Origin of the sequence: Thiocapsa roseopersicina (assembly GCF_900106925.1) — a bacterium.
Taxonomy (GTDB): domain Bacteria; phylum Pseudomonadota; class Gammaproteobacteria; order Chromatiales; family Chromatiaceae; genus Thiocapsa; species Thiocapsa roseopersicina.
Window position 1 is genome coordinate 224,675 of sequence record NZ_FNNZ01000003.1, and the last position, 55,558, is coordinate 280,232.

The 55,558-nt window shown below is 64.7% G+C and carries 54 protein-coding genes and 1 tRNA gene (2 of these 55 cut by a window edge); 32 read left to right on the top strand and 23 right to left on the bottom strand.

The features are described from left to right. The 4 genes from BLV04_RS05245 to BLV04_RS05260 all read left to right on the top strand — a co-directional run. Nucleotides 1-350, top strand: the end of a protein-coding gene (locus BLV04_RS05245) for a lipocalin-like domain-containing protein (protein ID WP_175534506.1). The gene continues 817 nt to the left of window position 1, outside the view; the window shows 350 of its 1,167 coding nt (coding positions 818-1,167); its start codon lies off the left edge, out of view; it ends in the stop codon at nt 348-350. A gap of 60 nt (nt 351-410) precedes the next feature. Then, nucleotides 411-1,847 (top strand): c-type cytochrome, encoded by a 1,437-nt coding sequence (locus tag BLV04_RS05250; protein ID WP_093028812.1) that lies wholly within the window; start codon nt 411-413, stop codon nt 1,845-1,847. Nucleotides 1,848-2,080: 233 nt separating this feature from the next. After that, entirely contained in the window at nt 2,081-2,563 is a 483-nt protein-coding gene (locus tag BLV04_RS05255) for a hypothetical protein (RefSeq protein WP_093028813.1), read from the top strand. 329 nt (nt 2,564-2,892) lie between these two features. Further along, a tRNA-Met gene (locus tag BLV04_RS05260) sits at nt 2,893-2,969 on the top strand. Nucleotides 2,970-3,276: 307 nt separating this feature from the next. Here BLV04_RS05260 and fusA read toward each other — a convergent pair. Continuing rightward, nucleotides 3,277-5,322, bottom strand: a complete 2,046-nt coding sequence (gene fusA / locus BLV04_RS05265) for an elongation factor G (protein ID WP_093028815.1) — start codon at nt 5,320-5,322, stop codon at nt 3,277-3,279. Between the two features lie 507 nt (nt 5,323-5,829). Between fusA and BLV04_RS05270 the strand changes: the two genes are divergently transcribed. Then, entirely contained in the window at nt 5,830-6,303 is a 474-nt protein-coding gene (locus BLV04_RS05270; RefSeq protein WP_093028817.1) for a YbhB/YbcL family Raf kinase inhibitor-like protein, read from the top strand. 199 nt (nt 6,304-6,502) lie between these two features. Here BLV04_RS05270 and ccmI read toward each other — a convergent pair whose 3' ends face one another. The 11 genes from ccmI to BLV04_RS05325 all read right to left on the bottom strand — a co-directional run bounded on the left by ccmI (nt 6,503) and on the right by BLV04_RS05325 (nt 15,740). Next, entirely contained in the window at nt 6,503-7,834 is a 1,332-nt protein-coding gene (gene ccmI, locus BLV04_RS05275; RefSeq protein ID WP_093028819.1) for a c-type cytochrome biogenesis protein CcmI, read from the bottom strand. Next, complete coding sequence (locus tag BLV04_RS05280) at nt 7,831-8,331, bottom strand: cytochrome c-type biogenesis protein (protein ID WP_175534507.1); 501 nt, start codon at nt 8,329-8,331, stop codon at nt 7,831-7,833. Before BLV04_RS05280 ends, ccmI begins: the two co-directional genes overlap by 4 nt. Then, nucleotides 8,328-8,918, bottom strand: coding sequence for a DsbE family thiol:disulfide interchange protein (locus BLV04_RS05285; RefSeq protein WP_093028821.1), 591 nt, complete (start codon nt 8,916-8,918; stop codon nt 8,328-8,330). Before BLV04_RS05285 ends, BLV04_RS05280 begins: the two co-directional genes overlap by 4 nt. Continuing rightward, nucleotides 8,915-10,900 (bottom strand): heme lyase CcmF/NrfE family subunit, encoded by a 1,986-nt coding sequence (locus BLV04_RS05290; protein WP_093028823.1) that lies wholly within the window; start codon nt 10,898-10,900, stop codon nt 8,915-8,917. Before BLV04_RS05290 ends, BLV04_RS05285 begins: the two co-directional genes overlap by 4 nt. Then, the gene (gene ccmE, locus BLV04_RS05295) at nt 10,900-11,367 is read right to left on the bottom strand and encodes a cytochrome c maturation protein CcmE (protein ID WP_093028825.1); all 468 of its coding nucleotides are present in this window, start codon (nt 11,365-11,367) and stop codon (nt 10,900-10,902) included. Before ccmE ends, BLV04_RS05290 begins: the two co-directional genes overlap by 1 nt. Then, nucleotides 11,364-11,534 carry a heme exporter protein CcmD gene (gene ccmD / locus BLV04_RS05300; RefSeq protein ID WP_093028827.1) on the bottom strand — a complete coding sequence of 57 codons (171 nt, stop codon included), beginning with the start codon at nt 11,532-11,534 and terminating at the stop codon, nt 11,364-11,366. Before ccmD ends, ccmE begins: the two co-directional genes overlap by 4 nt. Beyond that, complete coding sequence (ccsA, locus tag BLV04_RS05305) at nt 11,531-12,289, bottom strand: cytochrome c biogenesis protein CcsA (RefSeq protein ID WP_093028829.1); 759 nt, start codon at nt 12,287-12,289, stop codon at nt 11,531-11,533. Before ccsA ends, ccmD begins: the two co-directional genes overlap by 4 nt. Nucleotides 12,290-12,312: 23 nt before the next feature. Next, on the bottom strand, nt 12,313-12,984 hold the full coding sequence (gene ccmB, locus BLV04_RS05310; protein WP_093028831.1) for a heme exporter protein CcmB: 672 nt from the start codon (nt 12,982-12,984) through the stop codon (nt 12,313-12,315). 6 nt (nt 12,985-12,990) lie between these two features. After that, nucleotides 12,991-13,608 carry a cytochrome c biogenesis heme-transporting ATPase CcmA gene (ccmA, locus tag BLV04_RS05315; RefSeq protein WP_093028833.1) on the bottom strand — a complete coding sequence of 206 codons (618 nt, stop codon included), beginning with the start codon at nt 13,606-13,608 and terminating at the stop codon, nt 12,991-12,993. A 191-nt stretch (nt 13,609-13,799) separates the two neighbouring features. After that, the gene (locus BLV04_RS05320) at nt 13,800-14,627 is read right to left on the bottom strand and encodes a tyrosine-protein phosphatase (protein WP_093028835.1); all 828 of its coding nucleotides are present in this window, start codon (nt 14,625-14,627) and stop codon (nt 13,800-13,802) included. Nucleotides 14,628-14,645: 18 nt separating this feature from the next. After that, the gene (locus BLV04_RS05325) at nt 14,646-15,740 is read right to left on the bottom strand and encodes an Sfum_1244 family protein (protein WP_093028836.1); all 1,095 of its coding nucleotides are present in this window, start codon (nt 15,738-15,740) and stop codon (nt 14,646-14,648) included. A 129-nt stretch (nt 15,741-15,869) separates the two neighbouring features. Here BLV04_RS05325 and BLV04_RS05330 point away from each other — a divergent pair, with 129 nt between their 5' ends. After that, nucleotides 15,870-16,424 carry a hypothetical protein gene (locus tag BLV04_RS05330; RefSeq protein ID WP_093028837.1) on the top strand — a complete coding sequence of 185 codons (555 nt, stop codon included), beginning with the start codon at nt 15,870-15,872 and terminating at the stop codon, nt 16,422-16,424. Between the two features lie 59 nt (nt 16,425-16,483). On the opposite strand, the gene BLV04_RS05335 is transcribed toward BLV04_RS05330, so the two are convergent. Continuing rightward, entirely contained in the window at nt 16,484-17,437 is a 954-nt protein-coding gene (locus BLV04_RS05335) for a DMT family transporter (protein ID WP_093028838.1), read from the bottom strand. 258 nt (nt 17,438-17,695) lie between these two features. Between BLV04_RS05335 and BLV04_RS05340 the strand changes: the two genes are divergently transcribed. Both BLV04_RS05340 and BLV04_RS05345 read left to right on the top strand, forming a co-directional pair. Further along, a complete protein-coding gene (locus tag BLV04_RS05340) occupies nt 17,696-18,307 on the top strand; it encodes a 2OG-Fe(II) oxygenase family protein (protein WP_093028839.1) in 612 nt (203 codons plus the stop codon). Next, entirely contained in the window at nt 18,307-18,699 is a 393-nt protein-coding gene (locus BLV04_RS05345) for a DNA-binding transcriptional response regulator (RefSeq protein WP_093028840.1), read from the top strand. Before BLV04_RS05340 ends, BLV04_RS05345 begins: the two co-directional genes overlap by 1 nt. 24 nt (nt 18,700-18,723) lie before the next feature. On the opposite strand, the gene mepA is transcribed toward BLV04_RS05345, so the two are convergent. Next, nucleotides 18,724-19,593: a penicillin-insensitive murein endopeptidase gene (gene mepA, locus BLV04_RS05350; protein WP_093028841.1), complete on the bottom strand. Its 870-nt coding sequence runs from the start codon at nt 19,591-19,593 to the stop codon at nt 18,724-18,726. A 100-nt stretch (nt 19,594-19,693) separates the two neighbouring features. On the opposite strand from mepA, the gene ppnP reads away from it, so the two are divergent. Beyond that, a complete protein-coding gene (gene ppnP / locus BLV04_RS05355) occupies nt 19,694-20,008 on the top strand; it encodes a pyrimidine/purine nucleoside phosphorylase (RefSeq protein WP_093028842.1) in 315 nt (104 codons plus the stop codon). Between the two features lie 138 nt (nt 20,009-20,146). On the opposite strand, the gene BLV04_RS05360 is transcribed toward ppnP, so the two are convergent. Together BLV04_RS05360 and BLV04_RS05365 are read right to left on the bottom strand one after the other, a co-directional pair. Then, nucleotides 20,147-21,934, bottom strand: coding sequence for an SLC13 family permease (locus BLV04_RS05360; protein WP_093028843.1), 1,788 nt, complete (start codon nt 21,932-21,934; stop codon nt 20,147-20,149). A gap of 7 nt (nt 21,935-21,941) precedes the next feature. After that, complete coding sequence (locus BLV04_RS05365) at nt 21,942-22,523, bottom strand: hypothetical protein (RefSeq protein ID WP_093028844.1); 582 nt, start codon at nt 22,521-22,523, stop codon at nt 21,942-21,944. A gap of 159 nt (nt 22,524-22,682) precedes the next feature. Here BLV04_RS05365 and BLV04_RS05370 point away from each other — a divergent pair, with 159 nt between their 5' ends. The 3 genes from BLV04_RS05370 (at nt 22,683) to BLV04_RS05380 (ending at nt 27,127) form a co-directional block, all read left to right on the top strand. Next, nucleotides 22,683-23,357 carry a Fe2+-dependent dioxygenase gene (locus BLV04_RS05370; RefSeq protein WP_093028845.1) on the top strand — a complete coding sequence of 225 codons (675 nt, stop codon included), beginning with the start codon at nt 22,683-22,685 and terminating at the stop codon, nt 23,355-23,357. Nucleotides 23,358-23,762: 405 nt separating this feature from the next. After that, nucleotides 23,763-24,884, top strand: a complete 1,122-nt coding sequence (locus BLV04_RS05375) for an AI-2E family transporter (RefSeq protein ID WP_093028846.1) — start codon at nt 23,763-23,765, stop codon at nt 24,882-24,884. Nucleotides 24,885-24,958: 74 nt separating this feature from the next. Continuing rightward, on the top strand, nt 24,959-27,127 hold the full coding sequence (locus tag BLV04_RS05380) for an alpha-amylase family glycosyl hydrolase (RefSeq protein ID WP_093028847.1): 2,169 nt from the start codon (nt 24,959-24,961) through the stop codon (nt 27,125-27,127). A gap of 22 nt (nt 27,128-27,149) precedes the next feature. On the opposite strand, the gene BLV04_RS05385 is transcribed toward BLV04_RS05380, so the two are convergent. Continuing rightward, complete coding sequence (locus BLV04_RS05385) at nt 27,150-29,288, bottom strand: M1 family metallopeptidase (RefSeq protein WP_093028848.1); 2,139 nt, start codon at nt 29,286-29,288, stop codon at nt 27,150-27,152. A gap of 103 nt (nt 29,289-29,391) precedes the next feature. On the opposite strand from BLV04_RS05385, the gene BLV04_RS05390 reads away from it, so the two are divergent. After that, a complete protein-coding gene (locus BLV04_RS05390) occupies nt 29,392-30,597 on the top strand; it encodes a ChaN family lipoprotein (protein ID WP_093028849.1) in 1,206 nt (401 codons plus the stop codon). Between the two features lie 5 nt (nt 30,598-30,602). After that, nucleotides 30,603-31,949, top strand: coding sequence for a prephenate-dependent tRNA uridine(34) hydroxylase TrhP (gene trhP / locus BLV04_RS05395; RefSeq protein WP_093028850.1), 1,347 nt, complete (start codon nt 30,603-30,605; stop codon nt 31,947-31,949). A gap of 186 nt (nt 31,950-32,135) precedes the next feature. On the opposite strand, the gene BLV04_RS05400 is transcribed toward trhP, so the two are convergent. Continuing rightward, nucleotides 32,136-32,600, bottom strand: a complete 465-nt coding sequence (locus tag BLV04_RS05400; RefSeq protein ID WP_093028851.1) for a YcgN family cysteine cluster protein — start codon at nt 32,598-32,600, stop codon at nt 32,136-32,138. 497 nt (nt 32,601-33,097) lie between these two features. On the opposite strand from BLV04_RS05400, the gene BLV04_RS05405 reads away from it, so the two are divergent. The 5 genes from BLV04_RS05405 to BLV04_RS05425 all read left to right on the top strand — a co-directional run bounded on the left by BLV04_RS05405 (nt 33,098) and on the right by BLV04_RS05425 (nt 36,778). Then, complete coding sequence (locus BLV04_RS05405; RefSeq protein WP_093028852.1) at nt 33,098-33,637, top strand: methylated-DNA--[protein]-cysteine S-methyltransferase; 540 nt, start codon at nt 33,098-33,100, stop codon at nt 33,635-33,637. Nucleotides 33,638-33,750: 113 nt separating this feature from the next. Next, nucleotides 33,751-34,647: a site-specific tyrosine recombinase XerD gene (gene xerD, locus BLV04_RS05410; protein ID WP_093028853.1), complete on the top strand. Its 897-nt coding sequence runs from the start codon at nt 33,751-33,753 to the stop codon at nt 34,645-34,647. A gap of 80 nt (nt 34,648-34,727) precedes the next feature. Next, nucleotides 34,728-35,210 carry a YajQ family cyclic di-GMP-binding protein gene (locus tag BLV04_RS05415; RefSeq protein ID WP_093028854.1) on the top strand — a complete coding sequence of 161 codons (483 nt, stop codon included), beginning with the start codon at nt 34,728-34,730 and terminating at the stop codon, nt 35,208-35,210. Between the two features lie 7 nt (nt 35,211-35,217). Beyond that, nucleotides 35,218-35,952 (top strand): DsbC family protein, encoded by a 735-nt coding sequence (locus BLV04_RS05420; protein ID WP_093028855.1) that lies wholly within the window; start codon nt 35,218-35,220, stop codon nt 35,950-35,952. Between the two features lie 52 nt (nt 35,953-36,004). Beyond that, complete coding sequence (locus BLV04_RS05425; protein ID WP_093028856.1) at nt 36,005-36,778, top strand: PP2C family protein-serine/threonine phosphatase; 774 nt, start codon at nt 36,005-36,007, stop codon at nt 36,776-36,778. A gap of 61 nt (nt 36,779-36,839) precedes the next feature. Here BLV04_RS05425 and mutS read toward each other — a convergent pair whose 3' ends face one another. The 3 genes from mutS to BLV04_RS05440 all read right to left on the bottom strand — a co-directional run bounded on the left by mutS (nt 36,840) and on the right by BLV04_RS05440 (nt 41,247). Next, entirely contained in the window at nt 36,840-39,434 is a 2,595-nt protein-coding gene (gene mutS / locus BLV04_RS05430; protein WP_093029029.1) for a DNA mismatch repair protein MutS, read from the bottom strand. A gap of 32 nt (nt 39,435-39,466) precedes the next feature. Next, entirely contained in the window at nt 39,467-40,261 is a 795-nt protein-coding gene (locus BLV04_RS05435) for a PD-(D/E)XK nuclease family protein (protein WP_093028857.1), read from the bottom strand. 236 nt (nt 40,262-40,497) lie between these two features. Next, nucleotides 40,498-41,247: an MBL fold metallo-hydrolase gene (locus BLV04_RS05440; protein ID WP_093028858.1), complete on the bottom strand. Its 750-nt coding sequence runs from the start codon at nt 41,245-41,247 to the stop codon at nt 40,498-40,500. 102 nt (nt 41,248-41,349) lie between these two features. Between BLV04_RS05440 and BLV04_RS05445 the strand changes: the two genes are divergently transcribed. After that, nucleotides 41,350-41,727, top strand: a complete 378-nt coding sequence (locus BLV04_RS05445; protein WP_245731734.1) for a cobalamin biosynthesis protein — start codon at nt 41,350-41,352, stop codon at nt 41,725-41,727. 107 nt (nt 41,728-41,834) lie between these two features. Next, nucleotides 41,835-42,446 (top strand): hypothetical protein, encoded by a 612-nt coding sequence (locus BLV04_RS05450; RefSeq protein WP_093028860.1) that lies wholly within the window; start codon nt 41,835-41,837, stop codon nt 42,444-42,446. Here BLV04_RS05450 and BLV04_RS05455 read toward each other — a convergent pair. Continuing rightward, the gene (locus tag BLV04_RS05455; RefSeq protein ID WP_093028861.1) at nt 42,428-43,189 is read right to left on the bottom strand and encodes a TSUP family transporter; all 762 of its coding nucleotides are present in this window, start codon (nt 43,187-43,189) and stop codon (nt 42,428-42,430) included. The two genes, BLV04_RS05450 and BLV04_RS05455, sit on opposite strands and share 19 nt — an antisense overlap. Nucleotides 43,190-43,287: 98 nt before the next feature. Between BLV04_RS05455 and BLV04_RS05460 the strand changes: the two genes are divergently transcribed. The 7 genes from BLV04_RS05460 (at nt 43,288) to BLV04_RS05490 (ending at nt 52,372) form a co-directional block, all read left to right on the top strand. Continuing rightward, complete coding sequence (locus tag BLV04_RS05460; protein WP_093028862.1) at nt 43,288-44,265, top strand: ABC transporter ATP-binding protein; 978 nt, start codon at nt 43,288-43,290, stop codon at nt 44,263-44,265. Continuing rightward, on the top strand, nt 44,262-45,050 hold the full coding sequence (locus tag BLV04_RS05465) for an ABC transporter permease (protein ID WP_093028863.1): 789 nt from the start codon (nt 44,262-44,264) through the stop codon (nt 45,048-45,050). Before BLV04_RS05460 ends, BLV04_RS05465 begins: the two co-directional genes overlap by 4 nt. 308 nt (nt 45,051-45,358) lie before the next feature. Next, entirely contained in the window at nt 45,359-47,710 is a 2,352-nt protein-coding gene (gene mrcB / locus BLV04_RS05470; RefSeq protein WP_245731736.1) for a penicillin-binding protein 1B, read from the top strand. Then, complete coding sequence (locus tag BLV04_RS05475; RefSeq protein ID WP_093028865.1) at nt 47,710-48,660, top strand: tetratricopeptide repeat protein; 951 nt, start codon at nt 47,710-47,712, stop codon at nt 48,658-48,660. Before mrcB ends, BLV04_RS05475 begins: the two co-directional genes overlap by 1 nt. Nucleotides 48,661-48,701: 41 nt before the next feature. Next, nucleotides 48,702-50,678: a DNA repair helicase YoaA gene (gene yoaA, locus BLV04_RS05480; protein WP_093028866.1), complete on the top strand. Its 1,977-nt coding sequence runs from the start codon at nt 48,702-48,704 to the stop codon at nt 50,676-50,678. Nucleotides 50,679-50,883: 205 nt separating this feature from the next. Next, a complete protein-coding gene (locus BLV04_RS05485; protein ID WP_093028867.1) occupies nt 50,884-51,603 on the top strand; it encodes a vWA domain-containing protein in 720 nt (239 codons plus the stop codon). 7 nt (nt 51,604-51,610) lie between these two features. Then, nucleotides 51,611-52,372, top strand: a complete 762-nt coding sequence (locus tag BLV04_RS05490; RefSeq protein ID WP_093028868.1) for a DnaJ domain-containing protein — start codon at nt 51,611-51,613, stop codon at nt 52,370-52,372. Between the two features lie 122 nt (nt 52,373-52,494). Here BLV04_RS05490 and BLV04_RS05495 read toward each other — a convergent pair whose 3' ends face one another. Next, the gene (locus BLV04_RS05495) at nt 52,495-53,697 is read right to left on the bottom strand and encodes an acyltransferase family protein (protein ID WP_175534508.1); all 1,203 of its coding nucleotides are present in this window, start codon (nt 53,695-53,697) and stop codon (nt 52,495-52,497) included. A 119-nt stretch (nt 53,698-53,816) separates the two neighbouring features. Between BLV04_RS05495 and BLV04_RS05500 the strand changes: the two genes are divergently transcribed. From BLV04_RS05500 to BLV04_RS05515, 4 genes are all read left to right on the top strand, one after another. After that, entirely contained in the window at nt 53,817-54,269 is a 453-nt protein-coding gene (locus BLV04_RS05500) for an SRPBCC family protein (RefSeq protein ID WP_093028870.1), read from the top strand. 163 nt (nt 54,270-54,432) lie between these two features. Further along, nucleotides 54,433-54,846, top strand: coding sequence for a 30S ribosomal protein S6 (gene rpsF, locus BLV04_RS05505; protein ID WP_093028871.1), 414 nt, complete (start codon nt 54,433-54,435; stop codon nt 54,844-54,846). Nucleotides 54,847-54,861: 15 nt separating this feature from the next. Then, a complete protein-coding gene (rpsR, locus tag BLV04_RS05510) occupies nt 54,862-55,098 on the top strand; it encodes a 30S ribosomal protein S18 (RefSeq protein ID WP_007194235.1) in 237 nt (78 codons plus the stop codon). Between the two features lie 9 nt (nt 55,099-55,107). Further along, nucleotides 55,108-55,558 carry the beginning of a DUF2232 domain-containing protein gene (locus BLV04_RS05515; protein ID WP_093028872.1) on the top strand. 485 nt of this gene lie beyond the right edge of the window, so the window shows 451 of its 936 coding nt (coding positions 1-451); it begins with the start codon at nt 55,108-55,110; its stop codon lies off the right edge, out of view.

A 55,558-nucleotide genomic window follows, 5' to 3' on the forward strand; every position in this document is an offset into this window, starting at 1 on the left:
TGCAACTGCGTCGCGAAGACGGCACGGGGACACGCATCCCCGCCTGTGCCTTGATCCTCGCCGACGGGCAGGTACAGAGTTTTCGGCGCCGCGAGATCCGGCTCGAGCCGTTCGAGCGCTGGCTCAGCCCCGGCACTGGGGCACGCTACCCGGTGGCTTGGCGGTTGAGCATCCCGATCCTGGATCTGGAGCTGGAGCTCGTCCCGCTCACCCGGGATCAAGAGGCAGACGACGCGGTCCGAATTTGGAGCGGTGCCGTGCAGGCCGTCGGTCGTCTGGGCGGGGACACCATCGCCGGGCACGGGCGGATCGAGACCACGGCCGAGGCGGTTGCGCCATCGGGGACTTGATCTCGCAGGCTTTTCAATCCAACCGGATCATCACGGCCAGGTCACCACAACCGGATCATCATGCGTCTCGACATCCGTTTTCCGTTGATTTACGTCTCGCTGATCCTGCTCACGCTGTCTTTGATCGGCTGCGATCGAGGTCCGACCGAAAAGGACGGCGTCTACAAGGCCGAGGTCGGAGAGATCCCGGCATCGCCCCAGCGTCCGGGCGATCCCGACAAGGGTTACGACGCGCTCCTCAACCGCTCGGCGGTCACCTGCGGTCTGCCTTATGGGGCGTATCTCAAGACCCGGGGTGCGGCGACGGACGCGGGTCCGCAGTTTCCGGGCCGGACCGGCCGCAACGCCGAGCTTCCTTACATGCTGACCTCCCATGTGGCGACTTCCGGGGTCGAGATCGTGACCTCGAACTGTCTGGCCTGCCATGCGTCGACCTTCAACGGCGAGCTGGTCATGGGCCTGGGGAACGAATTTCTCGATCTGACCGTCGACCCCTTGATCGGGATCGAGGCAGCCGCCGCGTTGGTCGAGGACGGACCCGAAACGACTGAGTGGCGGCGCTGGGCCGATCGGGTCGGCGCCATCGCCGACTACATGATGACGGACACCGTCGGCGTGAACTCCGCGAACAACCTCACACTGGCCTTGATGGCGCACCGCGACCCGCAGACGCTGGCCTGGTCCGACACCCCGCTGATCGAGCCGCCGCCGCAGACGCCGCTCCCGGTGAGCGTTCCGCCTTGGTGGAACGTGAGCAAAAAGCACGCGATGTTCTACAACGGCGAAGGGCGCGGCGACCACGTCCGCTACATGATCCTCGCCTCGACGACCTGTACCGATTCGGTCGAGGAAGCCGCCGAGATCGACGCCTGGTTCGTCGACGTACGCGCCTATCTGGCCAGTCTGCAGCCGCCCGAGTACCCCTTCGCCGTCGATCGCGCGCTCGCCGAGCAAGGCTCCGCGGTCTTCGAGAAGACCTGCAAGGAGTGTCACGGGACCTACGGCGCGGAGCCGACCTATCCGAATCGCGTCATCGCGCTCGGCAAGGTCAAGACGGACCCCGAGGTCGCGCGCAAGGGTTTCAGCGATGCGGACCGCTTCCTGAAGTGGTTCGGACGATCCTTCTACGGCGAGCTGTCGCAGGCTGCACCGGCACTCGGCTATGTCGCACCGCCGCTCGACGGGGTCTGGGCGACCGCGCCCTATCTGCACAACGGCTCGGTGCCGACGATTGCAGCCCTACTCGACAGCCGATCGCGCCCGACCTTCTGGCGGTTCGACCGGGAAGGCGAGGACCGGCCGGTCTATGATGAGGTCGGCCTCGGTTGGGCCTATCGGGCGTTGGACCACGGCAAGGCCGGCGCCATGAGCTGGGAGGAGCGCAATCACATCTACGACACCGGCCTTCCCGGCTACGGCAATCAGGGCCACACCTTCGGCGACGATCTGACCGACCCCGAGCGCTTGGCCCTGCTCGAATATCTCAAGTCGCTTTAAACCGCGCCCGGCGCGGTATGCGAGGTTTTGGATGGTATCGGCCCCGGCAGACTTGACGATCGTTGGAGTCGGCGCGGTTTAAGATATTGAAAAATATATTATTTTAAACTGCGTCTCCGCTAAGGGTTGTGGATGCACCCAACGTCGAGCTCGCTCGAAGATGAGCATCTCGCTCTGGACGCGGTTTCGACCATCGAAAAACCTTCAACACATCATAAAAGAGGACAACACAGATGATTCGAACGACAAGCATCCCCGTGATCCTGGTTGCCGCGCTCCTGACCGCCCCGTTGCCGGTCCTTGCCGGCGACGACGAGCATGATCTCGGACTCGTGAGCTGGATGGGGCGCCTCCAGTACTACACGCACAAGCTCGGTCTCGCGGTCGATGCCGGAAACAAGCCGCTTGTCGCCTACTACATCCACGAGGTCGAAGAGGTCATCGAGAAGATAGAAGACATCGACGATGCCGACGGCGTGCCCATCGGCAAGCTCGTCAAAGAGATCCTCGTGCCGACCTTCGAGAGCCTCGAGGAATCCTCCGAATCAGGCGACGAGGCGCGCGTCGATCGCGATTACAATCGTCTGCTCGGTGCCTGCAATCAGTGTCACGAGAAAGCCAACCGTCCTTATCTCATCGTCGAGCGCCGGCACGACAATCCCTATATGCAGCGCTTCAAACCGAGCAGGGTGGCGGTCGAGCCTGTCTCCGAGTGATCGGCAGCCCGTTGCCGTATCCGGCTTCGAGTTAAACCGCGCCCAGCGCAGTATGCGGTGTTTTTGGATGGGATCGGCCCCGGCAGACTTGACGACCGTTAGAGCTGGCGCGGTTTAAGGTATTAAAAAATCTTAAATTTTAAACCGCGTCCCCACAAAAGTCGGAAAAATCCTTGAGCCCGACACTAAACGAGAACGACGCATTTCACTCTGGACGCGGTTTAATGTGCTGCTGCGCAGGAAGGGGAGGTCGGATGCGGGTCGAGCGAATAAATGATCAAAAAGCGCTTGCACTATCGGCCTTTCCCCTGTAATCTTGTTAACTCAGTTGCGGGGTGGAGCAGTCAGGCAGCTCGTCGGGCTCATAACCCGAAGGTCGTAGGTTCAAATCCTGCCCCCGCTACCAAAACGAAAAGGGCTTACGGTTAATCGCCGCAAGCCCTTTTTTTGTCTGCGAATCTTGTCCGTGACGACTTCATCGCCAAGCGGCTGCTCGATCCTCGTCGGAAGCGACAGGAGCAAGGGGACGCGGCAGCCTCTCCTCGGAGACACACCGCGGAGCGGGTATCACGAGTCGTTTGAGGTTGAGGTGGTCGACCTAATGAACGACGAGGCAGCCGGGACGTCCCGAGCCTCGATCATAAGGTGAGGGATGTTGTCTCCCGCGGTGGAACACGGACCGACGCGGAGCACCGGTCCGTGTGGGGGCGGGGTCAGTCTTCCGCGCGCTGGTAGGCGTCGGCGAGCTGTTTCTGGATGTTCGCGGGCACCGTGTCGTAGTGACTGAGCTCGATGCTGTAGGTCCCTTCACCGCCGGTCAGGGCCTTCAGGCGTGCATCGTAGCCGTCGAGCTCCGCGAGCGGGACCTCGCCCTCGATGACGATCCGGCCGCGGCTCTTGCTGTCGCTGCCGTTGATGCGGCCGCGGCGACTGGAGAGGTCGCCTGCGAGGTCGCCCATCGCGGTGCCTTGGGCCGTGATCCGGATCTTGACGATCGGCTCGAGCAGGACCGGGCGGGCCTTCTCGACCGCCTCGATGAACGCCTTGCGCCCTGCCGTCGAGAAGGCGATGTCTTTGGAGTCGACGGGGTGGAACTTGCCGTCGTAGACCGTCACGCGAATGTCGTGCATCGGATAACCGGCGATGGCGCCTTCGTCGAGCACCTGCCGCACGCCTTTCTCGATCGAGGGGATGAAGTTGTTCGGGATCACGCCGCCGACGACGGCATCGACGAACTCGAAACCGGCGCCGCGCTCCATGGGCTCGACACGCAGATAGACCTCGCCGAACTGTCCGGCACCGCCGGTTTGCTTCTTGTGCCGATGATGTCCCTCGGCGTGCGCCGTGATGGTCTCGCGGTAAGGGATGCTCGGCGGATGGGTCTCGACCTCGACATGGTATTGATCCGCGAGTCGGCGCAAGAGCACGCGCAGATGCAGCTCGCCGAGTCCGCGCATGACCGTCTCGTTCGCGGCGGCGTTGTGCTCGACGTGGAAGCAGGGGTCTTCGGATTCGAGCTTGTGCAGGGCATCGGTCAGCTTCTGCTCGTCGCCGCGTTTGGTCGGGTGGATCGCGAGGCCGAACAGCGGAACCGGGCACTCCAGGCTCGAGAGGTGGAAGTTGTCCTCCTCGTGCGAGTCATGCAGCACGGCGTCGAAATGGATGTCGTCGATGCGCGATACCGCCAGGATGTCGCCGGGAACGCCCTCGGGGACCTCGATCTGCTCGGCCCCGTGGAGACGATACAGATGGTTGACCTTGAACGGCTTGCGCGCGTCGCCGATGTAGAGCTGGCTTTGCGCCGTGATGCGTCCCTGATGGATACGGAAGATCCCGAGCTTGCCGCGGAAGGGGTCGTTGATGATCTTGAAGACATGCGCGATGGCGTGCTTGGCTGGATCGGGATCGACGCTCACCGGACTCATGGCGGCGCCTTCGCCCTTGAGGAAGGGCGGCGGATTGCCTTCCGAGGGATTCGGCATGAGGCGCGTGATGATCTCGATCAGCTCGCTCATGCCGGCCCCGGTCGCCGCCGACACGTAACAGATCGGGATCAGGTGGGCCTCGCGCAGCGCCGCCTCGAAGGGATCGTGCAGCTGCTCGGGCTTGAGCTCCTGGCCCTGCTCGAGATAGACCTCCATCAGGGCTTCGTCGACCTCGACCACCTGGTCGATGATCCGGCTGTGCGCCTCGGCAACGGATGAAAAGTCGGCACCTTCGCCGCTTGGCTGGAAGAAGCAGTCGATGACCCGCTTGCCGCCCTCTGCGGGCAGGTTGATCGGGAGGCATTCGGCGCCGAAGGTCTCGCGGATCTGATCGGTCAGTTGAGCCAGATCGGCATCGGGTGCATCGATCTGATTGACGATGATCATGCGGCAGAGGTTGCGGTTGTCGGCTGCCTTCATCATCCGCAGGGTCATCGGCTCGATCCCGGACTGCGCATTGATGACGATCGCCGCGGTCTCCACGGCCGGCAGGACCGAGATGGAGCGCCCCAGGAAATCCGGATAGCCGGGGGTGTCGATTAGGTTGACGTGCTTGTCGTGCGCGTCGAAGCTGGTGATGGAGGCGTCCAGCGAGTGGAGCAGCTCCTTTTCCATCGGATCGAAGTCGCAGACCGTGGTCCCCTTGGTCACGCTGCCGGGGGTCGAGATCACTCCGGTCGCGGCGAGCAGCGCTTCGACCAGCGTGGTCTTGCCGGATCCGGCGTGACCGACCAGGGCAAGGTTGCGGACGTCCTCGGCATTGTAATCAGACATCGGTGATCCTGTAGTGGCGTTTGGTGAGGTGCGGGCGCGTCGTCGTGCGGCTTCCCGTCGAGATTCGTTTACGGGCCGAAATTATACCGTAACTCGGGTGCGGCCCTGATCGGGGATCGATCGGAATTCGTGTCTTGGCCTGTCGCGGATCAAGTCGGAGCGGTGGCTCGGGGCTCGATATGCTCGTGGCGAGGGGGCGCGAGCGGATCCGTGTACGTGCCCGAATCGCAGGCCAAAAAAAGGCGGCCGATCGGCCGCCGAAGGACGCACAGCTATGGAGAGGAAAAACGCTATCGAGGCAATCCTGTCCGCCTGTACGGACCAATCGATTCTCGAGCTCGAATGCCTGTATTCGCGCTATCCTTGAAGGGGATGCGGCACCGCGGGTTTGATCGGCGTAGCCGCGGTGTTTCTGCTCGATGAAAACTCCGTGACCCGAATCGATGTCGAAACGGGACGACGGGGCGTTGATGCCCCATAGGTTAGCACATCTGTGGAGACGTAAAGATGTCAATGGTTCTGAAATCGGACGCTTTTGCCGACGGAGCGCACATCCCCGTGCGCTACACCTGCGAGGGAGAAGACATCTCGCCGCCTCTGACGTGGGAGAGTCTTCCCGAAGGTACGGCTAGCCTGGTCTTGATCGTCGATGATCCGGATGCCCCTGACCCCGCCGCTCCGCGGATGGTCTGGGATCATTGGATTCTTTATAACCTGCCTCCCGAGGCCATGCTCGCCGAAGGAATGACCTCCGACCGTCTACCCGTCGGGACCGGCGAAGGAATCAACACTTGGGGACGTGTCGGTTATGGCGGACCTTGTCCGCCGGTTGGTTGTCACCGCTATTTCCATCGTCTCTATGCGCTCGATATCCGCCTGCCGAGCGAGTTGGGAACCCCGACCAAGGACGAGCTCCTGCTTGCAATGGAAGACCATATCCTCGGTCGCACCGAGCTGGTCGGCATCTACGAGAAGCGTTAAGCGTTAAACCGCGTCTTGGAGCGACACGCGAGGTTATCAGGTGATGATGCGTCGCGGTGACATGCAAGGGGTGCAGCGGACGCGGTTTAAGTGAATTTTTTAATTTTCTAAACCGCGTCTACTGAGAGGTCTTTGGGTCGATACGAGGTCGAGGTCAGCCGGGACCGGCGCTTGTCGCGCCGGACGCGGTTTAGTAGGTTTAGGGCCTGATCCGGTCGATGACGACGGCGACTTGGGTCTTTCCGGCGCTGTCGATCGGCCCGCTTTCGCCCTCGAGGTCGCCGGGTTGCGGTGTCGCTTGGCCGCTTTTGGCCACGCGTGCACCGATCATGACCTGCGGGAAGGAGGAGAGGCTCATCTCGGGCATCATCGCCATACTGTCGTCGAGTGTGACGCGGGTCGGTAAGTCTTTCACCTGGACGCGCTGAACGGCGAGCGGCATCGGCGGGCCGGCGACGGCGCGTGCAAAGATGAACACGATGTCGTCCGGAGCGGCACCGGCCGAGATGGCCTGATCCAGGCTCACGTCGGCGGTGACCGATGCCCCGGCGGTAGGCGCCGGCGCGGCGGGCGATTCGGCCTGCGCCCGCTGTGCTGCGGCCGGTTCGGTAGGCTCAGCGGCGGCGGGCACGGAGGGTGCGGCTGCTGCGTTCGAGGGTGCGCCCGCGCGCGTCTGCGCCTCCGTGATCATCTCGCGCATGTCCGCGGCGTCCTCCGACGCGGGGTCCATCTCGTCGAGGATACGCTGCCAAGCCGTCGCCGCGGCGGTGAATTGCCCGCGCTGGTAATAGAGCATCCCCGAAAGCCACCGGGCGCTCACGTTGTCCGGGTCGGCCTTCAGGACCTGCTCGATCAGTGCGGCCGGCTCGCCTTCCAGGCTGTTGTTGCTGTTCGCGGCCAGGGCCTCCGCATAGGCGAGCATCACATCCGGGCGCTCCGGTGCCAAGGCATAGGCCCTCGACACGGCTTCGAGTGCCTGCTCGGGACGGCGCATGGTGAAATAGGTCCGACCGATCATCAACCAGCCGTCGACGTTGTTCGGATCCTCGGCCAGCCGCTCGGCGAGACGCTCGACCAAGACCTCGAGCGGCGGGAGCTCCTCGCCGTCGGGTCCGACCAAAGGCTGTTGTGTCTCGCCGCTCAGCGCGACGCCTTCGATCCGCTTGATGATCTCGCGGTGGCCGACCTCGTTATAGACCAGCACCGCCGCTGTCGGCACCGCCACCGCCAGCACGATCGCCATCCAGCGCCCGCCGGAAGCGCCGCGACGCTCTGATGCCGCGAGCTCGCCCGGGATGTCGCGCAGCAGATCGCGTTCCAGATCGCGTCTTGCCGCGGCGTACTGGTCTTGTTCCAGAAAGCCACCGGCAAGGTCGGCATCCAGCTCTTGGAGCCGCTGCTTGAAGACCGTGAGATTCAGCTCGTCCTGCTCGGGAGCCTCGGTCGCCTTCTCGGGCTGCAGCAGCGGCAGGGCGACAAAGAACAAGGCCAAGCCCATGAGCCCGGCGGTCAAAATCCAGAAGATGATCATTTGATGGTTTCTTGTTTGTCGCCGCCGGCGGCGAGCAGTCGTTGAAGACGGGCGCGTTCGGCCTCGGTGAGATCCTCCTCGGGCTCGTCCTTCTTGCGCCCGAGCGTGCGGAACAGCAGGTAGCCGCCCACGCCGAGGAAGATGAAGGGGCCGAACCAGAGGATGTAGGTCGATGGCTTGATCGGAGGCTCGTAGAGCACGAAGTCGCCGTAGCGATCCACCAGGAAGGTCACGATCTCCTCGTCGCTTTGACCCTCGAGCATCATGCGATAGACCTCTTCGCGCAGGTCCTGCGCCACCCCGGCCTGCGAGCCGGCGAGCGACTCGTTTTGGCAGACCAGGCAGCGTAGCTTGGCGATCAGGTCGCGAAACGCCTCGTGCTGGCCGGGTTGCTCGAACTTGAACTCTTCGAGCGTGTAGGCGGATGGATTGCCGAACGCCAGTGTGCCGGCGATCAGCGCGAGGCTTAGAGACAGCTTGCGGACGCGGTGAATCATGATGACTGAGGTCTGTACTGCTCGACGATCGGGCGGATCGTGGTCTCCCACACGTTGCGGTCGACCGGCCCGATGTGCTTGTAACGGATGATGCCTTCGCCGTCGACCACGAAGGTCTCGGGGGCGCCGTAGACGCCCCAGTGCAGACCGTAGCGGTTGTCCGGATCGTAGGCACTGACCACGTAGGGATTGCCGTAACGCCTGAGCATCTCGAGCGCCTCGGGTCGCGTGTCCTTCCAGTTGAAGCCGACGACCTGGACATCGTTCTCGCGTGCGATCTGCATCAGCTCTCCATGCTCCTGACGGCATGACGGGCACCAAGAGGCCCAGACATTCACCAACGAGACCTTCCCCATGAGGATCTCGTTGGTGACCTTTCGGTTCGGGTCGTCCAGGGACTCGAGCTCGAACACGGGTGCGGGCTTGTTCACGAGCGGCGAGGGGACCTTGCGCGGATCCAGTTGCAGCCCGTAGAACAGCAGGGCGGCCAGCGCCATGAAGATGGCGAGCGGGATGAGCGCGCGCCTCTTCGCCTTTGTTGCTGCCTTTGTCGCCGCCGTTGCCGATGGGGGGGTGATCGTCGTCATGAGCGTGCTCCCAGCGCTCCGGCCGGGACATCCGCTGTCCGCCGCACCGTGCGATAACGCCGATCGGCCATCGCCAAGAGGCCGCCGAGCGCCATCAGGATCGCCCCGAGCCAGATCCAGCGCACGAAGGGCTTATAGTAGACCCGCAGCGCCCAATCTCCGTCCGTTCCCACCGGCTCGCCGAGCGAGACATAGAGGTCGCGCAGGAAGCCGGCGTTGATAGCTGCCTCGGTCATGGGCATGCCGCCCGAGAAATAGGCGCGTTTCTCCGGGTAGAGCACGGCGATCTGTCGTTCGTCTTTGGTGACGATGAACTCGCCCTGCTGCGCCAGGTAGTTAGGCCCGGTGACCGCCTGTACGCCGTTGAACTGGAAGCGGTAGCCCGAGTCCTCGTGCACGTCGCCCGGCGACATCCGCACGTCGGTCTCCGAGCCGTGGATTGACACCATGGTCACGCCGACGATGAACATCGCGATCCCGACATGCGCGGTCCACATGCCGTAGTAGCTGAGATTGCGAGCGTTGAAGTCGGCCGCCAGCCCCCGGAAACCGCCTTTGTTCTTCAGGCGCTCGGCGAGGGCGATCAGATGGGTGCCGACCAGCCAGGCACTCATGCTCAGGCCGAAGGCCATCCCGAAACCGCCGTCCTCGAAGATCGGCTGCAGGGCCACGATGAAGACGGCGATGCCGAGCGCGAGCGCGATCCACAGCGAGCGCACCAGGCGCATCGGCTCGTCGTGCTTCCAGCGCGTCAAGGGTCCGATCCCCATCGCCACAATGAGGAAGGGCGAGAGCGACACGAACATCTTGTTGAACCAGGGGAAGCCGACCGAGATCTTGCCCCACCCGGCGGCCTCGTAGATCAGCGGGGCGAGGGTGCCGAACAGGACCAGGACCGTCAGCGTCGCGAAGAGCAGGTTGTTCACCAGCAGGAAGCTCTCGCGCGAGAGGATGTCGAACCGACCGCCGCCGGCGATGGTCGGTGCACGCCAGGCATAAAGCGCCAGGGAGCCGCCGATCACGACGCACAGGAAGACGAGGATGAAGGTGCCGCGGGCCGGATCGGTCGCAAAGGCATGCACCGATGTCAATACACCCGAGCGCACCAGGAAGGTCCCGAGCAGCGATAGGGAGAAGGCCGAGATGGCCAGCAGCACGGTCCAGCTCTTGAAGGCTGCACGCTTCTCGGTCACGGCGAGGGAATGGATCAGCGCCGTACCCACCAGCCAAGGCATAAAGGAGGCATTCTCGACCGGATCCCAGAACCACCAGCCGCCCCAACCCAGCTCGTAGTAGGCCCACCAGGAGCCCAAGGCGATACCGATGGTGAGGAAGACCCAAGCCGCGGTCGTCCAGGGTCGCGACCAGCGCGCCCAGGCCGAGTCCAGCTTGCCGCCGATGAGTGCGGCGATCGCGAAGGCGAAGGCGACCGAGAAGCCGACATAGCCCATGTAGAGCATCGGCGGGTGGATCGCCAAACCGAAGTCCTGCAGCAGCGGGTTCAGGTCACGGCCCTCGAGCGGTGCCGGGAAGAGCCGGTCGAAGGGATTGGAGGTCAGCAGCATGAACAGCAGGAAGCCGATCGCCACCATGCCGAGGACCGAGACGACGCGAGCCACCATCGGCAACGGGAGATTCTTGCTGAAGGCCGCGACCGCCGCGCCCCATCCGGCCAACATCAGGACCCACAGCAGCAAGGACCCCTCATGACCGCCCCAAATCGCCGAGACCTTGTAGAGGATCGGCATCAGGGTGTTGGAGTGACCTGCGACATATTCGACCGAGAAGTCGTCGGTCAAAAAGGCATGCAGGAGCGCCACGAAGGCGATCGCGATGAAGGTGAGCTGGCCGCGGGCGAGCGGTCGAGCCATCTCCATCCAGCGGCGGTTGCCGACGAAGCTGCCGATCAGCGGAACGGACGCCTGTGCCGCCGTGATGGCGAGGGCGAGAATCAGCGCGAAATGACCGAGCTCGGGGACCATCAGTTGGAGGCTCCGCGGGTGCCCATCGACTCGACGACGCCCTCGGCATGGGCGGTTTTGAGGGTATCGGCGACCTCGGGCGGCATGTATTCCTCGTCATGCTTGGCGAGGACCTCTTCGGCATAAAAGACGCCGTCGTCGCCAAGTCGTCCCTTGGTCACGACCCCCTGGCCCTCGCTGAAGAGGTCGGGGAGGATCCCGGTGTAGGCGACCGTCACCGTCTCGGCGTTGTCGGTCACGTCGAACTTGACCGTCAAGCCGTCCTCTTGGCGCGCCACCGTTCCCGGTGTCACCAAGCCCCCCAGACGGAAGACGTGCTCGGCCGGGGCCTCGCTGGCCATGACCTGAGACGGGCTGAAAAAATACGAGATATTGCTGTTGAGTGCACTCAAGGCCAAGGCCGAGGCCGCGCCGACACCGGCGATGGCGAGGCCGACGAACACCAAACGTTTCTGTCTTGCTTTCATTGATTCACTCCAGAGTCGCGCATCCGGATCAATCGACCAAGACGGGCCAAAATGGTTCGCCGTTGAGCGCGCAATTGCAGAATTTCCGCCACGAGCAGCACCAGCACCATGCCGTAGGCCCCCCACACGAAGAAGGCGTAACCGCCTTGAGAGAAGAACTCGCTCATGCTCGATCGCCCTTGACGAGAAGCTCCTGAACCCAGGTATTGTCGGCCTCGCGAGTCAGGATGATGCTGCGCAGCCGCATCAGGGTGGTCGCGAAGGAGTACATCCAGAACCCGAAGGTCACCGCCAGCATGGAAAAGAGGATGTTGCCCTCGATCTGCGTCAGGTTGGACCTCTGATGGAGCGCGGCACATTGGTTCGGATCCGGACAGTTCACGGACCAGAAGATGAGCGGGACCATCACCAGTCCGACGATCGCCAGCAGGGCGGCAGCCCGGTCGGCACGGCGCGTGTCGTCGATCGCCGAGTGCAGCGCGATGTAGCCGATATACATGAAGAAGAGAATCAGCTCCGTCGTGAGGCGGGGATCCCAGTCCCAGTAGGTACCCCAGCTGGGACGTCCCCAAAAGGACCCGGTCCAGAGAGCCAGGAAGGTGAAGATGGCCCCGGTCGGTGCGATCGCGTTGGCCATCATGAAGGAGAGCCGGGTATTGAACACCAGTCCGATCGCCGCCCAGCCCACCATGACCACGTACAGCCACATCGACATCCAGGCGGCGGGTACATGGATGAAGATGATGCGGTAGTATTCCTTCTGCGCGTTACTCCCGCCGAGCTGGTCGGGCGTCTGGAAAAACCCCCAGTAGAGGCCGGCCAAGAGACACACCCCGGTCAGGATCCAAAACACCGGGATCAGTCGTCCTGCGGTCGGGTAGAAGGATGCGGGAGCGGCAAATCTAAACCAGTTCGAAGCCATGGGTGAAGGGGTCATCCCTCGGATTATTCGATTGAAATCTTAAGCGCAGCCGACGATGCCAGCGGCGCGAACGTCAGTGCAGCGACCAGAAACGCCCCGAGCAGGGCAAGATAGGGGCGCGTGTCCGCCATATCGATGCCGCTTGCCGTCACCGCCCCGGCCCCGTAGACCAGCACCGGGATATAGAGCGGCAGGATCAGCAAGGATAAGAGAATACCGCCGCCGCGCAGGCCAAGGGTCAGAGCCGCGCCGATCGCCCCGATCAGACTCAGCACCGGTGTGCCGAGCAAGAGGGCAACCATCATGATCAGGATCGCGTCGTCGGATAGATGGTACTGCATGCCGACCAGCGGGGCGATGAGCACCAGCGGCAACCCGGTCAGCAACCAGTGAGCCGTGATCTTTGCCAACACCAGGAGCGACAAGGGTTGTGCGGTCAAGACCATCTGCTCGAGGGTGCCGTCCTCGTAGTCCGCAGCGAACAGGCGTTCGAGCGCCAACATCGAGGCCAGCAAGGCCGCCACCCAGACCACGCCAGGACCGAGGATCTGCAGGATCTGTCGTTCGGTGCCCACGCCCAACGGAAACAGACTGACCACGATGATGAAGAAGAAGAGTGTGGTCAAGACGTCCGTGCGTCGCCGCAGGGCCAGCGTCAGATCACGCAGCAGAACGCACCAGAAGACACGCAGCACGGCCGGTCAGCTCCCGAGGTGAAGGCGTTCGACCTGACCGGAGGTCAAACCGACCTCCTGGTGAGTCGTCAGGACGACGATGCCCCCGTGCGCCACATGCTCGGCGATGAGGGTCTCCAGCAGATCCACGGCGCCGACGTCCAATGCGGTGAAGGGCTCGTCGAGGACCCAGAGCGGCGCGGTGCTCAGGATCAGGCGCGCCAAGGCCACGCGCTTCTTCTGACCCTGCGAGAGCATCCGTGTGGGCAGATCCTCGAAACCCACCAGGCCGATCCGCGCGAGCGCGGCCCAGATCCGCGAGTCGTCGACGCGATCGCCGTCCAAGGTCGCGGCGACACGGAGATTCTCGATGCCGGTCAGGTCGGCCTTGATGCCGTTCAGATGGCCGAAGTAGAGCAGATCTCGCCGATAGTCCTCGCCGAGACGACGTGTCGACTCGCCGTTCCAGCGGATCTCGCCCGAGTCCGGCGTGAACAGCCCGCACAAGGAGCGCAGGAGCGTCGTCTTGCCGCTGCCGTTCGCGCCCCGCACGTGCAGGAGCGTGCCCCCGGCAACGGCGAAGTCCAGACCGGAGAACAGCATGCGGTCGCCCCGCCGGCATTCGAGCTGTGTCACCTCTAGCATAGAAACGAAGGGGTTCCCTGGATGAATTCGAACGCGTCGGGCGCTCGATGGCAACGCGGATCTAAACCGCTTTTTGGTCTACCGTCCGAGGCCGGCGAGCAACCTTATACGCTGGATCCGGATTCCACAACCGCCCGGTGAACCGCCCGGCGCGCCGACGCGGGGAAGGAGAGCTCCCCGCGGCCGGGCGATCACCCGGCTCGGCGCTGCCACGGCAGAAAGCGCAGCCAGTCGTTGCGGGTCGGCGTCGTCTCGGCCGTCACGCAGGGCGCCAGCGCCAAGAGATCTTCACCGTCGAGCAGACGTCGAGGATTGTCCAGCGTCAGCAGGGTCGCCGCATCCTCCCCCAGCCATGCGGCGACGCGGGTGCGGGCCGCGGACAGTGTTTCCGGACTGCGCCCCGTCGGGCGATGGGCATCCGAAGCGATCAGGTGCACCCACCCCGACTCCAGCCAGCGCCGGCTGAGCCCTTGCAGGCGCTCGCCGAAATCACCGCTGCAGCTCTGTGCGGTGAGCTGGACCTTGCAGCCCCAACCGATCCATTCAGCCAAGCGCTGTGGGCGTCGCGCCAGTACGAGATTGCGCTCGGGGTGGGCGATGACGGGCGTGATGCCGTGCCGCAGGAGCTGCCCCAGGATGACCTCGGCACCCCGCGGAACGGCGTTCTTCGGAAGCTCGACCAGTGCGGCCTTGCCGCGGTCGTTGTAGGTCAGTGCGCTGCCGTCGAGCACGCGGCTCGGCGTCTCGGGGACAAGATGGATCTCCGCGCCCGGGAAAAGGTCGAGCGGGATCTCCGCATCGGACAAGCGTCGCCGCAGGTCCGCCAATGCGTGCCGGACGAGGTCGCCGGGGTTCTTGTAGACCCCGTTCAGATGATGCGGGGTACAGACGATCCCGCGGGTTCCGCCCGCGACGGCTGCCCCGGCCATTTCGATCGCCGTCTCGAAAGTGTGCGCACCGTCGTCGAGGCCGGGGAGGATGTGGCAATGGGCGTCGAACACTGCGGGTTCCTGTCGCATGGATTCCTTGGGCGGGTGTTAGAGTCGCTTGGATTCGACCAGCTGCCTGATCGCGTCCGGGACCTTGTCGGGGCTCGCGGGCCGGCTCCCGGCGGGGCTCGAATCGGGCATCTCGCCGTCGTGTCGCCGGTAGAGCACGAGCATCTCCTCGGCGACCTGCTCCCAATGGGCGCGACCTTGATCCGCAAGTTGCGCGAGCGCGTCTGTCGAGTCGGTCTCCAGCCAGCTCGCATAGGCATCGTTCAGCGCCGGAAAGAGATGAAGACGCATGCCGGTCAAGGTGCCGATGTGGAAATGCAGCGAGGCCGGCTCGCCCGCCTCGGCCAGCGCCGGCAGGGTGACGAGACAATCGGCGAGGTGATCGCGCACCGCGCGCGCCATCAGCTCGGCCGGTGTGTTGGCGAGCGTCATCAGCATGGCGTTCCAATCCTCTCCGAGCCGCTGTCCGGCCGCGTATTCGCCCTGCTCGTGCAGCAGCAGGGTCTTGATCTCACGCTCGGTCATGGCGTCGAGTGACGCCTCGAGTGCGCCCTCGAAGTCGTAGCAGGCGAAGGCGCGCCCGAGGGCGTTGTCGGGGCGATGCCAGCGCCAGCCTTCGAGCTTCTCCCACAGATAGCGCTGCAGGGACTCGCGCCGCACGAAGATGGTTCGTCCCAGGGTCATGGCCGGCGGCGCGGTCAGGTCACGGGCATACTCGTCGGCGACCACGAAGACCGAATAGCCATCGCTGGAGCGGCGTTGTTCGAGTGCGCCGAGCACGAAGTGCGGCTTGGCCCGGTTGCCGAGCCCGCCGCTGTAGACCAGACCGAGCGGGGCGAGTCGGCTGTTGATGGCCTCCGCGTCGAAGGGGTCGTAGCGCTGGCCGTCGATCTCGATGGGCCGCATCTCCGCCTCTTCGAGCTCCTCCCACAGCTGCTCGCGCGCTTGGAGCCATTCGCCGACTTGCTCGCGCTCCAAGGACGCACCATAAGGGAGGTGCTTTTCCCAGCGAAAGTATTCCCGCATCTTCATCAGGTAGATGCAGAGCGAGTCATCGGCGCCGTGCCGCGCATCCGAGACGTGACAGTTGTACTGCACGGCCTCGGCCAGCACGCTGATTGCAGGATTCGGCATCTGTACACCTCGAGCCGGAAGGGTCTTTTTTCTGAGTAGAATGATAGGACATCAAGCTATCAGCTTCGCACCGCCTTTCCAATCTCGGGGCGGCGTCGGTCCAAACAAGTCGCGAAACAGGAGTCGGACGTGGCATTACGTATCAAGAGTCATTGGTGGAACGACGATCAGGAGCGCTCGCTTCCGGAGATCGCGAGCGCGCTGGCCTTCATCGCATGGCGCATCGCCGTGGACAAGGCGATCAATCTGCACTGCGAGCGCTTCGTCTACGAGAGCGATCGGCAGCGCCTGGACGTCATCGAGGAGTACCTGGTCTTTCTGATCCAGATCGCGGATCGCATGTCCCACGGTCCCTTGGAGGACGAGGATCGCCGCATACTGATCACCGCCTTCGCGAAGAAGGTCTTCGAGCATGTGCAGGACAACACGCAGGATCTGCTCGGTCCGGGCGACTACGGCGGCCCCTTCATCGCCCGGCTCAACGCCCGCTCGGGCGAGTATGCCGACTACCAATTCGACGACGAGGGTCCGAGCTACGCCTTCCTGCGCCACCTCGGCTTCGAGATCCAATCCCTGATGGGCCCGAGCGAGGAGAACCGCTGGGTCATCGATCAGGTCATGGACAAGGACGGATGGGATGCCTACAAGCGCTTCTCCAAGGCATTCCGCGATCTGTTCGAGTGAGGTCGACGCCGGTGGTTCGGCGCGAGGCTGACTGTCGGGTGACGCTGCGCTGACCCGCCCTACCTCGACTTACGCGGGGTCTGGGTTCGATCGGACGGGGTGCCGCGGCGCTCCAATTGGGTGACCAGGATGCCGCACAGGATCAGACCGAGTGCGTAGAGGTGGTTCGGCTCCGGCTCCTCGCCCAGGAAGAGCATCCCGACGCCCACGGCCCAGAGCGGGATCAGGTAATTGAGCTGAGAGACGAACGACGGACCAGCCGATTTCACCAGTTTGAAGTAGACGATGGTCGCGATCGCGGTCGCAAAGACGCCGAGCAGCGCGACCGCGATCAGGTGCGGTGTCTCCGGGGCGGCCTGTACCGAGACATTCACGGCGACATCCCCGGTCATGAAAAGGATCGGCACCATCATCAGCGACGCCAACGAGATGGTCGAGGCTGCACTGAAGAGCGCGTCGCTCGCCGGGCGCAGCCGCGCCAGGATCGAGGAGACGGCGTAGCTGATGGCCCCGCCCAGCACCGCCAGCATCGGCAGCAGGTGCCCTTGGCCGTTGGCGAGGTCCGCGAAGGCGTCCGGGCCGACCAGCACCACGATACCGGCAAATCCCAACAGAAAACCAGTCACGCGATAGCGTGTCAGATGCTCGCCGGGCACCAGGAAATGGGCGAGCCCCAGGGTCGCCAACGGCATCACGGCCATCAGGATGCCCGCCAAACCGCTGTCGATGAAGGTCTGGCCCCAAGCGATCAGGGAAAAGGGCAGGACATTGCCGAACACGGCGATCAGCACATAGAAGACCCAGAGCCGCGCCCCGGCGACGGGCCGAGCCGCGAGCATCCAGGCTGCGGGGACGAGCAGCACCGCGGCCACGACCAAACGTCCCGCGACCACCAGATCGGACGGCAGGCCGCCGACCGCGATCTTGGTCAGGAGAAAGGATGTGCCCCACATCAAGGTCAGCGACAGCAGCATGACCCAATCTGCGAGGCGGTGCCGTCGGGTCAGCTGCATAGGAAGGGTTGCGATCGGTCGCGTTGGGTCGGCGCGGATGGCGTCCGGGTGTCTGTCTCAAGCATCTCCATAATCTCGATCACGATCGACCGGCCCGGTCTAGGGTCACTGACGGGAGCATCCTCCAACCGATGCCGGAACTGACTCCAGATTGCATCTCCGATTCCCGACTCAAGCGTGCGGGTGCGCTCCGGTTTGACCGCAGCCGCATCGGGTCCGGACAATAGCTTGAACCTTCCATGAGTCGACTCAGCCGCCATGACCTTCGCCGTCGAACGTACCGTTTCCCCGTTGCCCACGATCCGCGAGGTGAAAGCCGGGAGCTTCATCTTCGAGCGGCCATTGGCGCTTCCGCCCGCCTTCTGCGACGCCGTGATCGAGCGCTTCGAGGCCCAGCCCGAATACCAGTATGCCGGACGGGTCGGGCAGCTTCGCACCGAGGATCCGGGTGTCAAGCGCACCACGGATCTGGTCGTGAGCAACAAGCCGGACTGGAAGGATGTCGACCGGATGTTCTTCGGCTCGCTCGCCGCCGCGATCAAGGAGTTTCGCGAGACTTACCCCTATTTCAAAGGGCCTTTCAAGGACGAAGGCTACCAGGTGCAGCGCTACCGACCCGGCGAGTATTACCATTGGCATGTCGACGGCGGCAGTCATGAGCTGAGTCAACGCCAGTTGGTGGCGCTGTGGTACTTAAACGACGTGCCGGGTCCGGGCGGAGAGACCGAGTTTCTCTATCAGGACGTCGCCGTGAGCCCCGAGCGCGGCAAGCTCGTCCTCTTCCCGCCCTTCTGGACACACGAGCACCGGGCGGCGGTCCTCCGGACCGGCGTGAAATACATCGCCACGACCTGGGTGGTCTTCGCCTGATGAGCGATGTTGCCCCGACCCTGCTGGCCATCGTCGAGCTCGGCGGCTACCCCAACCTGACCCCGCTGTATCGCAGCCTGGGATTCGAGGTCGAGGTCGTCGCCTCGCAGCGCAAGGCACAGGCGGCGCTCAAGCGCCGGATCCCGGACGTCATCGTTGCCGAATACAACTTCCAGTCCGACTTTCGCGATCGCACCAGTAACCTCGAAACCCTGATGGCGCGTCTGCAGCGCCACCCCGAGGTCAAGGTGATCTGCTTCTACCAGAGCGAATACCGACACAAGCTCGACGCCATGACCGCACGCTTTCCGGTCTTCGAGGCAATCGCCTTTCCGATCGAGCCCGCGCGGGTCGAGGCGGCCTTGCGTCGGGCCGTTACTCCGAGCGATTGAAAACCGCAAAGGCGCAACGGACGATCAGAAATCGCGCAAGAGCGCGCTGCACGCTTGAGGCATGCGTGGCTCGGGCTTCGCTGCACTGGCACCGCCTTTCGAGGGTTTGAGTGCCTCGTCGCTCAACCACCAGGCGAGGTCCGCCCCGCAGCCGTCGTCGCCTGTCAGCGCGGCCTGCGATTCGCAATCCGGGTTTCCGGCCGGGCAGCGCAGCCGCACGTGAAAGTGCGCATCGTGACTCCACCAGGGACGGATCTTGCGGAGCCAATCCCGATCGGCGCTCCCACTGTTTCGACACAGCGCTTGTTTGATCGCCGCGTTGACGAAGATCCGATCGACACGCGGATGCCGTGCGGCCGTCTCGATCAGGCTGTGCTGAGCGGGCCCCCAGGCCGCGCTTACCGAGCGCCCACCGGGTTGGACCATACTTTGCGGATCGGAGCGATTGTCCATCAGGCGCCGGGCCGCGGCGGGCGAGTCCGCCAGCGTGAACCAGATGTCGACATCCAACCCGTTCTGATGGCTGCGATGGGAAGACGACATGCGTCCGCCGCGCGGCTGACTGAGATCGCCGACCATGATGAAACGTTGGCCGCGCGACTGCTGAGCGCGCCCCATGTCCTCGACGAAACGCAGCAGCTCGGGATGACCATAGTAGCGATTGCGGTAGCGACGGATGCTCACGTAACCGGGTCCGGTTTCCGGCAGTGCGTCGGCACCTCCGATACAGCCGTTGGACACGCCCCCGATCACCTCCGGCGGTCCGGCGCTCGGCGCTGCGACCTCGGCCCAAGGCGTTGCTTGGCCGGTCTGCGCCGCAACAAGGAGCAGGGCGCCGACGATGCAGAGGGCAAGGGCGGGTCCGAGCTCGCGGACCTGGGTGATCCGGGTCATGGCTTCTCCTGTATGACTTCCAGCGAACGAGACTGCGGCGCATGATACGCGGATCGCTTCGAGGATCGAGATCCTCTTTCAGACAACGAGGTTTCGTCGCATGTCCGAATTCACCAACGTCAGCATCGTCAAGAAGGCCAACTGTTACTTCGGCGGCGGCGTGACCAGCCGCACCATCCGTTTTCCCGACGGCAGCAAGAAGACACTCGGCATCATGCAGCCCGGCGACTACGAGTTCACCACCCTCGACAGGGAGATCATGGAGATCCTCGAGGGGGATCTGGATGTCCTGCTGCCCGATGCGACGGATTGGGTGCAAGTACAGGCGGGGGAGTCATTCGAGGTTCCGGCTCAGGCGACATTCAGCATTCGCGTGCGGACGCTGACCGATTATTGCTGCTCCTTCGTAAGCTGATCGGGCCTCGCGGACCAGGCTCTAGGTTGTGTCGAGCCGTGCGAGGCACAACCAACCGCCGGCGCAAGTTGTGCCTCCTGACGTCGGCACAACCTACGGATCCGATAGGGCCGAGCCTGGCCGATCAGGGCCGTTTGTTCAGAAGGACCAGACGAGCGGCACGATTAGGACCGTCACCAATCCCACGACTAAGGTCAAGGGGACACCGATCCGCACGAAGTCGCCGAAGCGATAGCCGCCGACATTGAACACCATCAGGTTGGTCTGATAGCCGATCGGGGTCGCGAAGCTGGCGGATGCCGCGATCATCACCGTCATGATGAAGGGCACCGGCGACACTCCCATGCTCTGGGCCGCCTGCACGGCGATCGGAAACACCAGCACCGCCGCCACGTTGTTGGTCGCAAGCGAGGTGAGGAGGGCGGTCGCCGTAAAGACCAAGGCGAGCGTAACCCAGGGATCGCCGTCCGCCAGCCCGATCAGACCGCCGGCCACGACCGAGGCCGCGCCTGTCTTCTCAAGGGCGGCGCCGATGCCGAAGGATGTCGCGATCACCACCAGTACCTGCCAATCCGGAGAGCGTCGCGCAGTGCGGCTGTCGGTGCAGCGGGTCAGGATCATGAGCCCGGCGGCCAGCAGTGCGGCCTCCAGCATGCTCAGCCAACCCAGGGTCACGACCGCGATCATCCCGACCACGATGGCGATGGCAGCAGGCGCGTGCTTGTGCTTGAGCGGGTGCGAATCGCCTATCTGACTCACCAGCAGAAAATCGCGCGAGTTCTTTTGCTGCTCCACGAAATCCGGGCGTGTCTCCAGCAAGAGGGTGTCGCCCGGTGCCAGGACGATATCGCCGATCTTGCGGTCGACTCGCTCGCCGTTGCGTGCGAGGGCGATGATCACAGCGTCGTAGCGATTGCGAAACCGCCCGGCGCGCACGCTCTTGCCGATCAAGGGCGATTTATCCGACAGCACCGCCTCGACGAAACAGCGCCCGGGGCGCGGCACGTCGAGCTTGAAGACCTGATTGGTCGCGGGGATCAGGCCGCGCGTGCGCTGCAGGTCCATCACCGAATCCAGGATCCCGGCAAAGACGAGCCGGTCGTTCGCCTGCAGCACCTCCTGCGAGGACACCGCCGCCATCACTTGCTCGCCGCGCTCGATCTCGATAAGAAATAGGCCGGGGAGCTGGCGCAGACCGGCGTCCTCGATGCTTTTGCCGATCAGCGCACTCCCCGGCTCGACCAGCATCTCGGAGGTGTACTGGCGGACATCCTCGTAGCTGGCGGCCGCGGATGTGCGTTTCGGAAGCAGCCAGTGTCCCGCCGTCAGCATGAAGACCAATGTCGCGATCGTGATGGGCAGGCCGATCCAGATCGGCTCGAAGAGGCCGAGCCCCTCGCCGCCGAGGCGCTCCGTATAGAGTCCGTTGACCACCAGGTTGGTGCTGGTTCCGATCAGGGTGCAGGTGCCGCCGACGATGCTGGCGTAGGACAAGGGGATGAGCAGGCGCGAGAGCTCGAGGCCGTTGCGCTTGGCCCAGTCCTGCACGGCGGGAATGAAGATGGCGACGACCGGCGTGTTGTTCAGAAAGGCGCTCACCCCCGCGACCGGCACCATCAGGCGCAGCCGCGCATCCGTCGGGCCGCGCGGACGTCCGAGCAGACTCGGGCCGATCCAGCCGACGGCACCCGTCTGGGTGAGGCCCGTCACCACCACGTAGAGCACGCCGACGGTCAGCATGCCCGGATTGGAGAAACCGCTCAGTGCCTCCGCCGGGGTCAGGATGCCGAACAGGAGCAGCAGGGTGAGCGCACCCGCCGTGACCACGTCCGGTGCCGCGCGGCTAAAGGCGAAGAGCCCGAAGCACAGCACCACGATGCCGAGGCTGAACCAGCCCTCCCAACCGAGTTGCATGAAGGTGCTCATGTCCTCGTCAGTGATCGCGACCGCGTTGCAGGGCCTCGTAACGGGCCTTGAACGCCTCTTGGCGCATCCGCGAGGCGTCGTCCTCGGTCGGTGCGAGCGGCGAGTCCTGCCAGGCCCCGGTGGTGTGGTCGAAGACCGAGAACCGCCAGCCGCGGCCGACCTTGAAGACCTTGGTCACGTCCTTGCCGGCTTGTTCCATGGCGTCGAGCTTGCCGAGACCGCCGGGGGCCTTTGAAGCGCGCGGCGGCTCCTCGGTCGGTCGATGCTCGGCGAGGTTGAAGCGGTTGTTCTGGATCTCGCCCTGCACGTCGAGCTCGACCGACTCGACCCCCGGCAGACGCGCCAGAATGTAGCCGGCCATCATCATCCCGAGCTTCTGGTTCTCGGACTCAAGGGCGGTGAGCAGCTTGTCGGCGACGATCTGGCAACGCTGCAGCCGATCCGGTTTTTCGACCCACTCCCGGCTCATCTGCCAGCCGGCGTCCATATCCTGGTCCAGCTTCTCGAAAAAGGGTTGCGCTTGGCCGATCAGGGCATCCGGGACGTTGAGCTCGTAGATCCGATCGTCGATGATGGCTTTCAGAAGCATCGGTTGCCTCGCTCGTCGTTGGTGATGGTCTCGGATAGTACTATACGGAGCGGGCTCGACCTCGCGGAGGTCCGATGCCGAGACGCGGTTTCAGTCTATCGATCTCTTTCTGCGGCCGCGGCGACTGCAACGCGCGTCGTGTCGCCCTCGGAGCACAGCATGTTGTTGACCATCCCGGCGCTTCTCAACAGCGCACAGATCGCCAAGATCCACGAGACCCTCGCGGATGCACCCTTCGTCGACGGTAAACTGACCGCCGGATTTGCCGCGGGTCGGGTCAAGCACAACGAAGAGATGCGGCCGGAGCCCGAGCGCATGCAGCGACTCATCCGCATCATCATGGCGAGTCTCGGTCATCACGAGACCTTTCGGTTCGGTGTCCTGCCGCATCGGGTGGCGGACCCCATCGTCGCCCGCTACACCCCGGGCATGGCCTACGGGGAACATGTCGACGATCCGATCATGGGGACGACCGGCCCGCGTTTCCGCTCGGATGTCTCCATGACGATCTTTCTCAACGATCCCGCGTCCTACGACGGCGGCGAGCTGTCCATCCGCACCCCGTTCGGCGAGCAGAGGATCAAGCTCGCCGCGGGCGATGCCGTCGTCTATCCCTCTTCGAGTCTGCACCGCGTGATGGAGGTCACGCGCGGCGAGCGTCTGGTCGCCCTGACCTGGATCCAGAGCTACGTGCGCGATCCCGCACGCCGAGAGCTTCTCTACGAGTTGAATCTCGCCCGCGAGCGATTGCTCAAGACGGCACCCGAGGAGGACGCCACCGCCTATGTCGATCGCTCCTACGCCAATCTCGTGCGCATGTGGAGCGATCTTTAGTGGAGCGGTGCAGAGATTCCGAGACCGTCCGAGATCATTTTCGTGGTCGTTGTCGTAATCGACCATCGGATACGACCACGACAACGACAACGACAACGAACAGTCTCGATACATCTGCAGTGCTGCACTAGCCCCGATCCGGCCCCGACGGAGCACAAAACGCGTCGAGTCTTCTTCGCGCTCGGGGATCGCCCGGGGTATCGTTCGGCGCGGGCTGGATGGGTTTCGCTGCGCTCTACCCATCCTACGTGTTTCGGTTGTTTTTGCAGCGTTCGTTAACCGCGCAGGCGCCAGCGGTCATCAAGTCTGCCGGAGCCGATCCAATCCTAAAACGCCCTGCACCGCGCCGGGCGCGGTTTTTAAGCGGGCAAACAAGGCTGTCTTCAACAGCAAAGGGGATCGAGTATGCAACAGGGCGGCGACGGGGATCGCATCTTTTTGGATCGAGCGGTCGAGGCGTTCATCCGGATCGCGTTTATCGCGATCCTGGTCGCCTGGTGTTTCGATATCGTGAGACCCTTTATCGTGCCCTTTGCCTGGGCGATCATCATCGCCATCGGACTCTATCCGGGTTACGAGCGACTGACGCAGGTTCTGCACGGGCGTCGAATCCTCGCCGCCGTCATCATGTCCTTGCTTTGTTTTGCGCTCCTGCTGGTGCCGGCTCTGCTTCTGAGTGCCTCGCTGGTCGGAGAGGTGCACAGGGTCATCGCCGCCTTCAGCCACGAGTCGCTGACGATTCCGCCCTTGCCCGATGCCATTGCGCAGCTGCCGATGATCGGCGACGACATCGCGCGCGTGTGGTCCGAGGGCACGTCGAATTTCAGGGCGGTGCTCGTGGAGATCGAGCCCGAGCTCAAGGTTGCCCTGCATTGGACGATCGGGGTGGCCGGCGGGGCGGGTGTGGGCCTGCTGCATATCCTGGTCGCCATCCTGATCGCGGGCTTCCTGCTTGCGCAGGCCGAAGTCGGGCAACGCGCGAGCGCGGCCCTCGCGCGGCGTTTGGCGGGGGCGCGGGGCGTGGAGTTCGCCAAGCTCTCGGAGGCGACCATCCGCAGCGTGACCCGCGGCATTCTCGGTGTCGCTCTGATCCAGTCGCTCCTCGCGGGGCTGGGGTGGCTGGCGATCGGCGTGCCTGCCGCCGGGCTCTGGGCGCTGCTGGCGCTGGTGATGTGCGTGGTGCAGATCGGGATCCTCCCGATCACGGTTGCGATCCTCGTCTATGTGTTCTTCCAGGTCGGAACTTTCACCTTCCTCGCGTTTCTGGTCTGGAGCCTGTTCGTGTACAGTTTGGAGCACATCCTCAAGCCTATTCTCCTCGGGCGCGGTGTGGATGTTCCGATGGCCGTGATCTTCGTCGGTGCGATCGGCGGGTTCCTCAGTGCCGGAATCATCGGGCTGTTCGTCGGCTCGGTCGTCTTGGTGCTCGGCTACAAGCTCTTGCTCGCCTGGCTGCACGGCGGGTCCGAGTCTGCGCAGGACGCCGCCGCGGTGCCGTCGAAGGAAGGTCCCGCACGGCAGGGCTGAGCCACGCGCGTCGCCCGCCGTACCTTGCGGCCCACGCGGGCCGAATCTTTCCACCGAGACACGGAGTCTTCTTGATGTCCGATTTGATCCTCCACTTCGAGCGCCGCCCCGGTTGGGGCTCGATCGTCCGCGCCCACGTTTGGGATGCCGAACCGATCGGGCCTCGCAGCGACTGGCCCGGCGTGCCGATGGAGACGCTCGACGAGCACTGGTACCGGATCCGTCTAGCCGGAACCCGCTCGGCGCATCTGGTCTTCACCGACGGTGAAGGCCATCAGACGCACGATCACTTTCGCGATGCCGACGGCTGGCTCGACGCCAGAAGTCACTGGCACGATCATCGCCCCGGGCATCGCGTGCGGTCCGTGCAAAGCGCCGAGCCGCCACCCGCTCCCCGACCCTTGCCGAGCTTCACGACCGAGCTGCGCCCGGTTGTCGAGCGCAGCGATTTCCGCGAGGAGACCATCTATTTTCTGATCACTACGCGTTTCTACGACGGCGATCCATCGAACAATTTCTTCTGCCGCGATCGCATCCAGTTCGACGAGACCGGCAATCCGGTCGATCCCCATTGGCGCGGCGACTTCAAAGGGCTGATCCAACGTCTGGATTACATCCGCGATCTCGGCTTCACGGCCATCTGGATCACGCCGCCCGTGGAGAACCGCTCCGGTCTGGACTACCACGGCTATCATCCCTACGACTGGACGCGCATCGATCCGCGTCTGGAGTCATCGGGAGTGACCTATCAGGACCTGATCGACGCCGCCCACGCCAAGGGCATCAAGATCATCCAGGACGTCGTCGTGAACCACTCCTGCCAGTACGGCATCCGCGGGCAGGTGCACATCGACCATCTGCCGATCAAATACTACGTGCCGCAAGGCTCGGAGCAGGGGCAGGTCGATCACGGGCCTTACCAAGGCCACCTCGGCAATTACGCTTGGGCGAATCGCGACGACATCGACAACCCGGTCGCGCCCCAATGGTACCGGGAGCGCCACGGCAGAGATCCCGATGGCATCGAGCCGCTCATCGATCCCAAGACCGGCGAGACGGTACCCAAGCCGGGCTACAACCCCGGGCGTTTCTTCGGTGTCGACCCCAATGATTTGGATCCCGAGTGGTACCACCAGGAGGGCTTCATCTGCGGCGGCGATTGGGAGAGTCCGCATTCGCTCCAGCACAAACATCTGGCAGGCGACTGTATCGATCTCGCCACCGAGCGCCAAAACGTCAAGGATTATCTGATCGGGTCGATCAATCGGTATCTGGACATGGGCGTGGATGCGCTGCGCATCGATACCGTCAAGCATGTCGAGCGCGACAACCTGCTCGAGTACATCAACGCCTGGAAGGCGCACAAGCCCGGCCTCTTCGTGTTCGGCGAGAACCTGGTGAAGGGCTACGGTTGGGGCGATCTCGGTGGCGGCGACAACGGTCCCTCGCAGATCCGACCCTGGTGGTACACGCGTATCGGCCATGACCCGCAGGATCCGGAATCCGGCGGCGACTCGGGCTTCCCGCAGCTGGATTTCGGCCTCTTCTCGACCTTCCGCGACACCGTGAGCAAGGGCACCTATGCGGGTACGGCCCAGATCCTCGGCATGGACTGGATCTACGGCGACGTCACCCAGCTGGTCACCTTCCTACAGAACCACGACGTCGGTCCGGACAACGACTTCAAATACCGCTTCAAGGGCGAGCAGTGGATGGCTGCGGCCGCCTACAACCTCATCTGGACCGTGCGCGGGATCCCCTGTCTCTATTTCGGCGAGGAGATCGAGTTCATGAAGGGCGCTCCCCAGGACGTCGAAGGCGAGCGCGACACCCTACATCAGACCGGGCGCGCCTATTTCGGAGATCACCTGAGCGACGCGCGCATCGCCGAGACGCAGAGCAACCCGCTCTATCGCCACATCCAGCGTCTCAACCTGATTCGCCGTGCGATTCCTGCGCTGCAGAAGGCCGGCTTAAGCCACCTCGCCGAATGGGGCAGCGGGATGCGTTTCGTGCGCGATCACCCGGAAAGCGGGACCTATGTCGTGGTCGGGCTCGCCATCGGCTCCGATCAAGAGATCGGGATCGACGGGGTCCGGCCGGGGATCTATCGCGACGCCGTGACCGGCCAGGAGCAGGAGTGCCAGGGCCGTTTGCTGTTTCACGTCAAGGCCAACTCGGCCGGGATCTATGTCTTGGATGGCCCCGGGAAGATCGGCGAGGACGGGGTCTATCTCAAGTGAGCCGGTCGAAGCCTGGACGTCGTCAGGGCACCAAGGCGGGTGGCTCGGCGACCGGCGCAAGCGCGCGTCTCGGGCCGAGCCAGGCGACCAGCTCGGAGTCGCCCGATGGCCATTGGCCCTTCGCCTGATTGTCGGGCGCACTGCCGCTGAAGATCAGATAGCTGTATTTCCCGTAGTGCGGCAGCTTGCGCGCAAGGCCGGGGAGTGCGGCCGGCTCGCTCGCGGCGAGCCAGCCGAGCGGCTGTCGGTCGCGCCAGGCGGTGAGCACGGGGCTGACCTGAGTGCCGTCTAGCCTGTCTTCGCCGCCGAGTTGGAGTCGGCGTTGCTCGGGCTCCAGCGTGACGCCTTGCGCCAGCTGCGCGAAGCGATCGAGCCAGCGGTTCTCCCAGCCCATCAGCCAGACCGCTCGGTCCTCGGGCAGAGACTTCAGGGTGTCGTCCCAACGGATCTCCCAGCCGGGGTGGCCTGTCTTCCATGCCTCGGCGAGGCGCCGATAGCCGTCTTTGAGTGCCTCGGGTGCCCCGGCGGGCAGGACCATGAGCCCGCGCTCCGATCCGAAGAGGTTGCTCAAGGCGACGGGCGTCTCGCCCGGAAGCAGCTCGCGGAAGACGTCGACCCAGGGGTCGACCGCCACCCGGACCGGCGCGGACGGCAGGGCCGCCTCGAAGTCCGCGCTTCCTCCGGTGAGCTCGACAACGAGACTGACCGGGTCGCCCGTCTCTTGGTGGACGAGCACGGGGACGCGCACGGGGAAGGGCTCGCCGCCTTGGGTCTGCTCGATTCGGCCGGTCAGCGCGAATCCCCCGCCGTCGGGGGTCACGGCCACGTCCGTCAGTCGGAGGCTCGGCGCACCGGAGCGCGTCGTCCAGGTCTCGAAAAAGGCGGCAAGATCGCGCCCGCTCGCGCCCTCGAACGACCGGCGTAGATCATCGAAGCCGGCGACACGGAAACGGTTGTCGGTCCAGACACGCGCAAGACCGGCCTTGAACGCCTCGTCGCCGAGCTGGCGGCGCAGCATGTGGAAGAGCATGGCGCTCTTGCCGTAGCCGATCGCCTGAGAGGCCGCGCCGTGTCGGCCGCGGAATTCGACGAGCGGAAAATCGCTGCTGTCCCGGACATAATCGGCATAGCCCTTGAGCATCTCGCGCCGATAGACCCAACCCTCGCCGGCGCGCTCGCGCAGCAGGTGATCGGCCAGATAGGTGGTGAGCCCTTCGGCCCAGTTGCCCGCCGCGTAGTCGATATAGACCCCGTTCCCCCACCAGTTGTGAAGGATCTCGTGAGGGTAGGAGGTGTGGATGATGAAGGGCAGGCGGATGACTTGCGATCCGAGGAGCGTGAATGACGGCATGCCGTAGCCGGTCTCCCAGAAATTCTCGACCAGCGCGAACTTCGCGAACGGATAGTCGCCGATCAACTCGGAATAGAGGTTGATGTAGCTCTCGGTCGCGTCCAAATAGCGCTGTGCCAGGGCGGCGTCGGCCTCGCGCAGGTAGACTTGGGCCTCGAATGCGGTATCTCCGGCCCGAGCGCGATCGACATAGCGCTCGAAAGGTGCCGCGATCAGATAGATGTCGTCCTGCGGATGGGTCTCGCGCCAGGTCGAGCGTCCGCTTGCCGGATCGCCCGGCCCGTCGCCCTGCGAGACCGCGGTCCAGCCGTCCGGAAGCGTCACCGCGAGCGAGAAGGTCTGAAGGCTGTCCGGGATGCGCGGATACCAACCGCTGTTGCCGTCGAGAAAGACGCCCTCGGGTGCGATGGTGCCGCGGGACCACTCGCGGGCACGGCCCATGCCCTCGGCGATCTGCTCGCGATCATGGCGGATGGATCCGCCGTAGGCAAAGGTCACGGGGCCGGGTCCGGTGATGCGCAGCCGGTAGCCCGTCAGATGCTCGAGGCGCTCGGCGGTCTCGATCCGCGCGTTGCCGGAGGTGACTTCCGGAGCCATCCCGGCGTGCAGCAGCAGCAACCATTCGGGTCTGTCCTCCGGGAATGTCAGCGTGTCCCGAACCTGCAGGGTGCCCGCAGCGGGGTCGACACGGGCCTCGATGGCGTGCTCGACGATCGCCGCGTCTGCCGCGACCTGTGCGGAGCCGAGCAGGATGGATCCGAGAAGTATCGAGCGGCAGAGCAAGAGGCTTGAAACGAACGGGTTGCGCATCGGTCTAGGATCCAAGCGGCTGAGGGATCGGGAGCGCGAGCGAGCTGTCCGCATTGCGCCGGGTACAACTATGCGGGCCGAATCGGCTCATGACCAGAGAGGAATGTTCGTGTCCTATTTTCAATTGTCGGCCTTCGTCGTGACGGCCGTGCTGGTGTCCGGGGCCTGCGCCGGGCCCGAGTCTTCGCCTCCGCATGCCTCTTCTGCACAAGCCGGCGCGCCCGTCGGCGCTCCGGTCGGCTCGGCGCAGGCGCCCGACCCGGGCACCCGCGTATTGGATCTCGGCGCGCTCTCCGACATGAGCGATCTGCTCGATCGCATCGCCGACCGGCGTGTGGTCTTCGTCGGCGAGAGCCATGACCGCTACGAGGACCACCTCAACCAACTGGCCGTCATCGAAGGCCTGCACGTGCGCGGGAAATCGCTGGCCATCGGGATGGAGTTTTTCCAACAGCCCTATCAGGCGGCGATCGACGCCTATATCGCGGGCGAGATCGACGAGGCGGAGTTTTTGCGCCGCACGGAATATTTCGACCGCTGGCGGTTCGACTATCGGCTCTATCGTCCCATCCTGCGTTTCGCCCGCGAGCACGGCATCCCGGTCATCGCCCTGAATTTGGAAGCCGAGCTGACCCGGCGCGTGGGCGAGGTCGGCATCGCGGGTCTGACCGAGACCGAGCGCGCGCGCATACCTGTCGAGATCGATCGCAGCGACCCGACCTACCGTGAGCGCATCGAGGCGGTCTTCGCCATGCACCCGAGCGAGCGCAAGCAGGACGTGGAGAATTTCCTCGACGTCCAGCTTCTTTGGGACGAGGGGATGGCCGAGCGCGCGGCGGACTATCTCAAGGCGAACCCGGAGCGCACGCTTGTGGTCCTGGCCGGCTCGGGGCATGTCGAATACGGTCAGGGTATCCCCAGTCGGCTGACGCGCCGTGTCGATGTCCCGACGGTGACGATTCTCAACGGGACCCAGCGCAGCATGGATCCGGCCGCGGCGGATTTCTTCCTCTATCCGCAGGAGATTGCGCTGCCCGCGTCCGGTCTGCTCGGGGTCATGCTCGAATCGGGCGTCGATCGCGGCGGCGCTTTGATCCAGGGGTTCGCCGAGTCCAGCGGTGCGAAGGACGCGGGCATCCAGGAAGGGGACCGCATCGTGCAGATCGGTGATCAACCGGTGAGCGCCTACGCCGATGTGCGTATCGCCTTGCTCGACAAGGGGCCAGGGGAAAAGATGCCGGTCGAGGTCCTGCGCGAGCGCAAGCTCGGCGCAGACGAGCGGCTGAGCTTCCAGGTGGAGCTGCGTTGAGCCACATGCGACCGGAGCTGCTCTCGCCCGCGGGCTCGCCGCAGGCCATGCGTTACGCCTTCGCCTACGGGGCGGATGCCGTCTATGCAGGTCTGCCCAGATACAGTCTGCGGGTGCGCAATAACGCGTTCGACGGGGCAACGCTCGCGAGCGCCATCACCGAGGCGCACGCGAACGGCAAGGGCTTTTATCTGGCCGCCAACATCCTCTCCCACGGGGCGAAGCTCAAGAGCTTCGTCGCGGACCTCGAGCCGATCCTCGCGATGGGTCCGGATGCCCTGATCATGGCCGACCTCGGCCTGATTATGCTGGTGCGCGAGCGCTGGCCGGACCAGCCGATCCATCTCTCGGTGCAGGCGAATACCACCAATGCCGCGGCCGTGCGCTTCTGGGCGGGGCAGGGGGTCTCGCGGGTCATCCTCTCGCGCGAGCTCTCCTTGGACGAGGTGGCCGAGATCCGCGCCGCCTGTCCCGACGTGGAGCTCGAGGTCTTCGTGCACGGTGCGCTCTGTATCGCCTATTCGGGGCGATGTCTGTTGTCGGGTTACTTCAATCATCGCGACGCCAATCAAGGCGCCTGCACCAATGCGTGCCGTTGGGACTATCGGGTGGCGAGCGCGGCGTCGACCGAGCCGCTGGCGGCATCCTTGGACTTGTCCATGAACGTCGCGGGCGACAACAGGGGCGCGCCGCGGCATCCGGCCGCCGACGAGGTCTATCTGCTCGAAGAGCGCGAGCGTCCGGGTTCCTATCTGCCGATCTTCGAGGACGAGGAGGGGACCTATATCCTCAACTCGCGCGATCTGCGCGCGGTCGAGCATGTCGCGCGGTTGGTGTCGATGGGAATCGATTCGCTGAAGATCGAGGGCCGGACCAAGTCGCACTACTATGTCGCGCGCACCGCACAGGTCTACCGCGCAGCGATCGACGATGCGCTCGCCGGGCGAGCATTCCGCGGCGATTTGCTGACCGATCTGGAAGGGCTCGCCAACCGCGGCTACACCGAGGGCTTCTACCGGCGTCATGCCCCGAGCGAGCTTCAGAACTACGACGACGGTGCCTCGCGCAACCAGCGGCAGATCTTTGTCGGCGAGATCACCGGCAGTCGCGACGGCTGGGTCGATATCCGGGTCAAGAATCGGTTTGCCGTCGGCGACGCGTTGGAGCTTCTGACCCCCGCCGGGAATCATCGCTTCCGTCTGGAGTGCATGAGGAATATCGATGAGACGGAGCTTCAGGTCGCGCCGGGCGACGGCTGGGAGGTGCGCATCCCCGTCCCGGCCTCGGTTGCCTCGGCCCTAGATGGGCACGCCCTTCTGACTCGAATGCTTTCCGAGCCGCCCGGCCCCTAAACCGCGTCCAGAGCGAGATGCTCGCTTTCGAGTGAGCTCGACGTTTGGTGTAGCCACGGCTCTTAGCGGAAACGCGGTTTAAATTGATATATTTTTTAATATCTTAAACCGCGCAGTTTCCAGCGGTCGTCAAATCTGCCGGGACCGATCCCATCCAAAAACATCGCATATCGCGCCGGGCGCGGTTTAGCGGATCCAATCGATGAGATGCATCAGCGGGTCGGTCTTCGGCCCCGGCTTGATGGCCCGTCCATAAAGGCTTTGCCCGGCTTCCAAGACGGAACCCGGATCACCGGTAATCAGCGGATGCCAGCTCGGCAACGGCTTGCCCTCGGCCAACAGCCGATAGGCGCAGGTCTCCGGAAGCCATCGCGAGTATGCCAGGGCCGCAGGTGTCAGGGTGACGCAATCGGGCATGCGCCGCGCTCGATCGGCATAATCGCTGCACCGGCAGGTGTCGAGGTCCAAAAGCGCGCAGGCGACGCGCGAGTAGATGATGTCCCCGGTCTCCTCTTCCTCGAACTTCTCCAGACAGCATTTCGCGCAGCCGTCGCAGAGCGACTCCCACTGTTCGGGGGTCATGGCCGAGAGCGGGGTGGATTCCCAGAATCTCGCCATTCCTTCAACGGTGCCTTCATCGGGTTCGCTCATGTCGGGCATATCCACAAGTCACTCATTTCGCCTATCTTGACCGATCCGAACGGTCGATGCACCCCGCGTCGGTCGGGCCGTCTGTTGGACCCCATGCCGGTGAATCCGGTCGCCGCGCTTCGCGATTGGGCCTGATTCGACCGATGTTCCCCGTTGGAGACTTGACTTTTTTGCGAACCAGGATGAAGCCGCAGAGACGTTATGCACACGGACATACGTCGCCCGACGGACATTCGGGAGCGTCGGGTGTGTTCGGAGATGTTCTCGGAAAGTTGTTTAATCCACTGTTTTTGTTTTTTTCGTGCTGATCTTCTTGGTGACGGGCATTCGAAGAAACAGTGACATGGGCGTTGCCCTCATTCCCCACCGAACAACTCGCCCACAGGGTTATCCACAGGCTGGCGCTGCCTTTTCCGAGGCTGCGGTGCGGTCTAAGATGAAGCTGAAGTTGCCTCGACCTAAGATCGAATGCCGAATCACAATCAGAGGAAAACACCATGCCGCAGACTCTGATCGAGACCCCCATCGGCTCGATCGCCATCCACTGGGTCGGCGAGACCTTGACCGGCGTCGATCTGGACCCGCCGACCGCGAGCGCCGACGCGGGGTCGGAAACCATGCCTTCGGCCATCCGGCAACAGCTCACGGCCTATTTCGAGCAAACGTCGGCCGGTTTCGATCTCCCGGTCGAGCTGGTCGGCACCGATTTCCAACAACGGGTTTGGGCCGAGCTGCGTCGGATCCCCTCGGGCGAAACACGCACCTACGGCGAGATCGCGCGACAACTCGGGAGCGCCCCGCGCGCAGTAGGGCAGGCCTGTCGCGCCAACCCCTGTCCGATCGTGGTGCCCTGCCATCGGGTCGTCGCGGTCAACGGGCTCGGCGGTTTCTCCGGAGACACGAGCGGACGTAAGCTGGACGTCAAACGCTGGCTCCTTGCCCACGAAGCTCGTAAACCGCGTCCTCGGTCCGAACAGGCGATTGAGTCAGATCCGCTGCCGGAGCATCCCCGAGGACTTTTTCATGACGCGGTTTAGATTAAAAAACAACAAAAAATGAATGATTTAAACCGCGTCTGCTCCGGCGCTCGGGGGTTGCTGCAAAGTCGGCCCGGGATGATGGCCTCGCATGTTGCGGGAGACACGGTTTAATGCCAGCGGACCAAGGGGTTATCGAGGGTTTCGCCGATGCACTCTGGCTCGAACGGGGTCTGAGTCCGAATACGCTGGCAGCGTATCAGTCGGATCTGCGTGCCTTCGCTGCTTGGGTCGCGCGCGAGCGTGGTCGCTCGCTGATCGAGGCTCAGCGGCTCGATCTGCTTGATTATCTGGTCGTTCTCTCGCAGGAGGGACGCAAGCCGCGCTCGAGTGCGCGACTCCTGTCCTGTCTACGCCAGTTCTACCAATATCTGCTGCGTCGTGGGGTGATCCGCGACGATCCGAGCGCTCGTGTCGAGGCGCCGAAGCTGGGTCGACCTCTGCCGAAGAGCTTGAGCGAGCTCGAGGTGGAGGCGCTGCTCGGCGCACCGGATACCGCCGATGCGCGGGGTCACCGGGACCGGACCATGCTCGAGGTACTCTACGCGAGCGGTCTGCGGGTCACCGAGCTGGTGACCCTGACAACCGGCCAGGTCGGTCTGACCCAGGGTGTCGTGCGGATCGTCGGCAAGGGCGACAAGGAACGCTTGGTGCCGCTCGGCGAGGAGGCGGCATCCTGGCTGTTGGACTATTTGCGCGGGCCGCGCGCCGAGCTGCTCGGCGGACGTGTGACCGACTATCTCTTTCCGACCTGTCGCAGCGAGTGCATGACGCGTCAGGCGTTCTGGCTGCTGATCAAACGCTATGCGCTCGAGGCAGGTGTCTACAAACCCCTGTCGCCCCACACCCTGCGCCACGCCTTCGCGACACATCTGCTCAATCACGGCGCCGATCTGCGCGTCGTGCAGATGCTCTTGGGCCACAGCGACCTTTCAACCACGCAGATCTACACCCATGTTGCGCGTGAGCGTTTGAAGCAGCTCCATGCGCGGCATCATCCGCGAGGATGATGTGCGAGCAGTTCGCTTTTGGCGTGTTTTCTCGCACAATGGCCGACTTCGGTGATTTCAGTGCTGAGTGAGAAATTTCTATGCCATCGTTCGACATCGTCTCGGAGATCGACCTGCAGGAGGTCCGCAACGCGGTCGACCAGGCCAACCGCGAGATCGACACCCGGTTCGACTTCAAGGGCGTCAAGGCGAGCTTCGAGCTGAGCGACGGGAAGATCCTGATGATCGGCGAGCAGGAGTTTCACCTGCAGCAGATGATGGATATCCTCCGCCAGAAACTGGTCAAACGTAAGATCGACCTCTCTTCGCTCGACCCCGGCGACCCGGTCTCGAATCTCAGTGCCGCCCGCCAGGAGGTCGCGCTCAAGCAGGGTGTCGACAGCGAGACCGCCAAACGCATGGTCAAGGCCATCAAGGCCGGCAAGACCAAGGTGCAGGCCCAGATCCAGGGAGACCAGGTGCGGGTCTCCGGAAAGAAACGCGATGACCTCCAGGAAGCGATCGCCCTGCTGCGCGGCGAAGACTGGGGTCTGCCGATCCAGTTCACCAACTTCAGAGACTAAGAATCCAATGACGAAAGCCAGAGTTTTCGCGCTCGCCCTTGCCGCCTTGATGCTCGCCGCGCAGTCCGCGTGGGCGTCGCCCGAGAAGACCATCCGGGAGGCCCTGGGCAAGATCGTTCCGGGCGTCGAGATCGACAGCGTGACGGCCTCTCCCGTGGATGGGCTCTACGAGGTCATGATCGGCACTCAGCTGATGTATGTCACCGCCGACGGGCGTTATTTCGTCGACGGGCGGATCGTCGATCTCGAAACCCGCGAGGATCTGAGCGAGCCGCGTCTGGCCGGAGCGCGTAAGGGTTTGGTCGATGCGGTCGGGGAGTCTCAGATGGTCGTCTTCGGGCCGGACGACGCCAAGCACACGGTGACCGTCTTTACCGACATCGAGTGCGGCTACTGCCGCAAACTGCACGGCCAGATCGACGAGTATCTGAAAGAAGGTATCCGTGTCCGCTATCTCTTCTATCCGCGCGCCGGGCAGGGCAGCCCCGCCTACACCGAGGCCGTGTCTGTGTGGTGCGCCGGCGATGCAGCCGCCCAGCGTTCGGCCATGACCGAAGCGAAGTCCGGTAAGCCGATCCCGGAGAAGACCTGTAAGAACCCGGTCGATGCACACATGGCCTTGGGCCAGGAGCTCGGTCTGCGCGGGACCCCGGCCATCCTGACCGAGACCGGCGAGATGATTCCGGGCTACGTGGAGCCCAAGCGCCTGGCGGCCCAGCTCAACGGGGCGCCCGGATCCTGAGGCACGATCGTCGGGCGCAGGCGATGACGTCGAAGCGCTGCGCGGTGGCGTCATGACGGCTCATACACTCGAATATGCCTGGCGCACCGACCGTGGCCGCGTGCGTGCGGGCAACGAGGATGCAGTGGCCGTCGACCCCGCCCTTGGTTTCCTGATCGTAGCGGACGGCATCGGCGGCGCCCGGGCGGGCGAGGTCGCAAGCGCATTGGCGGCCGAGGTCATCGCCAAGCGTTTTCGAGAGCACATGGCCTATCAAATACCTTCGGATGCGGCGCAGGCCTTTGTCGAGACGGCGATCCAGGACGCCAATCTCGCCATCTGGACCCTGAGCAAGGCCGAGCCGGATCTCTCCGGGATGGGGACAACGGTGGTGGTGGGGTCCGTCGGCGACGCTTGGCTGGCTTTCGGCTACGTGGGTGATTCGCGATTATATCGGTTGCGCGAAGGACGACTGGAGCAGCTCTCGCGCGACCATTCCTTTATTCAAGAGGTCGTCGATCAGGGATTCTTCAGCACGCGCGAGGACGCACGCCGATACGGGATCGGAGCCAACATTTTGACCCGTGCACTCGGATCATCCTCCAAGGTCAAGGTCTCCGGCGGGGTTGCCGACCTCGCGCGCGGCGACATCTTCCTCTTCTGCACCGACGGACTCACCGGCATGGTCCCGGAGGACTGGCTGTGTCAGGTGCTGACGGCGAGCTTCGGGAACGATCTCGAGCCCGCCGCCGAGGCGCTGGTGCGGCTCGCCAACGAGCGTGGCGGTAACGACAACATCACATTGGCGCTTCTGCGGGTCGGGGGGCCGTCGACCGAATCCCGCTAAGCTGATGTCCTGGAGCTGAATCACCGGCGCGTAGGTGCGAATTGATTCGCACGCATAGTCCTCAGGTCTTCCGGGCAGCGCTCACGTGCGTCGAGAGATCCTTAAGGCGATACATCAGCTCCAAGGCCGCTCGGGGCGTCAAGCCATCCGGCTCGATCGCATCCATGGCCTCCATAAGAGGATGCGGCGGGGTTGGCTCGGGATCCGGCGGAAACAGCGAGAGTTGAACGGCATCCCGTTCCGCATGTCGCCGCGCGCCGGCTTCCAGCTCGCGTAGCCGCGCGCGTGCCCGCGTGATCACTGCCGCCGGCACACCCGCCAGCGCGGCGACCGCCAGCCCGTAGCTCTGATTGGCCGGACCCTCGCGCAAGGCGTGCATGAAGACGATGCGTGCGCCATGCTCGACCGCGTCGAGGTGGACGTTGGCGATTCCGGGATATTCCTCGGGCAGTGTCGTCAGCTCGAAGTAGTGGGTTGCGAAGAGCCCGTAGGCGCCGATGCGCGTGGCCAGCTCCACGGCGCACGACCAGGCGAGCGAGAGCCCGTCGAAGGTGCTGGTGCCGCGTCCGACCTCGTCCATCAGGACCAGACTCTGAGCGGTCGCGTTGTTCAGGATATTGGCCGTTTCCTCCATCTCCACCATGAAGGTCGAGCGCCCGCCGGCGAGGTCGTCCGAGGCGCCGATACGCGAGAAGATGCGGTCGATCGGGCCGATGGTCGCGGCGCGCGCCGGGACATAGCTTCCGCTGTAGGCCAGCAACACGATCAAGGCGTTCTGGCGCATGTAGGTCGATTTACCGCCCATGTTGGGGCCGGTGATGACCAGCATCCGACGGCGGCGATCAAGCCGCAGGCCGTTGGCGATGAAGGGGTCGTCCAGCACCGTCTCCACCACGGGATGGCGTCCGTCTTCGATCTCGATGATCGCCTCGTCGGTGAGATTCGGCCGGGACCAGTCCAGTGCGCGGGCGCGCTCGGCCAGATTGGCCAGCACGTCCAGCGTCGCGATGGCCTCCGCGCTCGCCTGCAGTGGCGCGATCGACTCGGCGAGGGTGCCGAGCAGATCCTCGTAAAGCGCCTTCTCGCGGGCCAGCGCGCGCTCGCGGCTGCTCAGCACCTCGTCCTCGAAGCGTTTGAGCTCCGGCGTGACATAGCGCTCGGCGCCCTTGAGCGTCTGGCGGCGGATGTAGTCCTCCGGGACCTGATCGGCCTGGCTGCGACCGAGCTCGATGTAATAGCCGTGGACCCGGTTGTAGCCGACCTTCAGTCCGGGGATGCCGGTGCGCTCGCGCTCGCGGGTCTCCAGGTCGAGCAGGAAGCGATCGGCATTGCTCGACAGCTCGCGCAGCCGATCGAGCTCCGCATCGAGCCCGGATGCAATCACGCCGCCGTCGCGGATCAGCATCGGCGGTTGGGCGATGATTGCGCGTCGGAGCAGGTCGAGGACCTCGGGGTGCGTGCCGACCGCCTGGGCGAGGGTCAGGAGCAGCGGATCGTCGCAGCTATCGAGCGGCGCGCGCAGATCCGGGAGCACGGCCAGCGCATCGCGCAGCGCGGCGAGATCACGCGGGCGCGCCGAGCGCAGTGCGATGCGCGAGAGGATGCGTTCCAGATCCCCGATCCCACCGAGGACCGCCTGAAGGTCGGCGTGCATGCCGGTGTCGATCAGTGCTCCGATTGCGGCATGACGCGACTGCACGTCCGATCGCGAGCGCAAAGGGCGGCCGAGCCAGCGTCGCAGCAGACGGCTGCCCATCGCGGTTGCGGTCCGATCGAGCACGCCGGCCAGCGTGTGCTCGGGCCGCCCGCCGAGGCTCTCGGTGATCTCCAGGTTGCGCCGGGTCGCCGCATCCAGGATCAGCGCCTCGTCGCGCTGCTCGGTCGTGAGCCCGCGCAGATGGGGCAGGGCGGCGAACTGGGTGTCGCGGACATACTGCAGCAGACAACCCGCAGCGCCGACGGCGAGATCCAGCCCCGCACAGCCGAAGCCGTTCAGGTCGCGGGTGCCGAACTGTTCGCAGAGCAGACGCTCGCCGGTATCGCGGTCGAAGTGCCAGCTCGGGCGGCGGGTGACGCCGCGGTCGATGCGCAGCGCATCCGGGAGCCGGCTGTCCTCGCCGACCAAGACCTCGGCTGGCTTCAGGCGTTCCAGCTCGCTGGCCAGCGCCTCGCGCGTCGCCACCTCCAGCACGGAGAACCGCCCGCTCGACAGCTCCAGGACCGCCAGGCCAAAGCCCTCGCGCCCCTCGGCGATCGCTGTAAGCAGGTTCTCGCGCCGGTCGTCGAGCAATGCCTCGTCGGTCAGGGTCCCGGGCGTGACCAGACGCACCACCTTGCGCTCGACCGGCCCTTTGCTTTTGGCCGGATCGCCGATCTGCTCGCAGATCGCCACCGAGACACCCTTGCGGACCAGACGCGCCAGATAGGCCTCGGCGGCATGATAGGGTACGCCCGCCATCGGGATCGGCCGGCCGGCCGACTGCCCCCGCTTGGTCAGGGTGATGTCCAGCAGGCGCGCGGCCCGCTCGGCGTCCTCGAAGAAGAGTTCGTAGAAATCGCCCATCCGATAGAAGAGCAGCATGTCCGGGTATTCCGCCTTGAGACGGAGGTACTGCTGCATCACCGGGGTGTGCGCACTCTGATCTGGTTTATCCATGGCCTGCAAGACGCCGAAGGGTGAGTCGCGGTTCAGACGGCCTCGACCTCGGTCGAATCGCCATACATCTCGATCCCGAGCCGCTCGCCGACCTTGCGGGCTCGGGCGTCGATCATCGGCGAGATGACGATCAGGCGATTGGCCTTACGCTCGTGGCGTCGCTCGTAGAAGCGCGCCTTGCGCTCGAAGATGTACATCCCGGCCTTGTCGATCGAAGACTTCAGCTCGCAGATCAGCAGCAGGCCGTTCTTGATGATGACATCCAGCTCGATCTGGTCCGGACGGCCGAAGACCTCGCCCGAGTCGTCGTAGTCGGTGACATTGACGACCTGTACGTCGAAGCTCTGCTCCAGGATGGCGGCCAGGGCATCGCGGAACGCCTTCTCGGATTGAAGACCCCAACGCGAGCCCAGCGCACCGATGCCGCGATCGAATTTCTGCGCTTGGGCCATGATCTCGTTGTACAGGCGCTTTAGCTCTTCCTGGTTCTCGTCCCAGCGGCGATTGCTGTCCGCTCGGCTTTCCTCCCACTTCTGCGCCTCTTCCTCGCGCATGCGCTGCAGCTCGGCCTGATTCGCCTCCCACTTCCGCACCTGCTCCTCGCGCATGAGTTTGAGCTCGGCCTGGTTTGCCTCCCATTTGCGCTCCTGCTTCTCTCGGTCGCGACGAAGCTCGCCGAGCAGCTCGTAGAACCGATCTCCGGTCTCCTTGCGGTCGGCATATTCGTCCCGTGTCAGCTCAAGCACATAGGTTCGGAACGCAGGATCCTCCCGCAACCAGGTCGGCAGCTCGCGCTTGATGGTCTCTTTCAGCGATTCCGTGGTCATGTCCGATACCGAAAAGCGGCCGTGGATCTTTGCCGGAGTCTACCAGAGCCGCGGGTGCGGTGATCGGGCGCGGACCTGTGTTACGCGGCCCGGCCCGGTCTGTCGCAGAGTGCTCCCGGTCTGCTCGTTCCAGTCCCGGGAGACGACGAAGCGGTGCGTAAGGGTGTATTGCGTCGAGCGCCGCCCGGCTACGCGCATCGCGCGCAGCCGCACGCATGGGGTGCGCAGAGGGGTTCTCAGCCCTGCCGGCTCTCCCCGATCCGGTCGCAATACTGGCTGAGGTTGTCCGGTACGCCGGGAGGACAGACGCCGCATTCCCGGTTGCCCGGAACCGCAAAGTCGATGAACTTCGGATAGGCAAGATCAAGACCGTTCATCAGCTCGACGAAGGACTCGAGCGAACGGTTGCCGCCGAGCCGCGGGTTGCGTGTCTTCTCCTGCGCGATGCTCGAGACCCAGCGTCCCTCGTAGTCGTGACCGGGGTAGACCAGCGTCTCATCGGGCAGGGCGAAGAGCTTGCCGGCCACGCTGTGATACAAGGCCGCCGGGTCACCGCTTTGGAAATCGGTGCGACCGCAGGCGTCGATCAGGAGTGCATCGCCGGTGAGAACCCGCTCCCCGATCCGGTAGGCATGATGGCCGTCGGTGTGACCGGGCGTGAAGAGCGGGTCGATACGCAGACTGCCTACCGCCAGCGGTGTCCCTTCTTCGATCGGCACATCGACGCAGGCCAAAGCATCGATTGCGGGATGGGCGATCCGGCTGCCTGCTTCGCGCTTGAGTGTGAGTGCGGAGGTGATGTGATCGGCGTGGATGTGCGTATCGAGCGTGTAGAGCAGCTTCAGTCCGAGCTTGGAGACCTCGGCTAGATCACGCTGCCAGGTAGGCAGCACTGGGTCGATCAAGATCGCCTCGCCCGTGTCTTCGCAGGCGAGCAAATACGTGTAGGTGCTGGAGATCGGCTCGAATAGTTGCTTGAACAGCATCTTGTCTTCCCTTGAGAGTGGCCTGTGCGAGAGGCTTATGGTAATACCCCGGATCTGTGTCGTGCGGTGCGATCGATCCGGGGGATGTAGATGGAAGTTGCGATGGGTATCGGTTGTGACCGCGGGGCGGCGTTCGGGACACTGGAAGCCGCGTTGGCGGCAGCCTTGGCTCTCATAGGCCCCGTGGACGTGCGCTGGCTGGCGACCATCGATCGCAAAGGCGACGAGCCCGCGATCCTGGCCTTGGCTGCAGCGCGCCGATGGCCGCTGGTCATCTATCCGGCCACGGCGCTTGCGTGCATCGAGGTGCCCAATCCGTCGGCGCAGGTGCTTCGCCATCTCGGTGTTCCTGCGGTTGCAGAGGCGGCGGCACTCTTGGCGGCCGGTGCCGACATCGTCGATCTGCTGCTCGAGAAGTATAAATATCGCGGCGAGGACGGTAAGCATGTCACCTTGTCGATCGCAGCTTGGCGACGGTGAGACGCGAGCCGTGCGCTGTCGATGCATGCGCTCGACGCGGAGCCGAACTCCGGCAACCGAACGCAGGTTATTGGGTCTCGATCTGCGCTTCCCGTTAGAATGCCGCCATGCGACACGATCTCAAGTTACCCCGTCTCTACAAGACGCTCCTCATGCTGGCGCTCGTCTTCGGCCCCTTTTACTGGTTGGCCTTCACCGAGGACGGGCAGCGGCGCACCGATCTGGCCCTCATGTTCATCCTCGGCAAGCCCGAGATGAACGCGGCCTTGGACGCCTTCACCGGCGCTCTGACCGAGGCGCAAATCCGCGAGACCTTCCCGAAGCTCGGGTTTCAGTGTGCCGACGGGGCGAATCCCTTCGGCGACCGTCTCTGCGCCGCCGAGATCGGTGCCTTCAACGGGATGCCGGCATCCTCGGTGACCCTGTTTCTGCTCGGTGACGGGCTGCGTGCGGTCAAGGTGTCGTATCGCCGGATTTACCATCCGCTGGTGCGCAATTGGGTAGAGGGGCGTGTCGGTGAGGCCGATGATGCGCGGGCATCGGAGGAGAGCGAGGAGACCGGCGACGGTGTCGCGACCTGGACGGTGACCGACGGCTTGCTGATCATGCGCGACGGCGAACTCGCGCACGAGGACGATCCGGCCTTGTTCTGGCTCTCGGGCGCCGCGCTCGCTCGACAGGCCGCCGCCCGCGCACCGGATCAGGCCCCGTTGAACTGATCCAGGAAGAGTTTGAGCGAGATCAGGACGGACGACACGACCAGGATGGGGCGCACCAGCATGGCCCCGTGCTTGAGCACCAGATGCGATCCCAACCAAGCACCGATGAGCTGGCCGAGGGCCATCGAGGCGGCGACGATCCAGACGACGTGTCCGCCGATCGTGAAGAAGATCAGCGCAGCCAGATTGCTCGTGAAGTTGAGTAGCTTGGTGTGGGCGGTGGCGCGGCGCATGTTGTAGCCGAGCAGCGCGACATAGCCCATCGCGAAGAAGGTTCCGGTGCCCGGGCCGAAGAATCCGTCGTAGAAGCCGACGCCGACTCCGACCGTCACGGCGAAGGTCGGCGTCGACAGCCGCTGGTGCGAGTCCAGATCCGAGACCCGCGGCGAGAAGAGAAAGTAGAGCGCGAACCCGACCAGCAGTAGCGGGATGAGGCGCTGCAGCGCGGCGCTGTCGATCTGCTGGACCAGGATCGCACCGAGTGCGGCGCCGACGAAGGTGCATGCGACCGTGAAGGCCGCGCTGCGCGGCTCGATCATGCCCTTGTGCATGAAGTGGATCGTCGCGCTGCCGCTGCCGAAGACCGCCTGCGCCTTGTTGGTCGCCAGGCTTTCGACCGGGCTCAGACCGGCCCAGAGCAGGGCCGGGATGGTGATGAGTCCGCCGCCGCCGGCGATGGCATCGACAAAACCCGCCACGAGGGCGAGGCCGAACAGGATCAAGGCGATCTCGGGGGAATCCACTCGGGTTTAGGTCCTCGCCGTTCAGGTTGAAATCCAAGAACCTGGTTACAATCTGCGCCCCTCACGTTCCGACATGGAAGACCCTAGCCGACACCACGATGCCCGCACTCGACGTACAGCAGCTGACCAAGACCTACAAAGGCGGTTTCCAGGCCCTGAAGGGGATCGACCTGACCGTCGAGGAGGGTGATTTCTTCGCGCTGCTGGGACCGAACGGTGCAGGCAAGTCGACCTTCATCGGGATTCTCGCCTCGCTGGTGAACAAGACCGGCGGCATCGTGAGGGTCTTCGGCGAGGACCAGGATCGCACGCCCGAGCTGGTGAAGTCATTCATCGGTCTCGTGCCGCAGGAGTTCAACTTCAATCTCTTCCTGCCGGTGGTGGAGGTGGTGGTCAATCAGGCCGGCTACTACGGCATCCCGCGACGCGAGGCGAAGGTGCGCGCCGAGCGCTATCTCAAGCAGCTCGATCTGTGGGATCGCCGCGACACCGAGATGCGCAAACTCTCCGGCGGTCTGAAGCGGCGCTTGATGATTGCGCGGGCATTGGTGCACGAGCCGCGGCTGCTGATCCTCGACGAGCCGACCGCGGGTGTGGATATCGAGATCCGCCGGTCGATGTGGACCTTCCTGCGCGAGCTCAATGCCGGCGGGACGACCATCATCCTCACGACCCATTATCTCGAAGAGGCGGAGAGTCTCTGCCGCAACATCGCCATTATCAACCACGGCGAGATTGCCGAGCGGACCAGCGTGGCGTCGTTGCTCAACCGCCTCAATACCGAGACCTTCGTGCTGAATCTGAAGGGTCGGCTCTCCGAGCTGCCTCAGCTCGGCGGCTTCGTGCTCCAGAACCTCGATGACTGCACGCTCGAGGTGGAGATGAGCCGCGAGCACACCGTGAACGGTTTATTCGAGGCCCTCTCGCGCAACGGGATCGAGGTGATCAGCCTGCGCAACAAGCAAAATCGCCTGGAGCGGCTCTTTTTGGAGATGGTCGACCGCCGTGCCGGCGCCGGGTGGTCGAGCTCGGATCCGGCAGACGCGCCCGATGCCGCGCGCGAGGTGATTGCGTGAGCAGGCAGGGTGTCGGCTGGTATCGTCACTGGATCAGCTTCCAGACGATCTTCGTCAAGGAGATCCTGCGCTTCACCCGGATCTGGGTCCAGACGATTCTGCCGTCGGTCATCACGACCACGCTCTATTTCGTCATCTTCGGGCGGCTGATCGGCGATCGGATCGGCACCATGGGCGGCTTGGATTATCTCGACTTCATCGTGCCGGGCCTGGTGCTGATGGGCGTCATCACCAACGCCTATTCCAATGTCGTGTCGTCCTTCTACAGCAGCAAGTTTTCGCGCTACATCGAGGAGCTGCTGGTCTCGCCGGCGCCCAATTGGGTGATCCTGGCGGGCTATGTCGCCGGCGGTGCCGCGCGAGGTCTGGTGGTCGGGTTGGCCGTCATGCTGGTCGCCATGATCTTCACCGAGATCCGGATTCACAGTGTTGCCGTGACCTTGTTGGTGATCACCATGACCGCGGTGCTGTTCGCGCTCGGCGGATTCATCAACGCCATTTATGCCAACAGCTTCGACGACATCTCGATCGTGCCGACCTTCGTGTTGACACCCTTGACCTATCTGGGCGGCGTCTTCTATTCGATCGAGCTGCTGCCGGGATTTTGGCAGGGTGTGTCGCTCGCCAATCCGGTCCTCTATATGGTCAACGCCTTCCGCTACGGGCTTCAGGGCGTGAGCGACATCCCCGTCGGGATTGCCTTCGGGATCATCGCGATCTTTATCCTGGTGCTCGGGGTCTTCAGTCTGCACCTCCTGCGTCGCGGGGTCGGGATCAAGACCTGATGTACGGCGATCCGCAGCGGCGGATGCAGACTACGCCTGCTGCGCAACGGCCTCGGGAAGCACCCGCGTAGCGTCCCGAGCTCGCTCCGTCGATCCCCTCAGGTTGTATCCTCATGCAGCAAGTGGGACCATAAGCATCTGAAACTTCCACAAAAGGATCGCCCATCCGATGTATCCCGGCGTTCTCTCCATCCATCCCTCGCCGATGAGCACGGCGCCGCGTCACGCGCCGGACCCGCTCGCTGTCGGCTTGGGCCCCGGCTTCGAGCGGGGGTGCTGACGTGGCCCTCCGTCCAGGACGCGCCCCCGTGCGCAGACGCCGCGGGATCGGCGGATTTCTGTTCCGCTGGACCCTGCTGATTCTGGTCGGCGTTGGCCTCGCCGGCACCCTTTACAGCATCCATCTCGACCGCGTGGTACGCGGCAAATTCGAGGGGCAACGCTGGGCACTTCCGGCCCGGGTTTTCGCGCGTCCCTTGGAGCTCTATGCGGATCGCCCGCTGCTCGGGGACCAGCTTCAGGCCGAGCTGGACCGTCTGAACTATCGGCGGACCGCCGCCCCGGATGTGCCCGGCAGCTATAGCCGCGACGGCGAGCGTTTCCTGATTCGGACACGCTCCTTTCGGTTCTGGGATGGCGAAGAGCCCGCGCACGCCTTGAAGGTCGGCCTTGTCGAGGGGCGTGTCGCCGAGCTCGAGGATGCGTCCGGCGGCACGGCCCCGGCACTGGTACGCCTGGAACCGATGTTGATCGCCAGCATCTACCCGACCCACAACGAGGACCGCGTCCTGTTGCGCCGCAAGGAGATCCCCGATCTCCTTGTCCGAACCCTCGTCGCGGTGGAAGACCGCAGCTTCTATCGGCATGTCGGCGTGGATCCGCGCGGGATCGCGCGTGCCGCCTTCAGCAACCTGCGCGCCGGGGGCGTGGTCGAGGGTGCGAGCACCCTGACCCAGCAGCTGGTCAAGAACTTTTATCTCACCGCCGATCGGACCTTCGAGCGCAAGATCAACGAGGCCCTGATGGCGCTGCTGCTCGAGCAGCGCTACAGCAAAGACGAGATCCTCGAGGCCTATGCCAACGAGATCTATCTGGGCCAAGACGGCAGTCGTGCGATCCACGGCTTCGGTCTGGCGAGCAGCTTCTTCTTCAACAAGCCGCTTGAAGAGCTCGGCATCCCGGAGACGGCGCTTCTGGTGGGCATGGTCCAAGCGCCGTCGAGCCTGGATCCGCGACGTCGTTCCGAGGCCGCGCTCAAGCGGCGCGACCTGGTGCTGGATCTGATGGCGCGCGACGGCGTCATCAGTCTCGCCGAGGCCGAGGCGGCCAAGGGCGAGCCGCTCGGGATCGCCGACGGTGGGGGCCGGCCGGTCGGTGAGTATCCCGACTTCGTCTCCCTGGTTCGGCGCCAACTGCAGCGCGACTATCGCGAGGAGGATCTCCGATCCGAGGGCTTGAACATCTTCACGACGCTTGACCCGCTGGTGCAGTCCGAGGTCGAGAAGTCGCTTCCGGCGCGCCTATCCGACCTTGAAAAGTCGCGGCGGATGAAGGCCGGCTCACTCGAGGCCGCGGCGGTGGTCACCTCGGTCGCCCAAGGCGAGGTGCTTGCGCTTGCCGGCGGTCGCGAGCCCGGCTATGCGGGATTCAACCGAGCGCTCGACTCGGTGCGCTCCATCGGCTCGCTGGTCAAGCCGGCCGTCTATCTAGCCGCTTTGTCCAAGCCCGAGCGCTGGTCCTTGACCACCAGCCTGCAGGACACGCCGGTCAGTATGCGGGTCGGCGACAAGATTTGGGCACCCAAGAACTACGACCGCCGCGTCAACGGGGCCGTGCCGCTGCATCGTGCACTCAGCAGCTCGCTCAATCTGGCGACGGTCCATCTGGGCCTCAGCGTCGGCATCACCGAGGTGACCGAGACGCTCTATCGGCTCGGCGCTCAGCGGCGGATCAGCAAGGTGCCCGCGATGCTGCTCGGTGCGGTCTCCTTGTCGCCCTTGGAGGTTGCGCAGGTTTACCAGACGATCGCCGCCGGCGGCTATCGGGCCCCGCTGCGGGCGATTCGCGAGGTCATGGACCCCAACGGCCGGCCGCTCAACCGTTATCCATTGGCCGTCGAGGCGGTCGTGGATCCGCGTGCCGCGTATCTGACGACCTGGGCGATGCAGCGCGTGGTGACGCACGGCACCGCCCGCTGGCTCGGCGACAAATTGCCGAAGGGGATGACGATGGCCGGCAAGACCGGCACCACGGACGAGATGCGCGACAGTTGGTATGCCGGATTCAGCGGCGACAAGGTTGCCGTAGTCTGGGTCGGTCGCGATGATTATCAGCCCATGGGGCTGGCCGGAGGAACCGGCGCACTGCGCGTCTGGGGCGATTTCATGCTGGCCATCCCCAACGAGCCGCTGTCGGATATCCCGCCGGACGGTGTGGTCGTGGCCGGCAAGGACGAGGCGCCCTACATCGCCGGCACGGCACCGGCCGCACGCAGCGGCGGAGGGGGCGGAAAGAAGCCCGCGCCGGCGAGCGGCAACACGCAGGATCTGGCTCAGTCCGGCGAGCAGTCCGCTGCCGAGTCGGAATCTGCGCCCGAACCCAAGGCGGCGCCCAAGGCGTCGTCCAGCAAGAATCTTTTTATGAGTGATTTTTACAACTGATGACTAGAGTACCAGCGATCTTGATGGCCGGGTTGGTGTTGACGGCCTGTGCGACAGGGCAGCGCGAGGAAGGCCCGGCGCCGGTGCTGCAGGTCACGCCCCGCGAGCCCGTCGCCGCGAAGGCCGAGCCGGCCGCAAAGCCCGAGCCGGAGCAACCCGCAGCGCCGAAGAAGCAGCAGACCAGGGTTTTTGCCTATCGGGACCCGGCCTCCGAGCCTGATCCCGCGACGCCGCCGGATCCGGCCGTCGCCGCGGATGCGGCCCAAGGATCTGGCCAGCCATCGGCTCCGGCAGCGGCAGCCCCTGCACCGAGCGTTGCGCAGACTCCGGTTAAGCCCGCGCCTGCCGCCAAGCCGGCAGTGACTCCGACTCAGGCGCCCAAGCAAGCGAGGACCACCCCGCCGGCCCCCGCTCCTGCTGCCGCGAAGCCTCCGACGCCCGCCGCTCCCGCGCAGAAGGTCGCGCAGACCCCGCCCAAACCCGAGGCCAAGGCGCCGCCGACTCCGCCTGCACCCGCCCGGGCCGAGGCGCCTCCACCGCCTCCTGCTCCCGCGCCGGCCGCGCCGCCGCCCGCTCCACCGGTGCAAGTCGCTGCGGTCCCGCCGGCACCACCGCTGGCCGCGCCGGGTCTGCCGCCGGCAGCGGATGCCTTGGCTCGCCAAGCCGAGCAGCAGCGCCAGTCGGGCGACTATGCGGGTGCGGCTGCCTCCCTCGAGCGTTCCTTGCGGATCGCCCCGCGCGAGGCGTACCTCTGGAATCGCCTCGCCAGGGTCCGCTTGGAGCAGGGGCAGGCCGGTCAGGCCGGCAATCTCGCCTCCCGCTCCAACGATCTCGCGGGCGATACGCCGAACGTCAAGCAGGACAACTGGCGGGTCATTGCGGAGTCCAAGCGTCGTTCCGGTGATATCGCCGGAGCGACCGAGGCGGAGAAGCGGGCGAGCGGGAACTGAGCGAGCCGACGGCGGCTCGATCAGGGCACCCACGCCCCGTTATGGCCGATCTCGGCGACATCTTCGGCCCCGATGGCCGGCTCTCCGAGCGTCTACCCGGTTTCGCCCATCGCGCGCAACAACAGGCGATGGCCGAGCGGATCGCAGCGCTCATGGAGGAGGGCGGCACGCTCATCTGCGAGGCGGGCACCGGCACAGGCAAGACCTTCGCCTATCTGGTGCCGGCCATCCTATCCGGGCGCAAGGTCCTGATCTCCACCGGGACGCGCAACCTCCAGGACCAGCTGTTTCATCGCGATCTGCCGCTGGTTCGGACCGCGCTCGGCGTGCCGGTGCGGGCCGCCTTGCTGAAGGGACGCGCCAATTATCTCTGCCGCCATCGTCTGAAGCTCGCAATCGACGACATCACGCACCTGGACCCCGAGTCGCGCGGCGGCCTCAAGCAGGTCCAGGAGTGGGCGAAGTCGACGACGCGCGGCGACATCGCCGAGCTGGGGATCCCGGAGGACGCACAGATCTGGCCGAGCGTGACCTCGACCGGGGACAACTGTCTCGGACAGGATTGTCCGGACTGGCAGGGCTGCCATCTGGTCGCCGCGCGCCGCGAGGCCCAGGCCGCGGATCTGGTGGTCGTGAATCACCATCTCTTCTGTGCCGACCTGGCGCTCAAGGACGAGGGGTTCGGCGAGATCCTGCCGGGCGCGGACTGCTTCGTGCTCGACGAAGCACATCAGCTGCCGGAGACGGCGACCAGCTTCTTCGGCGTGCGTGTCAGCGCTCGGCAGCTGCTTGATCTGGTCCGGGACAGCGAGCTCGAGTATCGGCGCGAGGCCGGCGACCTGCCCGAGCTGCCCAAGCGTCTGGGCGCACTGCGTCGAGCCGTTCAGGACATGCGCCTTGGTCTCGGCGAGATCGACCGCCGCGGGCCTTGGAGCGAGCTTGCGGGCGTGCCGGAGATCTTGAAGGCACTGGAGACCCTGGTGCGGCGTCTGGCATCCGTGACCGAAGGTCTGAAGGCCGTCGAGGGTCGCGGCAAGGGCCTGGATGCCTGTCTGGGTCGGGCCGAGGATCTCGGCGACGCCCTGCAGCGCTTGATCTCGGCCGAGCCGGCCGAGGCGGTGCGCTGGTTCGAGACCCAGGGACGCGGGTTTCGGCTGCACGAGACACCGCTCGAGGTGGCGGAGCCCTTTCGGGCCCAGATGGCTCGACCCCAAACCGCCTGGGTCTTTACTTCCGCAACGCTGGCAGTCGGCGAGCGCTTCGATCACTTTGCCCGTCAGCTCGGGATCGAAGAGGCCCAAACCGAACGTTGGGACAGTCCCTTCGACTACGCGAGTCAGGCGCTCTGGTTCGTCCCGCGCGGCCTGCCGCAGCCGTCCGAGCCCGCGTACAACAGCCATCTGCTCGAGCTGGCCTGCGAGGTGCTCGGCTACAGCCGCGGACGCGCGTTCCTCCTCTTCACGAGCTATCGCGCCTTGCGCGAGACAGCCGAAGGTCTGGAAGGCCGCATCCCCTACCCGATCCTGGTTCAAGGAACTGCGCCGCGCGCCGATCTGGTCGAGCGCTTTCGCGCGCTCGGCAACGCTGTCCTCTTGGGGACATCGAGCTTTTGGGAGGGAGTCGACGTCCGGGGCGAGGCGCTGTCCTGCGTGCTCATCGACCGCTTGCCCTTCGCCTCGCCCGGCGATCCGGTCCTCGCGGCGCGGATCGACGCCGTGCGGCGCCGCGGCGGCAACCCCTTCAACGATCATCAGCTCCCGCAGGCCGTGATCGCCCTCAAACAGGGTGCCGGACGCCTGATCCGCGACGGCGAGGATCGCGGCGTGCTGGTGGTCTGCGACCCGCGTCTGCTCGGTCGATCCTACGGGCATCGCTTCCTGGAGAGCCTGCCGGCGATGGCGCGCACGCGCTCGATCGACGACGTGCGGGCCTTTTTCGAGACGGCACCGCGGGCCGCTGATGACCCACCTCAGACGGTTGAGGCGGCGCAAGCCGCGCCGGTCGAGGCCCCGACCTGACCCCGAGCGCTTGATCGAGGCCGACGATGCCGGCATTTCTCCCGAGACGGATCACTGCGCGGGGTATTGTTGACGGAAACTAGCGGCAGGCGGCAGGCGGCATGCCCCGCCTCGGGAATGCTTGCCCCTCGCGCCGGTCGAATGCCCCGGATTCGCGGCGCTCGAACCCAGGTCGCCGCGGCCATGACGACGGAAACGATCTGAGATGACATCGAAACGAACCGATCTCGAATCACCCGCCAATGCGACCGATGTGAGTGCCTTCCTGCGCCAGGTTGCCGCGACGCCGCGCGTCGGCCCGCCCGGCGCGCGCGGGCGGCTCATCTTCGCGATGGATGCGACGGCGAGCCGCGAGCCGACCTGGGATCGGGCGGCGCAGATCCAGTCCGGCATGTTTATCGAGACGCGTGACCTGGGCGGGCTCGAGGTGCAGCTTTGCTACTATCGCGGCTTCCGGGATTTCTCGGCCTCGCCTTGGCTTCAGGACTCGGATGCGCTGCTCAAACGCATGAACGGAGTCTTCTGCGAGGCCGGTCTGACCCAGATCGGTCGTGTCCTGCAACATGCCTTGGACGAGGCCGAGAAAGGGCGTGTCGATGCGCTGGTGTTTGTCGGCGACTGCATGGAAGAGAGTCGCGATCGTCTCGCCGATCTGGCCGGGCGGCTCGGGCTCTCGGGCGTACCGGCGTTCGTCTTCCAGGAAGGTCGCGATCCGGCGACCGAGCGGAGCTTCCGCGAGATTGCTCGCCTAAGCGGCGGCGCTTGGTGCCCGTTCGACTCGAGCAGCCCCCGGATGCTCCACGATCTGCTTGCCGCGGTGGCCGTCTATGCCGCCGGTGGTCGGGCCGCTCTGACGCATTACGGGGAGACCCATGGCGGGGCCGTCCTTCAATTGACCCATCAGATGACGAGAAAAGGGACCTGAGGTTTGCATGGCGCGTTTGCTGATCCTGCTTGGACTCCTGGGCATAGTTCTGTGGTTTCTCTACTGGTTTCGTGCGACCCCGGCGCACCGGGTCAGCCAGGTGCTGCGCAAGGCCGCATTCTGGGGCGTCATCGGGGTCTTGGTCCTGGCTGCGGCGACCGGACGGCTGAGTCCCATCTTTGCCGCCATCGGCGCGGCAATCCCGCTGGTGCTGCGCGCGGCCGCCGTCGTGCGGCTCTTCCCCGCCATCCAGCAGGTGCTGCGCAGTCTCGGCCTGGGTGGCTTGGCCGGACCCGGCGGAGCCGGTGCAGGAAGCGGCGCCCGGGCATCGAGTATTCGCACGAAGTTCCTCGAGATGCGCCTCGATCATGCGACCGGGACGATGGACGGCGAAGTCCTCGACGGTCCCTTCAAGGATCGCCGGCTCTCGGATCTCACGCTCGACGAGCTGATCCGCATCCTCGAGCTCTATCGCGACGCCGATTCCCAATCGGCCGCGGTGCTGGAGGCTTATCTCGACCGCGAGCGCGAGGCCGACTGGCGCGCAAGCGACGAGGGAAGCGGCCGTGCCGGTCGCGCGCCGCCGCACGGCGAGCGTCTGACCAAAACCGAAGCCTGGGCGATCCTCGGACTGGAGCCGGACGCCGATGCCGATGCAATCCGCGCGGCCCATCGGCGGCTCATGCAGCGCCTGCATCCCGATCGCGGCGGGTCGGACTATCTGGCCTCGAAGATCAACGAGGCCAAGCGCTTGTTGCTGGGGGACTGAACCGCGCGTAGTGTGATTTGCGTTGTTTCGGTTTGGATCGACTTGGGGCTGAATCCACGAACCTCGGAGCTGGCGCGGTTTAGGATACGAAAGAATCATGCCGCAACGGATGACGGAGGACTCTAAATCCGCGGTGACCGGCGTCGCTCGGTCAGGATATATGAAGCCGCTGCGACGAGCAGGGCGAGTCCCAGTGCGAGTGCGATTCGGCAGGGTGCGCCGTCGCACGCGTTCGGTATCAGCCGGCCCGTCGCGACGAGCCGCAGCACGGGCTCGTGCCAAAGAAAGAGGCTGTAACTGATGATGCCGATCGATACCAGAACCGGGCCTGCGAAGATCCGATCGATCAACGGGGTCCGAAGGGCGGCGGCGAGGACGAGCAGCGTGCAGCCGACCAGGAAGAGCGGCATGCCGACGAGTCTCCACCCGACGCCCGTTAAGATTTCGCCGAGCGAGAGATGGATCAGCATCGGCGTCGCAAGCACCAGGAAGGCAAGCGCGGCCATGTCGATGGCGCGCAGCGGTTGCCGTACCGGCTCGACCGAGCGCAGACGCGTGTCGAGGTTGGCTGCCGCCATCCCGAGTGCAAAGGCGATGATCTCGCCCGGTAACTGGCGCTCCAGAAAGAACCGCATCATCTCGGGCGGAAACGGGCCGGCGCGGCCCGACACCGGATCGAAGAAGACCAATCGGGACGGGGAGACGTTCAGATAGACCCACTCCATCAGCATTCCGGGGGCGTAGGTCTTCCACAGCAGCGCGACCAGCAGGGCTGTCGGGAGCGCGATCAGGACTCGGTTGCGGACGAACAAGGGGGCCAGCAACGGCAAGAGCAAATAGAATTGGGCCTCGATGCTCAGGCTCCACAGGGCCATGTTGAGGCCGAGCGAGCTGGAGCTTCCCGGGTGCAGAAAGTGCAGCAAGGGGATGTGGAGCCAGAGGTTGGCCTGTCCGACATCGGTCCGCAAGATCGCATAGCCGCCGTGCAGGATCGGCAGAATCAGCCCGAACAAGAGGACGAGATGGACCCAGTAGGTCGGGACGATCCGTCGAGCTCGGCGGGCGAAGAAGCGCCCGACGCGTGGGTAGGGCGTGCCCGCCTCGGCCGCCTGCATCCAGGGTTGCGCCAGCAGAAAGCCGCTCAGGACGAAGAAGAGCTGCACGCCGAGCAGGCCTTTTTCGGCCAGCGATTGACCCCAACCCGGGGACGCGTCGGATGGCCAGCCAACCAACAAAGCGTTGGCGTGGAACGCGAACACCCAGAGGATCGCGAGACCGCGAATGCCGTCGAGCGCGCCGTTTCTCTCGGTTGAGGTAGGATTCAAGCTCGGGGCCTCGGCGAATCTCGGGTTTGGACAGTTACGCAAGGCCCCATTCTCTGCGAAGATCCGTGTTCGATCCTGCTTGCCTCGTTCACAGCGCGCGTCGGGGGACGTTATCACCCATGGTCAAAACCCAAGCACAGACACTGATTCGTCTCCCGCCCGCACAGGTCTTCGGGTTCGTGGTGGAAGATTTCCTCCGCAACTACCCGCGCTGGTCGCCCGAGGTGCAGAGTCTTCAGGCGGTAACGCAGGGTCCGATACGGGTCGGCTGGATCGGCCGCCAGATTCGGGTCGATCAGGGACGGCGCACCGACAGTCGGTTTCGCGTCGTCGCGCTCGAGCCGGGCCGCCGCGTCTCCTTCAAGGGGACGACCGATCCCTACCTCATCGAGTATCGGTTCGAGCCGCTCGGCGAGCATACACATCTCACCTTCATCTTCGAGCTTGCACAACTCGGACTACCGCTTCGCCCCTTCGAGAAGCTGATCCGGATCGCGGCTCAGGACGGCGCGGAGCGCGTGATCCGCAACCTGAAGGGCCTTATCGAGTCGGAGCTCGTCGGCGCCGCCTGAACACACCGGAGACCTCGCTGCCGGGGTGCCGTCGATCGCAAACCTTTGACCTGCCGGCCGGACTCCGTATAATGCGCGATTCCCTGGAATCCGGGGAACTCCTTGTCTCACCGTTTCGGCGATCTTGCCGCCTCGGGAGGCTGTCAATCCGAAAGGAGCTTCAATGCGACATTACGAAGTAGTCTTCATGGTTCATCCGAGCCAGAGCGAGCAGGTGGCGAGCATGATCGAACGCTACCAGACGAATCTGCAAAAGCGTGGCGGCGTCGTCCACCGCATGGAGGATTGGGGTCGTCGCCCGCTGGCGTACCCGATCAACAAGGTGCACAAGGCGCACTATGTCCTGATGAACGTCGAGTGCGATCAAGAGGCCATCGACGAGCTCGAAAGCGCCTTCCGGTTCAACGACGCGGTCCTGCGCAACCTCATCGTTCGCCGCGAGGATGCGGTGACGGAGCCCTCTCCGTTGGTGAAGACCGGTGAAGAGCGCGAGCGCTCGGATGCACCCGAGGGCGGCAGCCGCCGGGATGATTCCCCGCGAAGCAGCAACCCCGACAGCGACTCCCAGAGCGATTAAGACGAGAAGCCAGCCATGGAATCCAGCAACTCACGTTTTTTCCGTCGTAAGCGCTACTGCCGCTTTACCGCCGAAGGCATTACCGAGATCGATTACAAGGATCTCAACCTGCTGAAGGCCTATGTCAGCGAGTCCGGCAAGATCGTCCCGAGCCGGATCACCGGGACCTCGGCAAAGTATCAGCGTCAATTGGCCCAAGCGGTCAAGCGCGCCCGTTATTTGGCGCTGCTCCCCTATACCGACGGCCACTGAGCCGCCGGCATGAAGGCGCTTGCGGCCTTCGTGATGCGCGGCCCGTCGCAGGCGGCGCTGGTCGCCGCCGTCGCGGCCTTGTTGTCGATCCTGGTTCCGCCGTTGGGCTTGCTCAGCGCCGGCTCGATCGGTTTGGTTGCCCTGCGCGGGGGTCCCGTCTACGGCCTGATCGTGAGCGCGGTGGCGACCCTCGGAATGGGAGCCATCGCCTGGTTGGCATTGGGCTCGCCTTTGCCGGCGCTCGGCGTGCTGCTGATGCTCTGGGTGCCGATTCTGGCCCTGGCGCTGCTGCTGCGGTATAGCCGCTCTTTGGCGTTGACACTTCAAACGGCAGGTGCCTTGGGCATTCTTCTGATGCTCTCGGCCTACGCCCTGATGGGTGACCCGAGCGAGACCTGGCTTAAGATCCTCGAGCCGTTCCGGGATGCGCTGGTGAAAGACGGCGTGCTGGACGACCCGG

Excerpts from the sequence above, each read along its gene's own strand:
- BLV04_RS05450 (WP_093028860.1), top strand. The coding sequence starts at position 41,835 with ATGCGACACGATCTCAAGTTACCCCGTCTCTACAAGACGCTCCTCATG.
- BLV04_RS05445 (WP_245731734.1), top strand. The coding sequence starts at position 41,350 with ATGGGTATCGGTTGTGACCGCGGGGCGGCGTTCGGGACACTGGAAGCC.
- BLV04_RS05415 (WP_093028854.1), top strand. The coding sequence starts at position 34,728 with ATGCCATCGTTCGACATCGTCTCGGAGATCGACCTGCAGGAGGTCCGC.
- fusA (WP_093028815.1), bottom strand. The coding sequence starts at position 5,322 with ATGTCTGATTACAATGCCGAGGACGTCCGCAACCTTGCCCTGGTCGGT.
- BLV04_RS05405 (WP_093028852.1), top strand. The coding sequence starts at position 33,098 with ATGCCGCAGACTCTGATCGAGACCCCCATCGGCTCGATCGCCATCCAC.
- BLV04_RS05345 (WP_093028840.1), top strand. The coding sequence starts at position 18,307 with ATGAGCGATGTTGCCCCGACCCTGCTGGCCATCGTCGAGCTCGGCGGC.
- ccmE (WP_093028825.1), bottom strand. The coding sequence starts at position 11,367 with ATGAAAGCAAGACAGAAACGTTTGGTGTTCGTCGGCCTCGCCATCGCC.
- BLV04_RS05460 (WP_093028862.1), top strand. The coding sequence starts at position 43,288 with ATGCCCGCACTCGACGTACAGCAGCTGACCAAGACCTACAAAGGCGGT.
- BLV04_RS05250 (WP_093028812.1), top strand. The coding sequence starts at position 411 with ATGCGTCTCGACATCCGTTTTCCGTTGATTTACGTCTCGCTGATCCTG.
- BLV04_RS05380 (WP_093028847.1), top strand. The coding sequence starts at position 24,959 with ATGTCCGATTTGATCCTCCACTTCGAGCGCCGCCCCGGTTGGGGCTCG.
- rpsR (WP_007194235.1), top strand. The coding sequence starts at position 54,862 with ATGGAATCCAGCAACTCACGTTTTTTCCGTCGTAAGCGCTACTGCCGC.
- BLV04_RS05440 (WP_093028858.1), bottom strand. The coding sequence starts at position 41,247 with ATGCTGTTCAAGCAACTATTCGAGCCGATCTCCAGCACCTACACGTAT.
- BLV04_RS05490 (WP_093028868.1), top strand. The coding sequence starts at position 51,611 with ATGGCGCGTTTGCTGATCCTGCTTGGACTCCTGGGCATAGTTCTGTGG.
- BLV04_RS05475 (WP_093028865.1), top strand. The coding sequence starts at position 47,710 with ATGACTAGAGTACCAGCGATCTTGATGGCCGGGTTGGTGTTGACGGCC.
- BLV04_RS05335 (WP_093028838.1), bottom strand. The coding sequence starts at position 17,437 with ATGCAGCTGACCCGACGGCACCGCCTCGCAGATTGGGTCATGCTGCTG.
- BLV04_RS05325 (WP_093028836.1), bottom strand. The coding sequence starts at position 15,740 with ATGCCGAATCCTGCAATCAGCGTGCTGGCCGAGGCCGTGCAGTACAAC.
- mepA (WP_093028841.1), bottom strand. The coding sequence starts at position 19,593 with ATGACCCGGATCACCCAGGTCCGCGAGCTCGGACCCGCCCTTGCCCTC.
- ccmI (WP_093028819.1), bottom strand. The coding sequence starts at position 7,834 with ATGATCATCTTCTGGATTTTGACCGCCGGGCTCATGGGCTTGGCCTTG.
- BLV04_RS05280 (WP_175534507.1), bottom strand. The coding sequence starts at position 8,331 with ATGATTCACCGCGTCCGCAAGCTGTCTCTAAGCCTCGCGCTGATCGCC.
- mutS (WP_093029029.1), bottom strand. The coding sequence starts at position 39,434 with ATGGATAAACCAGATCAGAGTGCGCACACCCCGGTGATGCAGCAGTAC.
- BLV04_RS05400 (WP_093028851.1), bottom strand. The coding sequence starts at position 32,600 with ATGAGCGAACCCGATGAAGGCACCGTTGAAGGAATGGCGAGATTCTGG.
- trhP (WP_093028850.1), top strand. The coding sequence starts at position 30,603 with ATGCGACCGGAGCTGCTCTCGCCCGCGGGCTCGCCGCAGGCCATGCGT.
- ccmA (WP_093028833.1), bottom strand. The coding sequence starts at position 13,608 with ATGCTAGAGGTGACACAGCTCGAATGCCGGCGGGGCGACCGCATGCTG.
- BLV04_RS05435 (WP_093028857.1), bottom strand. The coding sequence starts at position 40,261 with ATGACCACGGAATCGCTGAAAGAGACCATCAAGCGCGAGCTGCCGACC.
- xerD (WP_093028853.1), top strand. The coding sequence starts at position 33,751 with ATGCCAGCGGACCAAGGGGTTATCGAGGGTTTCGCCGATGCACTCTGG.
- BLV04_RS05320 (WP_093028835.1), bottom strand. The coding sequence starts at position 14,627 with ATGCGACAGGAACCCGCAGTGTTCGACGCCCATTGCCACATCCTCCCC.
- BLV04_RS05360 (WP_093028843.1), bottom strand. The coding sequence starts at position 21,934 with ATGAGCACCTTCATGCAACTCGGTTGGGAGGGCTGGTTCAGCCTCGGC.
- BLV04_RS05385 (WP_093028848.1), bottom strand. The coding sequence starts at position 29,288 with ATGCGCAACCCGTTCGTTTCAAGCCTCTTGCTCTGCCGCTCGATACTT.
- BLV04_RS05390 (WP_093028849.1), top strand. The coding sequence starts at position 29,392 with ATGTTCGTGTCCTATTTTCAATTGTCGGCCTTCGTCGTGACGGCCGTG.
- BLV04_RS05290 (WP_093028823.1), bottom strand. The coding sequence starts at position 10,900 with ATGGTCCCCGAGCTCGGTCATTTCGCGCTGATTCTCGCCCTCGCCATC.
- ppnP (WP_093028842.1), top strand. The coding sequence starts at position 19,694 with ATGTCCGAATTCACCAACGTCAGCATCGTCAAGAAGGCCAACTGTTAC.
- BLV04_RS05365 (WP_093028844.1), bottom strand. The coding sequence starts at position 22,523 with ATGCTTCTGAAAGCCATCATCGACGATCGGATCTACGAGCTCAACGTC.
- BLV04_RS05370 (WP_093028845.1), top strand. The coding sequence starts at position 22,683 with ATGTTGTTGACCATCCCGGCGCTTCTCAACAGCGCACAGATCGCCAAG.
- BLV04_RS05340 (WP_093028839.1), top strand. The coding sequence starts at position 17,696 with ATGACCTTCGCCGTCGAACGTACCGTTTCCCCGTTGCCCACGATCCGC.
- ccmD (WP_093028827.1), bottom strand. The coding sequence starts at position 11,534 with ATGAGCGAGTTCTTCTCTCAAGGCGGTTACGCCTTCTTCGTGTGGGGG.
- BLV04_RS05425 (WP_093028856.1), top strand. The coding sequence starts at position 36,005 with ATGACGGCTCATACACTCGAATATGCCTGGCGCACCGACCGTGGCCGC.
- BLV04_RS05500 (WP_093028870.1), top strand. The coding sequence starts at position 53,817 with ATGGTCAAAACCCAAGCACAGACACTGATTCGTCTCCCGCCCGCACAG.
- BLV04_RS05255 (WP_093028813.1), top strand. The coding sequence starts at position 2,081 with ATGATTCGAACGACAAGCATCCCCGTGATCCTGGTTGCCGCGCTCCTG.
- BLV04_RS05485 (WP_093028867.1), top strand. The coding sequence starts at position 50,884 with ATGACATCGAAACGAACCGATCTCGAATCACCCGCCAATGCGACCGAT.
- BLV04_RS05270 (WP_093028817.1), top strand. The coding sequence starts at position 5,830 with ATGTCAATGGTTCTGAAATCGGACGCTTTTGCCGACGGAGCGCACATC.
- BLV04_RS05285 (WP_093028821.1), bottom strand. The coding sequence starts at position 8,918 with ATGACGACGATCACCCCCCCATCGGCAACGGCGGCGACAAAGGCAGCA.
- ccsA (WP_093028829.1), bottom strand. The coding sequence starts at position 12,289 with ATGGCTTCGAACTGGTTTAGATTTGCCGCTCCCGCATCCTTCTACCCG.
- BLV04_RS05420 (WP_093028855.1), top strand. The coding sequence starts at position 35,218 with ATGACGAAAGCCAGAGTTTTCGCGCTCGCCCTTGCCGCCTTGATGCTC.
- yoaA (WP_093028866.1), top strand. The coding sequence starts at position 48,702 with ATGGCCGATCTCGGCGACATCTTCGGCCCCGATGGCCGGCTCTCCGAG.
- rpsF (WP_093028871.1), top strand. The coding sequence starts at position 54,433 with ATGCGACATTACGAAGTAGTCTTCATGGTTCATCCGAGCCAGAGCGAG.
- BLV04_RS05375 (WP_093028846.1), top strand. The coding sequence starts at position 23,763 with ATGCAACAGGGCGGCGACGGGGATCGCATCTTTTTGGATCGAGCGGTC.